Origin of the sequence: Gordonia sp. (in: high G+C Gram-positive bacteria) (assembly GCF_047606305.1) — a bacterium.
Lineage (GTDB): Bacteria > Actinomycetota > Actinomycetes > Mycobacteriales > Mycobacteriaceae > Gordonia.
The window spans coordinates 1-40,746 of the sequence record NZ_JASGER010000002.1; the positions used below are offsets into that span (position 1 = coordinate 1).

39 protein-coding genes are annotated in these 40,746 nt (G+C 70.8%); 18 read left to right on the forward strand and 21 right to left on the reverse strand.

Going from position 1 to position 40,746, the window contains the following annotated elements:
- Positions 1-24: 24 nt before the first annotated feature.
- The 10 genes from QM634_RS00030 to QM634_RS00075 are packed head-to-tail and all read right to left on the reverse strand — an operon-like array spanning position 25 to position 8,257.
- Positions 25-672, reverse strand: coding sequence for a DUF4126 domain-containing protein (locus tag QM634_RS00030; protein ID WP_415040723.1), 648 nt, complete (start codon positions 670-672; stop codon positions 25-27).
- A gap of 9 nt (positions 673-681) precedes the next feature.
- Positions 682-1,470: an ABC transporter ATP-binding protein gene (locus tag QM634_RS00035; RefSeq protein WP_415040724.1), complete on the reverse strand. Its 789-nt coding sequence runs from the start codon at positions 1,468-1,470 to the stop codon at positions 682-684.
- Positions 1,467-1,904: a lipoprotein LpqH gene (locus QM634_RS00040; protein WP_415040725.1), complete on the reverse strand. Its 438-nt coding sequence runs from the start codon at positions 1,902-1,904 to the stop codon at positions 1,467-1,469. The genes QM634_RS00035 and QM634_RS00040 overlap by 4 nt, the downstream gene beginning before the upstream one ends.
- A gap of 10 nt (positions 1,905-1,914) precedes the next feature.
- On the reverse strand, positions 1,915-2,262 hold the full coding sequence (locus tag QM634_RS00045) for a metal-sulfur cluster assembly factor (RefSeq protein ID WP_415040726.1): 348 nt from the start codon (positions 2,260-2,262) through the stop codon (positions 1,915-1,917).
- Positions 2,259-2,735, reverse strand: a complete 477-nt coding sequence (gene sufU, locus QM634_RS00050; protein ID WP_415040727.1) for a Fe-S cluster assembly sulfur transfer protein SufU — start codon at positions 2,733-2,735, stop codon at positions 2,259-2,261. The genes QM634_RS00045 and sufU overlap by 4 nt, the downstream gene beginning before the upstream one ends.
- Positions 2,736-2,737: 2 nt before the next feature.
- A complete protein-coding gene (locus QM634_RS00055) occupies positions 2,738-4,027 on the reverse strand; it encodes a cysteine desulfurase (protein WP_415040728.1) in 1,290 nt (429 codons plus the stop codon).
- Between the two features lie 9 nt (positions 4,028-4,036).
- Positions 4,037-4,810, reverse strand: coding sequence for a Fe-S cluster assembly ATPase SufC (sufC, locus tag QM634_RS00060; protein ID WP_415040729.1), 774 nt, complete (start codon positions 4,808-4,810; stop codon positions 4,037-4,039).
- Between the two features lie 32 nt (positions 4,811-4,842).
- Entirely contained in the window at positions 4,843-6,012 is a 1,170-nt protein-coding gene (gene sufD, locus QM634_RS00065) for a Fe-S cluster assembly protein SufD (protein ID WP_415040730.1), read from the reverse strand.
- Positions 6,012-7,472 (reverse strand): Fe-S cluster assembly protein SufB, encoded by a 1,461-nt coding sequence (gene sufB, locus QM634_RS00070; protein ID WP_415040731.1) that lies wholly within the window; start codon positions 7,470-7,472, stop codon positions 6,012-6,014. The genes sufD and sufB overlap by 1 nt, the downstream gene beginning before the upstream one ends.
- Positions 7,469-8,257, reverse strand: a complete 789-nt coding sequence (locus QM634_RS00075; RefSeq protein WP_415040758.1) for a helix-turn-helix transcriptional regulator — start codon at positions 8,255-8,257, stop codon at positions 7,469-7,471. Before QM634_RS00075 ends, sufB begins: the two co-directional genes overlap by 4 nt.
- 110 nt (positions 8,258-8,367) lie before the next feature.
- On the opposite strand from QM634_RS00075, the gene mptB reads away from it, so the two are divergent.
- The 3 genes from mptB to QM634_RS00090 are packed head-to-tail and all read left to right on the forward strand — an operon-like array spanning position 8,368 to position 11,895.
- Complete coding sequence (gene mptB / locus QM634_RS00080) at positions 8,368-10,158, forward strand: polyprenol phosphomannose-dependent alpha 1,6 mannosyltransferase MptB (RefSeq protein WP_415040732.1); 1,791 nt, start codon at positions 8,368-8,370, stop codon at positions 10,156-10,158.
- Between the two features lie 10 nt (positions 10,159-10,168).
- Positions 10,169-11,110 carry an ABC transporter ATP-binding protein gene (locus QM634_RS00085; RefSeq protein WP_415040733.1) on the forward strand — a complete coding sequence of 314 codons (942 nt, stop codon included), beginning with the start codon at positions 10,169-10,171 and terminating at the stop codon, positions 11,108-11,110.
- Positions 11,107-11,895: an ABC transporter permease gene (locus QM634_RS00090; protein ID WP_415040734.1), complete on the forward strand. Its 789-nt coding sequence runs from the start codon at positions 11,107-11,109 to the stop codon at positions 11,893-11,895. Before QM634_RS00085 ends, QM634_RS00090 begins: the two co-directional genes overlap by 4 nt.
- On the opposite strand, the gene QM634_RS00095 is transcribed toward QM634_RS00090, so the two are convergent.
- Together QM634_RS00095 and QM634_RS00100 are read right to left on the reverse strand one after the other, a co-directional pair.
- Positions 11,882-12,856 (reverse strand): COX15/CtaA family protein, encoded by a 975-nt coding sequence (locus QM634_RS00095; RefSeq protein ID WP_415040735.1) that lies wholly within the window; start codon positions 12,854-12,856, stop codon positions 11,882-11,884. The genes QM634_RS00090 and QM634_RS00095 overlap by 14 nt on opposite strands.
- A 44-nt stretch (positions 12,857-12,900) precedes the next feature.
- Entirely contained in the window at positions 12,901-13,278 is a 378-nt protein-coding gene (locus QM634_RS00100; protein ID WP_415040736.1) for a hypothetical protein, read from the reverse strand.
- Between the two features lie 44 nt (positions 13,279-13,322).
- Between QM634_RS00100 and QM634_RS00105 the strand changes: the two genes are divergently transcribed.
- Positions 13,323-14,288 (forward strand): quinone oxidoreductase family protein, encoded by a 966-nt coding sequence (locus QM634_RS00105; RefSeq protein WP_415040737.1) that lies wholly within the window; start codon positions 13,323-13,325, stop codon positions 14,286-14,288.
- A 6-nt stretch (positions 14,289-14,294) separates the two neighbouring features.
- Here the strand turns inward: QM634_RS00105 and QM634_RS00110 are convergent, their stop codons facing one another.
- On the reverse strand, positions 14,295-14,750 hold the full coding sequence (locus tag QM634_RS00110) for a hypothetical protein (RefSeq protein WP_415040738.1): 456 nt from the start codon (positions 14,748-14,750) through the stop codon (positions 14,295-14,297).
- 10 nt (positions 14,751-14,760) lie between these two features.
- Complete coding sequence (locus tag QM634_RS00115; RefSeq protein ID WP_415040759.1) at positions 14,761-15,702, reverse strand: heme o synthase; 942 nt, start codon at positions 15,700-15,702, stop codon at positions 14,761-14,763.
- Positions 15,703-15,916: 214 nt separating this feature from the next.
- Here QM634_RS00115 and tkt point away from each other — a divergent pair, with 214 nt between their 5' ends.
- The 10 genes from tkt (at position 15,917) to QM634_RS00165 (ending at position 28,533) form a co-directional block, all read left to right on the forward strand.
- Entirely contained in the window at positions 15,917-18,004 is a 2,088-nt protein-coding gene (tkt, locus tag QM634_RS00120; protein ID WP_415040739.1) for a transketolase, read from the forward strand.
- A gap of 18 nt (positions 18,005-18,022) precedes the next feature.
- Complete coding sequence (gene tal, locus QM634_RS00125; protein ID WP_415040740.1) at positions 18,023-19,138, forward strand: transaldolase; 1,116 nt, start codon at positions 18,023-18,025, stop codon at positions 19,136-19,138.
- A gap of 6 nt (positions 19,139-19,144) precedes the next feature.
- Positions 19,145-20,689: a glucose-6-phosphate dehydrogenase gene (zwf, locus tag QM634_RS00130; RefSeq protein WP_415040741.1), complete on the forward strand. Its 1,545-nt coding sequence runs from the start codon at positions 19,145-19,147 to the stop codon at positions 20,687-20,689.
- A complete protein-coding gene (locus QM634_RS00135; RefSeq protein ID WP_415040742.1) occupies positions 20,686-21,594 on the forward strand; it encodes a glucose-6-phosphate dehydrogenase assembly protein OpcA in 909 nt (302 codons plus the stop codon). Before zwf ends, QM634_RS00135 begins: the two co-directional genes overlap by 4 nt.
- A gap of 5 nt (positions 21,595-21,599) precedes the next feature.
- On the forward strand, positions 21,600-22,340 hold the full coding sequence (gene pgl, locus QM634_RS00140; protein ID WP_415040743.1) for a 6-phosphogluconolactonase: 741 nt from the start codon (positions 21,600-21,602) through the stop codon (positions 22,338-22,340).
- A 70-nt stretch (positions 22,341-22,410) separates the two neighbouring features.
- Positions 22,411-24,054 (forward strand): long-chain fatty acid--CoA ligase, encoded by a 1,644-nt coding sequence (locus QM634_RS00145; RefSeq protein WP_415040744.1) that lies wholly within the window; start codon positions 22,411-22,413, stop codon positions 24,052-24,054.
- A 2-nt stretch (positions 24,055-24,056) separates the two neighbouring features.
- Positions 24,057-25,112, forward strand: a complete 1,056-nt coding sequence (locus tag QM634_RS00150) for a zinc-binding dehydrogenase (RefSeq protein ID WP_415040745.1) — start codon at positions 24,057-24,059, stop codon at positions 25,110-25,112.
- A gap of 67 nt (positions 25,113-25,179) precedes the next feature.
- The gene (locus tag QM634_RS00155; RefSeq protein ID WP_415040746.1) at positions 25,180-25,389 is read left to right on the forward strand and encodes a heavy-metal-associated domain-containing protein; all 210 of its coding nucleotides are present in this window, start codon (positions 25,180-25,182) and stop codon (positions 25,387-25,389) included.
- A 7-nt stretch (positions 25,390-25,396) separates the two neighbouring features.
- Positions 25,397-26,278, forward strand: a complete 882-nt coding sequence (locus QM634_RS00160) for a heavy-metal-associated domain-containing protein (RefSeq protein WP_415040747.1) — start codon at positions 25,397-25,399, stop codon at positions 26,276-26,278.
- An 11-nt stretch (positions 26,279-26,289) separates the two neighbouring features.
- The gene (locus QM634_RS00165) at positions 26,290-28,533 is read left to right on the forward strand and encodes a heavy metal translocating P-type ATPase (protein WP_415040748.1); all 2,244 of its coding nucleotides are present in this window, start codon (positions 26,290-26,292) and stop codon (positions 28,531-28,533) included.
- A gap of 16 nt (positions 28,534-28,549) precedes the next feature.
- Here QM634_RS00165 and QM634_RS00170 read toward each other — a convergent pair whose 3' ends face one another.
- Genes QM634_RS00170 through QM634_RS00180 form a run of 3 tightly spaced genes read right to left on the reverse strand, consistent with a single transcriptional unit; the run spans position 28,550 to position 31,036 of the window.
- Positions 28,550-29,632 carry an LLM class flavin-dependent oxidoreductase gene (locus tag QM634_RS00170; RefSeq protein ID WP_415040749.1) on the reverse strand — a complete coding sequence of 361 codons (1,083 nt, stop codon included), beginning with the start codon at positions 29,630-29,632 and terminating at the stop codon, positions 28,550-28,552.
- A 1-nt stretch (position 29,633) separates the two neighbouring features.
- The gene (locus QM634_RS00175) at positions 29,634-30,383 is read right to left on the reverse strand and encodes a VOC family protein (RefSeq protein ID WP_415040750.1); all 750 of its coding nucleotides are present in this window, start codon (positions 30,381-30,383) and stop codon (positions 29,634-29,636) included.
- Positions 30,380-31,036 (reverse strand): PaaI family thioesterase, encoded by a 657-nt coding sequence (locus tag QM634_RS00180; RefSeq protein ID WP_415040751.1) that lies wholly within the window; start codon positions 31,034-31,036, stop codon positions 30,380-30,382. The genes QM634_RS00175 and QM634_RS00180 overlap by 4 nt, the downstream gene beginning before the upstream one ends.
- A gap of 123 nt (positions 31,037-31,159) precedes the next feature.
- Between QM634_RS00180 and QM634_RS00185 the strand changes: the two genes are divergently transcribed.
- Together QM634_RS00185 and QM634_RS00190 are read left to right on the forward strand one after the other, a co-directional pair.
- Positions 31,160-31,990 (forward strand): crotonase/enoyl-CoA hydratase family protein, encoded by an 831-nt coding sequence (locus QM634_RS00185; RefSeq protein ID WP_415040752.1) that lies wholly within the window; start codon positions 31,160-31,162, stop codon positions 31,988-31,990.
- Position 31,991: 1 nt separating this feature from the next.
- The gene (locus tag QM634_RS00190) at positions 31,992-32,918 is read left to right on the forward strand and encodes an N-acetylglucosamine kinase (RefSeq protein WP_415040753.1); all 927 of its coding nucleotides are present in this window, start codon (positions 31,992-31,994) and stop codon (positions 32,916-32,918) included.
- Here the strand turns inward: QM634_RS00190 and htpG are convergent.
- Entirely contained in the window at positions 32,915-34,873 is a 1,959-nt protein-coding gene (gene htpG / locus QM634_RS00195; protein WP_415040754.1) for a molecular chaperone HtpG, read from the reverse strand. The genes QM634_RS00190 and htpG overlap by 4 nt on opposite strands.
- 92 nt (positions 34,874-34,965) lie before the next feature.
- Between htpG and QM634_RS00200 the strand changes: the two genes are divergently transcribed.
- Entirely contained in the window at positions 34,966-35,736 is a 771-nt protein-coding gene (locus QM634_RS00200; protein ID WP_415040760.1) for a PIG-L family deacetylase, read from the forward strand.
- Here the strand turns inward: QM634_RS00200 and QM634_RS00205 are convergent.
- The gene (locus QM634_RS00205; protein ID WP_415040755.1) at positions 35,688-36,950 is read right to left on the reverse strand and encodes an MFS transporter; all 1,263 of its coding nucleotides are present in this window, start codon (positions 36,948-36,950) and stop codon (positions 35,688-35,690) included. The two genes, QM634_RS00200 and QM634_RS00205, sit on opposite strands and share 49 nt — an antisense overlap.
- Before the next feature lie 79 nt (positions 36,951-37,029).
- Here QM634_RS00205 and QM634_RS00210 point away from each other — a divergent pair, with 79 nt between their 5' ends.
- Complete coding sequence (locus QM634_RS00210; protein ID WP_415040761.1) at positions 37,030-37,956, forward strand: 5'-3' exonuclease; 927 nt, start codon at positions 37,030-37,032, stop codon at positions 37,954-37,956.
- Between the two features lie 7 nt (positions 37,957-37,963).
- On the opposite strand, the gene QM634_RS00215 is transcribed toward QM634_RS00210, so the two are convergent.
- The gene (locus QM634_RS00215; protein ID WP_415040756.1) at positions 37,964-38,614 is read right to left on the reverse strand and encodes a DUF4333 domain-containing protein; all 651 of its coding nucleotides are present in this window, start codon (positions 38,612-38,614) and stop codon (positions 37,964-37,966) included.
- A gap of 70 nt (positions 38,615-38,684) precedes the next feature.
- Positions 38,685-40,746: helicase-related protein (locus tag QM634_RS00220; protein WP_415040757.1), on the reverse strand; the 2,062-nt coding region annotated here is incomplete at its 5' end.

Here is a 40,746-nt window from a genome sequence, read left to right on the forward strand (position 1 = left end):
CAAGCGCGAGCTGGCCGAGCGGCTCTATCCGCCGCGGCGCGTCGCCCGCCGCTGACGGGCCTGTGCGCGGCGCTCCCGTGCCGCGGCACGGCGCGCCTTGAAGCCGCGGTATCCGCGCCACGCGTAGAAACCGCCCACGACGAAGGCGCCGATCGCCAGCAGGATCAGGATCGGCGCCAGAATCGCGGCGATCGACATGGCGACGCTGCCCACGTCCTCCACGACGCTGAGCACCGGGGCCGCAAATCCCGCGCTGCTCGCATCGGCCGCCGGTCGGATCGCCGCCTTCCCACCGTGCACGGTAAGGGCGGTGACGACCCCCAGCGCGATGGGCAACCAGGCGTCACTGGTGAAGAACTGTCCGGGATCACTCACCACCGCGGTCTGGGCGGCCGCGCCGGTGCCGAAGGCGATCCCGCCCGACGTCGGCCGCACCACCGTCTGCACGACGTCGTTGACGGTGTCCACCACCGGAACCTTGTCCGCGACGACCTCGACGACAAGAAGGACTCCCAGGATCAGCAGGACCCAACCGTTGCTCAGCCAATGCGCGGCCTGTGGCAGGTGGATGAAGTCCAGGTAGCGCCCGGCCAGCCCGAGGATCAGCAGCGGGATGTACGCGTTGAGACCCGCGGACATCGCCAGACCGGCGCCGGTGAGGAGTTCGAGCATGCGCGCAGACTATCGCGCCGCACGCGCGCCGTACCGCCCGTCGGCGTAGGTCACCTCGATGGGGTGGTCGAAGGCCTCGCTGATGGTCGGCGTCGTGAGCGTCTCCCGGGCGGGCCCGGCGGCGGTCACCCGGCCGTCGGCGATCAGCACGGCGTGCGTGGTGCTCGTGGGCAGTTCCTCCAGGTGGTGGGTCACCAGGACCGAGGTCATCGTCGGGTCGGCCGTCCGCAGGCGGTCCATCGTCGCCAGGTACTGCTCGCGGGCGGCGACGTCCAGGCCGGTCGTCGGTTCATCGAGCAACAGGAGGCGGGGCCGGGCCACGAGGGCCCGCGCAATCAGCGTCCGGCCGCGCTCGCCCTGGGACATCGACTGCCACACCGAATCGCGGTGCGTCGCGAGTCCCACCTCCTCGAGCAGGTCGTCGGCCCGACGGATCTGTTCGACGGTCGGCGCCCACCGCAACGGCAGGTCGATCGTGCCGGTGATCCCGGTCAACACCACCTCGCGGGCGGTCAGCGGCGAGGACAGGCGGTGGCGCGGGTCGACGTGGCCGATCAGTGTGCGCAGCTGCGCCAGGTCGACACGGCCCAATCGCCGGCCGAGGACCTCCACGATGCCGGACGTCGGATGGGTCCGCGCGGCGCAGAAACCCAGCACGGTGCTCTTGCCCGCGCCGTTGGGACCGAGCATCGCCCAGTGTTCGCCCTCGTCCACGCTCAGGTCGGCGCCGTGCAGGATCTCGATCCCGTCGCGTCGGAAGGTGACGTCGCGCAGTCGCAGGACCGCGCGATCGCTCACGGGCACGTGACCCGGAACTCGAAGTGCTTGCGCGAGGGCTGGGCCAGGTTCGACATGCTGTATCCGGTGGCCTCACCGGACAGTGTGTATCCACCGGGGGTCTTCGTCGCCGTGCCGGTACCGTCGCCGGCGCCGCGGGCGAAGCCCAGCGACACCCCGTCGACATCGCCCAGCCCGACCGATTCCAGTTCCGGCTTGTCGCCCTCGGTGACCACGGCCGTCATACCGGAGTTCTCCCGGTCGGAGGCGATCCCGATGTGAACCTTTCCGTCCCGGGTCTCGCAGGTCACGCGGTTCTTCGCGACCGCGAGGTTCTTGCCGTCGACGACGACCGTCGCCTCGCCGCCCTCGACGGGCTTCTTGTCCCCCGAGCAGGCGGGCAGGACGAGCAGGACCGCCCCCGCGGCCAGCACGGAGATCTGACGTTTACCCATGGCCGCCAGACTAGACGGTGAAGCCGAGGGCCCGGAGTTGCTCCCGGCCGTCGTCGGTGATCTTCTCCGGGCCCCACGGCGGCAGCCACACCCAGTTGATCTCGAGGTCGGTGCACAGGCCGCTGGCGACGAGCGCCGCTTTCGCCTGGTCCTCGATGACGTCCTGCAGCGGGCAGGCCGCCGAGGTCAGCGTCATGTCCAGTTTCGCGACGGCGTCGTCGGTGATCTCCATGCCGTAGACCAGGCCAAGGTCGACGACGTTGATCCCCAGTTCGGGGTCCACGACGTCGCGCATCGCCTCTTCGACGTCGTCGAGCTGCGGCAACGACGTGGTCGGCTCGCTGTGCGCCTCGGTCATCTCGATTCCCCTTCTCCCACCTTCGCGGGCTCGTCGTCGACGGCCCTGCTCAGTGCGTCCTTGAACGCCATCCAACCCAGCAGCGCGCACTTCACGCGCGCCGGGTACTTGCTCACCCCGGCGAAGGCGATGCCGTCGCCGATCACCTCGTCGTCTCCCGCGTCGGCCCCGCGCGAGGTCATCATCGCGGTGAACGACTCCAGCACCCGGAGCGCCTCGTCGACGGGCAGCCCGACGATCTGGTCGTAGAGCACCGAGGTGGACGCCTGCGAGATCGAGCAGCCCTGCCCGTCGTAGGAGACGTCGGCGACCTCGGTGCCGTCCGGCGACAACTCGACCCGCAGCGTGATCTCGTCGCCGCAGGTCGGGTTCACGTGGTGCACCTGCGCCTGGTACGGATCGCGCAGGCCGCGCCCGTGCGGGTGCTTGTAGTGGTCCAGGATCACGTCCTGGTACATCTGCTCCATCCGCATTCTCAGCGGCCCCCGAAGAACTCTTGTGCCTTGACGATGGCGGCGGCCAGCCGGTCTACCTCGTCGAGCGTGTTGTAGGCAGCGAACGAGGCGCGCGCCGAGGCGGCGATGCCCAGGCGCCGGTGCAGGGGCCAGGCGCAGTGGTGCCCGACGCGGATGGCGACGCCCTCGTCGTCGAGGATCTGTCCCAGGTCGTGGGCGTGCACCCCGTCGACGACGAAGGAGACGGCGCCACCGCGGTCCACGTTCTCGGCCGGACCGATGATGCGCAGCCCGTCGATGCGGCCCAACTCCTCGAGCGCCGCACCGGTCAGCTCGTGCTCGTGCGCGGCGACCGCGTCCATGCCGAGGGCCGACAGGTACTCGACGGCCGCGCCGAGGCCGACGGCCTGCGAGGTCATCGGCACGCCCGCCTCGAACCGTTGTGGCGGTGGCGCGTAGGTCGAGCCCTCCATCGTGACGGTTTCGATCATCGAACCGCCGGTGAGGAACGGGGGCAGCTGCCCGAGCAGGTCGGCCTTGCCGTAGAGCACGCCGACGCCGGACGGGCCGAACATCTTGTGTCCGGAGAAGGCGGCGAAGTCCACGTCGAGCGCGGCGAAGTCGACGGCCATGTGCGGTACCGACTGGCAGGCGTCCAGCACCACCAGCGCACCCACGTCGTGCGCGCGGCGCACCAGTTCGGGCACGTCGGCGACCGCACCGGTCACATTCGACTGGTGGGTGAAGGCGACGATCTTGACCGTGTCGTCCAGGGTCAGCGAGTCCAGGTCGATGCGCCCGTCGTCGGTGACGCCGTACCAGCGCAGGGTCGCCCCGGTGCGCCGGCAGACCTCTTGCCACGGGACGAGGTTCGCGTGGTGCTCGAGCTCGGTGATGACGACGGTGTCGCCGGGTCCGAGCGGCTTGCCGCGCAGGACGCCGGCGGCACGGTCGTCCGAGAGGGCGTAGGCGGCCAGGTTCAACGACTCGGTCGCGTTCTTGGTGAACACGATCTCGTCCGGGCCCACGCCCACGAACCCGGCGATGGCCTCGCGGGCGTGCTCGTAGGCGTCGGTCGCCTCCTCGGCGAGCTGATGGGCCCCGCGGTGCACGGCCGCGTTGTGGTTCAGCAGGAAATCCCGCTCGGCGTCGAGCACCGGCAGCGGGCGCTGGGCCGTGGCACCGGAGTCCAGGTACGCCAACGGCTTCCCGTCCCGCACGCGCCGGTGCAGGATCGGGAAGTCGGCGCGCACCGCGAAGACGTCGAGCGCACCCGGCGCCGTCGCGGCGTTCTCCTGGGCGATGCTCACCGTGGACCCCTACTTGCCGCTCGCGGCACCGGCGAAGCGCACGTAGCCGCTCTTCTCGAGCTCGTCGGCGAGCTCCGGGCCACCGGACTCGACGACGCGGCCGTCGACGAAGACGTGCACGAAGTCCGGCTTGATGTAGTTGAGGATCCGCGTGTAGTGGGTGATCAGCAGGATGCCGCCGTTCTCCCGCTCCTTGTAGCGGTTGACCCCCTCGGAGACGATGCGCAGCGCGTCGACGTCCAGGCCCGAGTCGGTTTCGTCGAGCACGGCGATCTTCGGCTTGAGCAGGTCGAGCTGCAGGATCTCGTGGCGCTTCTTCTCACCGCCGGAGAACCCCTCGTTGACGCTGCGCTCGGCGAAGGCCGGATCGATCTCCAGGTCCTTCATGGCCTCCTTGGTCTCCTTGACCCAGTGGCGCAGCTTCGGGGCCTCACCGCGCACGGCGGTGGCGGCGGTGCGCAGGAAGTTCGACATCGAGACGCCGGGCACCTCGACCGGGTACTGCATGGCGAGGAAGATGCCCGCGCGGGCGCGCTCGTCGACGCTCATCTCGAGGACGTCCTGGCCGTCGAGGGTGACGCTGCCGCTGGTCACCTCGTACTTGGGGTGTCCGGCGATCGCGTAGGAGAGCGTCGACTTGCCCGAGCCGTTGGGGCCCATGATGGCGTGCGTCTGTCCCGACTCGACGGTGAGGTTGACGCCCTTGAGGATCTCGATCGGCTCGGCGTCGGGGTCGGTGGTGGCGACCCGGGCGTGCAGGTCGCGGATTTCCAGAGTGGTCATTGGCTTCTCTTCCTTGGGCTGGGGTGCGGGCGTCAGACGCCGGCGGTTTCGAGTTCGGCTTCGATCGCGGCTTCGAGCCGCTCGCGGATGTCGGGCACCGGGATCTTGGCGATGACCTCGCCGAAGAAGCCGCGCACGACCAGGCGTCGCGCCGCGTCCTCGGGGATGCCGCGGGCCTGCAGGTAGAACAGCTGCTCGTCGTCGAACCGGCCGGTGGCGCTGGCGTGGCCGGCGCCCACGATCTCGCCGGTCTCGATCTCCAGGTTCGGCACCGAGTCGGCGCGCGCACCGTCGGTGAGGACCAGGTTGCGGTTGAGCTCGTAGGTGTCGGTGCCCTCGGCCTCCGGGCGGATCAGCACGTCGCCGATCCACACCGTGTGGGCCTCGTGGCCGTGCCCCTTGGCGGGGTCGCCCTGAAGGGCGCCCTTGTAGGTCACCAGCGAGCGGCAGTTGGGCTGGCCGTGGTCCACGAGCAGGCGCTGCTCGAGGTGCTGGCCGGCGTCGGCGAAGTACAGGCCCCACAGCTCGGCGTCACCGCCGGGTGCGGTGTACCGCACCCGCGGCGACAGACGGATCGTCTCGCCGCCCAGACTGACCGCGAAGTGGCGGATCACCGCGTCGCGGCCCAGGGACACGTGGTGTGCGGTGACGTGGACGGCTTCGTCGTCCCAGTCGTGGATGTTGACCACGGTCAAGTGCGCGCTGTCGTCGACGACGAACTCGACGTTCTCGCCGATCGTCCCGCCGCCGCGCTGGTCGAGCACCACGACCGCCTTGCTGAACGGTTCGGCGTGGATCTGCAGGTGCGAGTACGCGGTCTGCCCGGCGCCGGGACCGTCCATGGTCACGGTGATCGGCTCGCCGATCTGCGCGTTCTTCTCGACGGTGACGACCGTCGCCGAACCGAAGGAGGACCATGCCTGTGCGGCGACCCGGTCGAAGGGGGCGCCGCCCTCGCCCAGGCGCGCATCGTCGCGGCCGACCGTCTCGACGCGCACACCATCGTCGGTGCCCGCCACCCGCACCGCGACGTCCGCGGTGCGCTCGGCGGAGCCGTCGTGCAGGCCGCGGAGGCGGCGGAACGGGGTGAACCGCCACGCCTCCTCGCGTTGGCCCGGGACCTCGAAGGCCTCGACGTCGTAGGAGGTGAACAGCTCGCCCTTGTTGGTGACGATGCCGGGAGCAGAAGTCGTGTCCGCCATCAGCCGACGGCCCCTTCCATCTGCAGCTCGATCAGCCGGTTCAACTCGAGCGCGTACTCCATCGGCAGTTCCTTGGCGATCGGCTCGACGAAGCCGCGGACGACCATCGCCATGGCCTCGTCCTCGGTAAGGCCGCGGCTCATGAGGTAGAACAGCTGGTCGTCGGAGACCTTCGACACGGTGGCCTCGTGGCCCATCGTGACGTCGTCCTCGCGGATGTCGACGTACGGGTAGGTGTCGCTGCGGCTGATCTGGTCGACCAGCAGCGCGTCACACTTCACCGTCGAGCGGCTGCCGTGGGCGCCGGGGTTGATCTTGATCAGACCGCGGTAGGACGAGCGCCCGCCGCCGCGCGCCACCGACTTGGAGACGATGTTGCTGGACGTGTTGGGCGCCAGGTGGACCATCTTCGACCCGGTGTCCTGATGCTGGCCGGCACCGGCGAAGGCGACGGACAGGACCTCACCCTTGGCGTGCTCGCCGGTAAGCCACACCGCCGGGTATTTCATGGTGACCTTGGAGCCGATGTTGCCGTCGACCCACTCCATCGTCGCACCGGCCTCGGCCTTGGCGCGCTTGGTGACCAGGTTGTACACGTTGTTCGACCAGTTCTGGATGGTCGTGTAGCGGCAGCGGCCGCCCTTCTTCACGATGATCTCCACGACCGCCGAGTGCAGCGAATCCGACTTGTAGATCGGCGCCGTGCACCCCTCGACGTAGTGGACGTAGGCGTCCTCGTCGACGATGATCAGCGTCCGCTCGAACTGGCCCATGTTCTCGGTGTTGATGCGGAAGTAGGCCTGCAGGGGAATGTCGACGTGCACGCCCTTCGGGACGTAGATGAACGATCCGCCCGACCAGACGGCCGTGTTGAGCGCGGAGAACTTGTTGTCGCCGGCCGGGATGACCGAGCCGAAGTACTCCTGGAAGAGCTCAGGGTGCTCGCGCAGACCCGAGTCGGTGTCGAGGAAGATGACGCCCTTCTCCTCGAGGTCCTCGCGGATCTGGTGGTAGACGACCTCGGACTCGTACTGCGCGGCGACGCCGGCGACCAGGCGCTGCTTCTCCGCCTCCGGGATGCCGAGCTTGTCGTAGGTGTTCTTGATGTCCTCGGGCAGGTCCTCCCACGACTCGGCCTGCTTCTCGGTCGAGCGCACGAAGTACTTGATGTTGTCGAAGTCGATGTCGTCGAGGTCGGCGCCCCAGTGCGGCATCGGCTTGCGGTCGAAGATGCGCAGGGCCTTGAGGCGCTGCTGCAGCATCCACTCGGGCTCGTTCTTCTTGGCCGAGATGTCGGTGACGACGGCCTCGGACAGACCGCGCTTGGCCGACGCGCCGGCTTCGTCGGAGTCCGCCCAGCCGTAGCCGTAGGTGCCCAGCGAGGCGATCGTCTCGTCCTGGGTCATGACGGGGGCTGCGCCCCCCGCGGCGGCGGGGGTTGTCGGCTCGGTGAGCGTCATCGGGAGCCTTCCTTCTTCCTCGGCGCGGGCTGTGCGCCATTCGTTGGGGCTGTCTGGGCAGGTGGTGCGGTGGTCAGCGGCAGCGGGATGTGCGTCGTACAGGCGCAGTCCCCGTTGGCGATGGTCGCCAACCGCTGGACGTGGGTGCCGAGCAGTTCGGTGAAGCGCTGCGTCTCGGCCTCGCACAGCTCGGGGAACTCGGCGGCGACGTGCGCGACCGGGCAGTGGTGCTGGCAGATCTGCATGCCGGCGCCGACCTCGCGGGTGTTGGCCGCATAACCGGCGCTGGTCAGCGCGGAGGCGATCGCGTCGATCGTCGCGGGGACGTCGGCCGACGAGGCGGCAGGGGTGACGTCGGCGGTGACCCGCTCGATGCGGTCGTGGGCGAAGGCGGTGACCGCTTCCTCACCCGCCGCGTCGCGCAACGCGCGCAACGCCGCACTGGCGAGGTCGTCGTAGGCGTGCCGCAGCTTGCCACGGCCGGCGGCGGTGAGCTGGAACCAGCGGGCCGGGCGCCCGCGGCCGCGCTGCCCGCCGCCGAAGCCGTGGTCGGTCTGCGCCGCCTCGGCCTCACCGGCCGCGAGGAGTGCATCGAGGTGCCGGCGCACGCCGGCGGGGCTGATGCCCAACCTCTCGGCGATGTCGCCGGCGGTCAGCGGACCGTCCTCACCGAGCAGCTCGACCACCGCGTGGCGCGTCTGGCCGTCGGCCTGCACACCGCCCTGGACCTGCCCGGCGTCGACCGGCGCGGCATCTGCGCGCACGGCTCGACGGGAGGGGGTCATGCTTTTCACAACACAAGTGTGACGTAATTTCTTCCGCCCCCACAAGCAAGGGTCGCCTTACCGCCCGACCGGGTGAGGGCCCGCCGCAGCGCCGACTAGAGTCGTATCCCGTGGCCTCTCCCCTGCTCGACTACCTCGGTCTGGCGCCGCGGCGCGCCACCGCCTCGGCCGAGCCGGTGAGCGCGGCGGCCGACGAACCCGGTGACTACGGCGCGACGGTCGCGGCGCTGCATGCCGACGAGCCCGAGGTCGGACCGCTGCGGGCCGCGGAGAACAAGCGTCTCGCCCGCATCAAGATCTTCGGCGCGACCGGGTCCATCCTGCTGCTGATCGGCTCGCTGGGCACCGGCGACAAACTCCCGGTCAGCCAGAACCCGGTCGCCGGGATGCGCGTCCTGTCCTTGCCCTCGCGCATGTATGCCACCGCCTTGACGCTGTCGATCTCCGGCACACTCATCCTGGTGGTGGCGTGGCTGCTGATCGGCCGGTTCGCCGTCGGCCGCCTGTCGGTCGAGGTCTTCCACGGCAAGACCCCGGCCCGACGGATGACCCGGCGCCAGGCCGACCACACGCTGCTGCTCTGGATCACCCCGATCATCTTCGCGCCGCCGCTGCTCAGCAAGGACGTCTACTCGTACCTGGCGCAGAGCGCCATCGCCTACATCGGCAAGGACCCCTACACGGTCAGCCCGCTGAAGGGTTTGCCGCCGGGCACCCCGCTCTACGAATTGGCGGGCTCGGTCCCCAACATCTGGAAGGACACGCCGGCGCCCTACGGACCCTTGTTCCTCTGGCTGGGCGAGCACATCACGGCGATTACCGGCGACAACATCACCGTCGCCACCTTCCTGCACCGGATCCTGGCCCTGGCGGGCGTCGCGATGATCGTGTGGGCGCTGCCGCGCCTCGCCCGTCGCTGCGGCGTCTCACCGATCGCCGCCCTGTGGCTCGGGGCCATGAACCCGCTGGTGATCCTGCACCTGGTCGGAGGCATCCACAACGAGTCGCTGATGCTGGGCATGATGCTCGTCGGCCTGGAACTCGGCCTCGCCGCCGTCGATGCGACCAGCCGCTTGAGCAGACCCGGTTCCCGCTGGCTCCCCTCCGCGGCCGGATGGCTGTTGATCGCCGGTGCCGCGGTCATCGCGATGTCGTCGATGATCAAGGCGACCTCGATCATCGCGCTCGGCTTCCTGGGCATCGCCCTGGCCAGACGGTGGGGGGCGACGCTGCCCGCGCTGCGGCACGCCCCCGTGCGGGAGTGGTGGGACAGATCGCGCGACTCCGCGGTGGCCCTGCTGCGCTCCGCGTCACTCATGGGGGCGATCGCCGTCGTCGTCATCGTCGGGATCTGTCTCGGCACCGGCCTGGGCTTCGGCTGGACCGGAACCCTGTCCACCGGCGACATCGTGCGCTCGTGGATGTCGATGCCCACCGCGCTGTCCGTGGGCGCGGGGCGCGGCGGCGTCTGGCTCGGCCTCGGTGACCACACCCAGGCGATCCTGAGCATCGTGCGACCGTTGGCGCAGCTCATCGCCGGCGTCTACATCATCCGATGGTTGCTGGCCACCCTCGCCGGCCGCATCCACCCGATCGGCGCGCTCGGCATCTCGATGGCGACCATCGTGCTGTTCTCGCCCTTCACCCAGGCCTGGTACCTGCTGTGGGCGGTCATCCCGCTCGCCGCCTGGGCCTCCGACCGCTGGTTCCGCCTCGGCGCCATCGCGTCGTCGGCGCTCATCGCGACCGTGGTGATGCCCACCAGCTCCAACACGACCGGCATCGTGGTCGCCCAGGCACTGCTGGCGGCCATCATGACCGCGGCCGTCCTCACCGCGCTCTTCTTCGAGGAGCGGCCCAAATGGCTGCCCTCGCTCCGGCGCCGCGAGCCCTCCCGATAGGTTGGGAGGCGTGGCTCCCCCCGATCCCGCCGTGACGATCACCGGCCTGCGCAAGGCCTTCGGATCGCTCGTCGCGGTCGACGGAATCGATCTGACGCTGCGCCGCGGAACCGTCCTCGCACTCCTCGGGCCGAACGGGGCCGGCAAGACGACCACCGTCGAGATCTGTGAGGGATTCACCCCGGCCGATGCCGGCACGGTGCGGGTCCTGGGCCTGGACCCCCGCGCGGACAACGACGAACTGCGCACCCGGATCGGCGTCATGCTGCAAGGAGGTGGCGCCTACCCCGGCGCCCGTGCCGCCGAGATGCTGCGGCTGTGCGCCGACTACAGTGCCAATCCGCTCGACCCCGACTGGCTGCTGGAGGTGCTGGGCCTCTCGTCGGTCGCCACCACGCCGTTCCGACGGTTGTCCGGCGGTCAGCAGCAACGACTGTCCCTCGCCTGCGCGATCGTCGGGCGACCCGAACTCGTCTTCCTCGACGAGCCCACCGCGGGCCTGGACGCCCACGCGCGCATCCTCGTCTGGGATTTGATCACCGCGCTGCGGGCCGACGGCGTGAGCGTGCTGCTGACCACGCACATGCTCGATGAGGCCGAACAGCTCGCCGACGACATCGTCATCGTCGACGCCGGACGCGTCGTCGCCGCGGGCACACCCGCCGAACTCACCGCCCGCGACACCGGCGGAATCCGATTCAGCGCCGGCCCCGGCCTACCCGTCGTCGACGCGGCCACCGCGGTCGCCGCCGTCTGCGACGGCGCCACGGTGACCGGCGCCGAGACCGCGCCCGGCGAGTATTCGCTCGACGGCCCGGCCTCGCCCGCCGCCATCGCCGCGCTCGCGCGCTGGTGTGCCGACCACGACGTCCTGCTGACCCAGCTGCGCGTGGACAGCATGAGCCTGCAGGACGTGTTCTTGAGTCTGACCGGCCGGGAGGTCCGCGAATGAGTGCCACCGCCTTCGAGCCCGGCGCCTTCGAGCCCGATCCCCGTCCGGCGCGGATTCCGCACATGATCGCCGCTCAGTCGGCCCTCGAACTGCGGTTGCTGCTGCGCAACGGCGAACAACTGTTGTTGACGATGTTCATCCCGATCACCCTGCTGATCGGGCTGTGCGTGGTACCGCTGGACACCGACGCCGGCGATCACCCGGCGGCGCGGGCACACACCTTCCTGCCGGTCATCCTCGCCGTCGCGATCATGTCGACCGCCTTCACCGGGCAGGCGATCGCCGTCGGCTTCGACCGGCGCTACGGCGCGCTCAAACGCCTGGGGGCGACCGCCATCCCGCGCTGGGGGATCATCGCGGGCAAGTCGATCGCCGTGGTCATCGTCGTGCTGCTCCAGATGGTGCTGCTCTGCGCGATCGCCGCCGGGTTCGGCTGGCGCCCGTCCGTCTCGGGCCTCGGCTTCGCGATCCTCGCCGTCGTCGTGGGCACGGTGACCTTCGCCGCCCTCGGGTTGGCCCTGGGCGGCACGGGCAAGGCGGAGGTCGTGCTGGCGGTCGCCAACCTCGTGTGGTTCGTCCTGGCGGGCATCGGAAGCCTCGTCGTCCTGGGCTCGCGGGTGCCGGCGGCGGCGCGAACCTTCGCCCGCGGCACACCGTCGGGGGCGCTCACCGACGCACTCGCCCAGGCCGACGCCGGCCGCTTGGCCGTCGGGACCCTGGCGGTCCTTCTCGTATGGGCGGTGCTGGGCACCGCGGCGGCGGTGAAGTGGTTCAGGTTCGACTGACGGCGCGCACCCGCGGCCGCATCACCTGGTAGAGGATCGCCGTCTCGGCCACGACCGAGCAGGCGCCCGCGACGTGCAGGACCACGAGCACCGCCGGGACGTTCGTCAGGTACTGCACCAAGCCGATCAACGACTGGGCGAGCACCACCAGCAACACGATCCGCAGACGCCGCACGACCACCGGGTCTTGCACGCCCGCGCGGATCAGGGCGGCGGCCCCGACCACCAACGCCACGAAGACCAGTACCAACAGCCCGTGCACCAGGGTCAACGCCGGGATGCTGGCGTGCAGCCGGTCGATCGCCTTCGGATTGGTCCGATCCCCCGCGTGCGGACCGGCGCCGGTCACGGTGACGCCCGCGGCCAGGGCGAAGGCCAGTGCCACCACGGAGGCGGCCGCCAGATGCCGGGCCGCCGGCGGCGCCGCGTCGACCCGCTCACCGTCGTCGGGCTGTCCGACCTTGACGTAGAGGGTCGCCGCCAGCCACACCATGGCGGTGGAGACGAGCAGGTGGGCGCCGACGATCCACCAGCGCAGGTCGGTGAGGACGGTGATCCCGCCGAGGATGCCCTGGAACAGGGTCGAGGCCGGGAGGATCCAGGCGTAGACCCGGATCTCTCGGCGACGTCGGGCGCGCGTCACCGCCAGCACGATCGCCGCCGCGGTCGTCACGACGATCCACACCGCGATCTGCCGGTTGCCGAACTCGATCGCCTGGTGCCACCACGGCACGTCCTCCGAGGGCAGCGGCAGCAGGGAGTCGTCGTGGCACTTGGGCCACGTCGGACAGCCGAGCCCGGAGGCGGTCACGCGGACCACCGATCCGGTCACCGCGATCAGGGCCTGGGCCAGCAGTGCGGCCAGGGCGATGCGGCGTTGCGCGGTCACCCCGGGCAGGGGCAACAGGTCCACCGCGCGATGCCATGTGCGGACGATCGGATTGCTGGCCACGGCATCCATACTACGAAGCGTCGTAGTGGTGCCGGTCGGTGGGGATGGCGGCCTCAGTCGAGGATCGCGTTGTTGCGCGCCTTGGGGAACCGGCGCTGGCGGGCCACCCAGCCGGCCATCTTGCGCCAGTGCGACGGCGCGACGGTCGCCGAGGAGACCAACTCGCGCGTCCACTCGTCGGAGACGGTGAGGCCCTCGACCGAGTCCACGACCGCCTTGGCGGTCGCCTCGTCGCGCACCACGCGGTCGCCGAGGATGCCGCCGTCGCCGCCGACGAGGGTGATGCGTACGCCCGCGTCGCCGATCGGCTGCAGGATCGCGGTGGCCGAGCCGCCCTCGCGCTGCACGTAGCGGCGGATCGAGCTCACGACCTCACCGGGGGCGGTTGGCGCGGCGGTGTCGGCGGTGGTCGGGGCGGCGTCGGTGCTCATGGGTGTCGATGATACCGGCGCGCGCCGCGGTGTAGAACGGGGACATGCACGCGATTGTCGTCACCGAACACGGCGGACCCGACGTTCTGTCCTGGCGGACCGAGCCGGATCCGGTGACCGGGCCCGGCCGGGTCGTCGTCGACACGAGCGCCGCCGGGGTGAACTTCATCGACACCTATCTGCGCCGCGGACTGTATCCGAGCACTCCCCCGTACATTCCGGGCACCGAGGGGGCCGGGGTGGTCGTCGCGCTCGGCGCCGGAGTCGACGACCTCGCCGTGGGCGACCGCGTCGCGTGGTGCGACGCACCTGCTTCCTACGCCGAGCGGGTGGTCGTCGACGCGGCTCGCGCGGTGCCGCTGCCAGAGGCGATCCCCGACGACACCGCGGCGACGATGCTGTTGCAGGGTTTGACGGCCGACTACCTGCTCGACGGGGCAGCCCACCCCCGGCGCGGCGACACGGTGCTGGTCCACGCCGGCGCCGGCGGCGTCGGGTTGTTTTTGACCCAGTTGGCGGTCGCGGCAGGGATGACCGTGATCAGCACCGTCTCCAGCGACGAGAAGGCGGCACTGTCGCGCGACGCCGGTGCCGCGCACGTGCTGCGCTACGGGCCCGATCTGGCTGCACGCGTTCGCGACCTCACCGGCGGCGCGGGTGTGGCGGTCGCCTACGACGGGGTCGGCAAGGACACGTTCGAGGCCAGTCTGGCGGCCACCGCGGTGCGCGGGACGGTTGTGCTGTTCGGCGCCGCGAGTGGACCGGTGCCGCCCTTCGACCTGCAGCGCCTCAACGGCGCCGGGTCGCTGAGCGTGACCCGACCCACACTGGCGCACTTCATCGCCGATCCCGCCGAGTTCGCCCTGCGGACCGGCCGGTTGGTGACCGCGGTGGCCGACGGGACCGTGCACATCCGCGTGGGGGCCCGATACCCGCTGTGCGACGCCGCGCAGGCACATCGGGACCTGGAGGCTCGGAAGACCACCGGCTCCATCGCCCTCGTCACCTGAGGCGCGTCACAAGTGCGCGCGGATCACACAGGTCTGGTGACCGTCGAACAGTTCACGCAGACGCTCGTGGTGCTCGTCACCCGGCTCGGGCCAATTCCAGAAGGTGACGCCCAGGTTGCCCAGGGCCCACGGTTCACCGTCGACCCACCGCCATTCGTGGGTGCGCAGCGCCGCACCGCACGCCGGACACGGCAGCACGTCCATGCCACTTCCCTGGATCCAGGCGGTGAACACCGGATCGGCCGCCTCGATCCAGGTGGCGGTGTCGAATCGCCGGTCGCACGTCGGACACACGGCCTGCTGACCCGTGTTCTCCACCGGCAGGTGGACCAGCGGGCCGACGCTCACCTCGACGCCGTCGAGCCGCTCGACGAGCACCCACCGACGGACGCGCTCGGCGAGTATCGGTGCGTCGTCGGCGGACACATCGAGGTCGACGAGGATGATCTGCGAGTCGCTCATGCCCGCGGGCTCAGGAGAAGTACGAGGCGATCGTGGGCAGGTGGAACACCGCGTCGATCGCCAGGCCGCAGAAGAGGGCGGCCAGATACTCGTTGGACTGCAGGAAGACCTTCAGCGGCACGACTTCCCTGCCCTGGCGCGTCTGCCGGTACAGCTTCCAGACGCGCTGGGCGAACCACGCACCGACCAGGATCGCGACGGCCGCGTAGACCGCGCCCGCCGCCGGGATGAGGACGAAGGAGGTGATCACGGTCGCGATCGTGTAGATCACCATCTGCCGGGTGACCTGCTCCTCGGTGGCCACCACCGGGAGCATCGGCACACCGGCCGCCTCGTAGTCCTCTCGGTAGCGCATCGCCAGCGCCCAGGTGTGCGGCGGCGTCCAGAAGAAGATCACCAGGAACAGCACCACCGGCTGCCAACTGAGCGAGCCGGTGACCGCGGCCCAGCCGACGAGCGTGGGCATGCACCCCGCCGCGCCTCCCCACACCACGTTCTGCGAGGTGCGGCGCTTGAGGATCAACGTGTAGACGCCGACGTAGAACGCGATGGTGATCATCACCAGCACCGCGGCGAGCAGGTTGGCGAACCGCCACAGGACCAGGAAGGACGCGGCACCGAGGAGGACGCCGAACACCAGCGCGGCGCGCGGGGTGACCGCGTGACGGGCCAACGGACGGCGCTGGGTGCGCTTCATCTTCTGGTCGATGTCGGCGTCGGCGACCATGTTGAGCGTGTTCGCGCTGGCCGCGCCCAGCCAACCGCCGATCAGCGTCGCGCCGATCAAACCGATGTTCACGGTGCCGCGGTCGGCCTGCAACATCACCGGGATGGTCGCGACCAGCAGCAACTCGATCACGCGCGGTTTGGTGAGCGCGATATAGGCGCCCAGGACGTTGCGGATGCGAAGCAGAACCGAATCGGGGGAACCGCCGGTCGAGTGGTCGGCCACCGGGCTGCTGACGCCCGCGCGCTCACTACTCAACTTGCTCACTCCGCTTGTTCGACGACGCTATCGACTCTTCTCCGGGCGATTCGACACCCGGGGCCGCGCTACTACGAAGTGTAGACCCGGCCACACCCCGCACACCGGTGGGTACGGACTAGGCTGAGACGCACCATCCCCATTCGTGCCAGTCCCGCCTCAGCCAGGAGAACGACAACCCGTGGTCCACGCCGACGAGATCGCCAAACTCACCCAGCCCGCCCACCCCTCCGACTGGACCGACCTGGACACCAAGGCGGTCGACACCGCCCGCCTCTTGGCCGCCGACGCGGTGCAGAAGTGCGGCAGCGGGCACCCCGGCACCGCGATGAGCCTGGCGCCGCTGGCCTACACGCTGTTCCAGCGCGTCCTGCGCCATGACCCCACCGACACCGAGTGGGTCGGCCGCGACCGCTTCGTGCTGTCCTGCGGCCACTCCAGCCTGACGCTGTACGTCCAGCTGTACCTGGGCGGTTTCGGCCTCGAACTCGCCGACCTCGAAGCGCTGCGAACGTGGGAGTCGCTCACCCCGGGCCACCCGGAGTACCGCCACACCAAGGGCGTGGAGATCACCACCGGACCACTCGGCCAGGGACTCGCCTCGGCGGTCGGCATGAGCATGGCCTCGCGCCGCGAGCGCGGGCTCTTCGACCCCGATGCGGCCCCGGGCGCCAGCCCCTTCGACCACTACATCTACGTCATCGCCTCCGACGGCGACATCGAGGAGGGGGTGACCAGCGAGGCCAGCTCGCTCGCCGGCACCCAGGAGCTGGGGAACCTGATCGTCTTCTACGACGAGAACCAGATCTCCATCGAGGACAACACCGACATCGCGCTGACCGAGGACGTCGCCGAGCGCTACCGCGCCTACGGCTGGCACGTGCAGACCGTCGACGGCGGCGAGAACGTCACCGGCATCGAGGCGGCGATCGACGCGGCCAAGGCGGTGACCGACCGGCCGTCGCTGATCTGCGTGCGCACCGTCATCGGCTACCCCGCGCCGACGAAGATGAACACCGGCGCCGCCCACGGCGCCGCACTGGGCGCGGACGAGATCGCGGCCACCAAGAAGATCCTCGGGTTCGACCCCGACCTCTCCTTCAACGTCGCCGACGACGTCATCGCGCACACGCGCGGGCTCGTCGACCGCGGCGCACAGGCCCACAAGACGTGGACCGAGGCCTTCGACGCCTGGGCGGCCGCCAACCCTGAGCGCAAGGCGCTGTTCGACCGCCTGCACGCCCAGGAGTTGCCCGACGGCTGGCGCGACGCACTGCCGACGTGGGCGGCCGGCGAGTCGGTCGCCACCCGCAGTGCCTCGGGCAAGGTGCTCGGTGCGCTCGGCCCGGTCCTGCCCGAGCTGTGGGGCGGTTCGGCCGACCTGGCCGGGTCGAACAACACGACGATCGCGGGCGCCGATTCCTTCGGTCCCGCCTCCATCTCCACGTCGACGTGGACCGCCGAGCCCTATGGGCGCACCCTGCACTTCGGCATCCGCGAGCACGCGATGGGCTCGATCCTGTCCGGCATCGTGCTGCACGGACCGACCCGGGCCTACGGCGGCACCTTCCTGCAGTTCGCCGACTACATGCGCCCGGCCGTCCGCCTGGCCGCACTGATGGAGATCGACCCGGTCTACGTGTGGACCCACGACTCCATCGGCCTCGGCGAGGACGGCCCGACCCACCAGCCGATCGAGCACCTTGCCGCATTGCGCGCCATCCCACACCTGGACGTGATCCGACCGGCCGATGCGAATGAGACCGCCCACGCCTGGGCCACCGTGCTGACCCGTCGCACGCACCCCGCCGGGTTGGCGCTGACCCGCCAGAACCTCCCCGTGCTCGAGGGCACGTCCGCCGAGGGCGTCGCCGCGGGCGGCTACGTCCTGGCCGACGCCGAGGGCGGCAAGCCCGACGTGATCCTCATCGGCACCGGGTCCGAGGTTCAGCTGGCCGTGCAGGCGCGCGACGAGCTGGCCAAGGCCGGAATCGCCGCACGGGTCGTCTCGATGCCCTGCGTCGAGTGGTTCGACGAGCAGCCCCAGTCCTACCGCGACTCGGTGCTGCCCCCGCAGGTGCGCGCCCGCGTCGCGGTCGAGGCCGGCATCGCGATGCCGTGGTACCGCTTCGTCGGCGACGCCGGAGAGATCGTGTCCATCGAGCACTACGGCGCCTCCGCCGCCTACGAGGTGCTCTACGAGAAGTTCGGTGTGACCGCCGACGCCGTCGCCGAGGCCGCGAAGCGGTCGGTGGCGAAGACCAAATAGGTAAGCGAGGATTGGACCATGAGCACCAACGAACGCCTGGCACAGCTGAGTGAAGCGGGGGTGTCGGTCTGGCTCGACGACCTCTCGCGCGAACTGTTGCGCAGCGGGAAGCTGGCCGAGCTGATCGCCACTCGATCGGTCGTCGGGGTCACGACGAACCCGTCGATCTTCCAAGCCGCCCTGTCCGACGGCGACAGTTACGCCGACCAGGTGGCGTCGTTGGCCGCCGGGGGTGCCGATGTCGACACGGCGATCCGCACGATCACCACCGACGACGTCCGGGACGCGTGCGACGTCTTCGCGCCGGTCTTCGTCGAATCCGACGGCGTCGACGGCCGGGTGTCGATCGAGGTCGACCCGCGTCTGGCCCACGACACCGACGGCACGGTGGCGCAGGCGATCGAGCTCTGGCAGACCGTCGACCGGCCCAATCTGCTCATCAAGATCCCGGCGACCAAGGCGGGTCTGCCCGCGATCACCCGGGTGCTCGCCGAGGGCATCAGCGTGAACGTGACGCTGATCTTCTCCGTCGAGCGATACGGCGAGGTCATCGAGGCATACCTCGACGGTCTGGATGCCGCGCTCGCCGCCGGCCACGACATCGCCGATCTGCACTCGGTGGCCTCCTTCTTCGTCTCCCGCGTCGACACCGAGGTGGACAAGCGCCTCGAGGCGATCGGGACCGACGAGGCCCTGGCCCTGCGCGGCAAGGCGGCGCTGGCGAACGCGCGCCTGGCGTATGCCCGCTACCTCGAGGTGTTCACCAAGGAGGTCCGCTTCCCGGATCTGGCCGCCCAGGGCGCCCGCACGCAACGGCCGCTGTGGGCCTCCACCGGCACCAAGAACGCCGACTACCCGGACACGCTGTACGTCTCCGAGCTCGTCGCCCCGGACACCGTGAACACGATGCCCGGCAAGACGATGGAGGCCTTCGCCGACCACGGCTGGGTCGACGCCGAATCGATCGTCGGCCAGGAGGGCGCGGCCCGCGAGGTGATGACGCAGGTCGCCGCGGCCGGAGTCGACCTGGACGAGGTGTTCACCGTCCTGGAGGACGAGGGCGTCACCAAGTTCATCGACGCGTGGACCGACCTGCTGGCGGCCACCTCCGAGCAACTCGGCACCAAGGCCTGACGCCCGGTGGCCTCGACACGTCGACCTGCGGCCCATCGCAACCCGCTGCGCGACGAGCACGACAAGCGCCTCCCCCGGATCGCCGGGCCGTGCTCCATGGTGATCTTCGGCGTGACCGGCGACCTGGCGCGCCGCAAGCTGATGCCGGCCATCTACGACCTGGCCAACCGGGGCCTGCTGCCGACCGGGTTCGCGCTCGTCGGCTTCGCCCGCCGTGACTGGGCCGACGAGGACTTCGCACAGATCGTGCACGACGCGGTGCGCGAGAACTCCCGCACCCCGTTCCGCGAGGAGGTGTGGCGCGAGCTGGCCAAGGGCATCCGGTTCGTGGAGGGCTCCTTCGACGACGACGAGGCCTTCGACCGCCTGTCGCAGACGTTGCTCGCACTCGACGAGGTGCGCGGCACCGACGGCAACCACGCCTTCTACCTCTCCATCCCACCGGCGTCCTTCCCCGTCGTCTGCGACCAGCTCAAGCGCTCGCAGCTGGCGCAGCCGCGCGACGGCCGGTGGCGGCGCGTCGTCATCGAGAAGCCGTTCGGTCACGACCTGACGAGCGCCCGCAAGCTCAACGCGGTGGTCAACAGCGTGTTCCCCGAGGACTCGGTGTTCCGCATCGACCACTACCTGGGCAAGGAGACCGTCCAGAACATCCTCGCGCTGCGTTTCGCCAACCAGCTGTTCGACCCGGTGTGGAGCGCCCACTACATCGACCATGTGCAGATCACCATGGCCGAGGACATCGGCCTGGGCGGCCGTGCCGGCTACTACGACGGCATCGGCGCGGCGCGCGACGTCATCCAGAACCACCTGCTCCAACTGCTCGCCCTGGTGGCGATGGAGGAGCCGGTGTCCTTCGCCCCCGCCGAGCTGCAGGCCGAGAAGATCAAGGTGCTCTCGGCCACCCGCAACATCCTTCCGCTGGACGCCAATTCGGCCCGCGGGCAATACGGCCCGGGCTGGCAGGGCAACGAGAAGGTCTGCGGCCTGCTCGACGAGGCGGGCTTCGCCAAGGACTCGACCACCGAGACCTACGCCGCGATCGCCCTCGAGGTCGACACGCGGCGCTGGGCGGGCGTGCCGTTCTACCTGCGCACCGGCAAGCGCCTGGGCCGCCGCGTCACCGAGATCGCCCTCGTCTTCAAGCGGGCGCCGCACCTGCCCTTCGACTCCACGATGACCGCCGAGCTGGGCCAGAACGCCCTGGTGATCCGCGTGCAGCCCGACGAGGGCGTCACGCTGCGCTTCGGTTCCAAGGTCCCCGGCTCGTCGATGGAGGTCCGCGACGTCAACATGGACTTCAGCTACGGCGAGGCGTTCACCGAGTCGTCGCCGGAGGCCTACGAGCGGCTGATCCTGGACGTGCTCCTCGGCGAACCGTCGCTGTTCCCGGTCAACGAGGAGGTCGAGCTGTCCTGGCACATCCTCGACCCGGTCCTCAAGGACTGGGCCAAGAAGGGCAAGCCCGAGACCTACGAGTCGGGGACGTGGGGGCCCACCAGCGCCGACGAGATGCTGGCCCGCACCGGACGCAGCTGGAGGCGACCGTGATCAAGCGACTCGACGACACGTCGACCACCGACGTCTCCAAGCAGCTCGTGCGGATGCGCGACAGCGGTGGTGCGGTCACCCTCGGCCGCGTCCTGACCCTGATCGTCAAGACCGAGCCCGGCGACGACACCGAGGCCGCGATCGCCGCCGCCAACGAGGCCAGTCGCGAGCACCCCTGCCGCGTCATCGTCGCGGCCGCTGCAGACCGCCGCAAGTCGGCCCGACTCGACGCCGAGATCCGCGTCGGCGGGGACGCCGGCGCCTCCGAGGTGGTCGTGCTGCACCTCTACGGCGACCTGGGCGCCCACGCGCACGCGGTCGTGACGCCGTTTCTGCTGCCGGACACCCCGGTGGTGACCTGGTGGCCGGGTACCGCGCCGAAGAACCCCGCCAAGGACCGGCTCGGCGCCCTGGCGGGTCGGCGCATCCTCGACGGCACGAACCGGTTCGACGCGCAGGGGGTACTGGCGCAGCGGTTGCGCAGCTACTCCCCCGGCGACACCGACATCGCCTGGGCCCAGATCACCCCGTGGCGGGCGCTGCTGGCGGCCGCCTTCGACCGGGCCCCGGCCCGCAAGCCGACGCAGGTGCGCGTGAGCGGGCCCGGCCCGTCGGTGGGCCTGGACCTGCTCGCCGGCTGGTTGGCCGAGTGCCTGCGCGTGCCCACCGAACGGCTGACCGGCGACCTGGGGGTCCAGGTCGATTGCGCCGACGGACTGCTCTCGCTGACCGCCGACGGCAACGACACGCTCGTGCGCGACCCGGGACGACCGGATGCGCGCACCCCGTGGCGCGAGCGCACCACCGGCGAGTGTCTCGCCGAGGAGCTGCGCCGATTGGACCCCGACGAGACCTACGCCCGCGCACTGCACGGGACCAAACGACTCCTGCACACCACGAGGTGACACCGATGCCCGCCAGCCCCTCCGTCGAGACCCATGAGTCCGCCGCCGAACTCGTCACGGCCGCCGCGGACCGGCTGGTGGGGGTGATCGCCGACGCCCAGCGCGAGCGGGGGGTCGCCCGCGTCGTCCTCACCGGGGGCAGCAACGGGATCGCCCTGCTGCAGGCCCTCGTCGGCCGGACCGACGAGATCGACTTCCCCGCCCTGCACCTGTACTTCGGCGACGACCGGTTCGTGCCCGCCGACGACGCCGAGCGGAATGTCGGGCAGGCGCGGTCGGCGCTGCTGGACGACCCGGACGCCTCCGGCGCCCAGATCTTCGAGATGGCGGCCAGCGACGGCGCCTTCGGCGACGACATCGAGGCGGCGGCGGCGGACTATCGGGCCACCATCGACGCCCTGGCACCCGGCCCCGACGGCGCGGTCTTCGACGTCCATCTGCTCGGCATGGGCGGCGAGGGCCACATCAACTCGCTGTTCCCGCACACCCCGGCCGTCGCCGAGTCGACGCGGTCCGTGGTCGCGGTGACCGATTCGCCCAAGCCACCCCCGCGGCGCATCACGCTGACGCTCCCGGCGGTCAACTCGGCCCGTCACGTGTGGTTCCTCGTGGCCGGGGCGGACAAGGCCGACGCGGTCGCCGCCGGGGTTCGCGGCGCCGATCCGGCCGACTGGCCGTGTGCCGGAGCGCACGGTCGCACGAGCACCGTCTGGTACCTCGACCGGGCCGCCGCGGCAAAGCTCTGACCCCCGCCCGCACCACCGCCACCGCGCTGTAAGTTGGATCACACCAACCCAACGCAGGAGGCAACTCGCAGTGATCGCATCGACCATGCAGACCGGGCACCTGACCATCGACAAACTCGTCGAGCACAGCCGGCGGACCTTCCGCGAGGCCGGCATCGATACCTGGACCGGTTCTGAACTGCGGCACATGTCCTACCCCGAGATGGGCGACAAGGCTGCCCAGCTCGCCCACGCACTGGCCAAGCTGGGCGTCGAGCGCGGCGATCGCGTCGCGACCTTCATGTGGAACAACAACGAGCACCAGGTCGCCTACTGCGCCATCCCGGCGATGGGCGCGGTGCTGCACACCCTCAACCTGCGCCTCTCGCCCGAACAGGCCGTCTACATCATCAAGCACGCCGACGACAAGGTGATCATCGTCGACGCCTCGATCGCCCCGATGCTCGCGGCGTACGTCAAGGCGACGCCCAACGTCCGGCACGTCATCGTCGCGAACGGCCCCGCCGACGCCTTCGAGGCACCGGAGGGCATCACGGTCCACTCCTTCGACGACCTGATCGCCGGCGAGTCGACCGAGTACGAATGGCCGGAGATCGACGAGAAGGACGCCGCCGTCATGTGCTACACCTCGGGCACCACCGGTGACCCGAAGGGCGTCGTCTACAGCCACCGCAGCATCTGGCTGCATTCGATGCAGGTCCTCACCAACGACAGCATGGGTCTGGGAAACAAGGATTCGGTGCTGGCCATCGTGCCGATGTTCCACGTCATGTCGTGGGGCCTGCCCTACGCCGGGATGATGGCCGGGCTCACGCTCATCATGCCGGACCGCTTCCTGCAGCCCGAGCCGCTCCTGGCGATCATGGCCGCGGCCAAGCCGACCTTCGCGGCGGCCGTGCCCACCATCTGGCAGGGCGTCGCCGCACAACTCGCCCTCACCCCGCAGGACATCAGCCACCTGCGGGAGGTCGTCGTGGGCGGCGCGGCGGTCCCGCCGTCGATGATCAAGCAGTTCGACGAGTTCGGCACGCGAATCGTGCACGCCTGGGGCATGACGGAGACGTCGCCGCTCGGCTCGGTCGCACACCCGCCGTTCGGCGTCGAGGCCGGCGAGAAGGAGTTCGCCTACCGCGTCACGCAAGGCCGTTTCCCGGCGTCGGTGGAAGCGCGACTCATCGACGACGACGGCAAGGAGGTGGCGTGGGACGGCGAGTCCGCCGGTGAGCTGCAGGTCCGCGGTCCGTGGATCACCGGCGCCTACTACTCGCCGGACGGCCCCGTCGTCGACCCGGACAAGTTCGACGACGGCTGGCTGCGCACCGGCGACGTCGCCTCGATCACGCCCGACGGCTACATGACGATCGTCGACCGGACCAAGGACCTGATCAAGACCGGTGGCGAGTGGATCTCGTCGGTCGAGCTGGAGAACACGATCATGGCCGATCCGGCGGTGACCGAAGCCGCCGTCGTCGCGGTGCCCGACGAGAAGTGGGACGAGCGGCCGTTCGTACTGGCCGTCGTCGCCGACGAGGCCGCCGCCGACCCGGCGAAGCTGCGCGCGCACCTGGCCGAGTCGGTTCCCCGCTGGCAGTTGCCCGAGCGCTGGGCATTCGTCTCCGAGGTGCCGAAGACCTCCGTCGGCAAATTCGACAAGAAGCGCATCCGGGCGGAGTACGCCGACGGCGCGTACGACGTCGTCGAGGTTCGCGACTAGCCGTGCGGGCGCTGAAGCTGGTCGACGCGAACCGCCTCGAGCTGCGCGAGGTGCCGGTGCCCGATCCGGGCCCCGGTCAGGTTCGGGTGCGCATCGCCGGCGCGGGGATCTGCCATTCCGACGTCACGATCATGGCGGCGGGCATGGAGGGGTCCCCGTTCCACGGCATCACCATCGGGCACGAGGGCGCCGGATATCTCGACGCCCTCGGTCCCGGGGTGTCCGGCCTGGTCGAGGGCGGCCCGGTGGTCATCGACCTCATGTGGGCCTGCGGCCACTGCCGCCAATGCGTGCAGGGCCGCTCCAACGCCTGTCAGACCACCGGTACCCGGTGGATGTTCCCGACCACGCCCGGCCTGGGCCCAGATGGGACCATGGCCGAGTACATGATCGTCGGCGAGCGCCACGTGGTCCCGCTCGACGGCGGGACGCTCCCGGCGCTGGACCCCGCGGGGGCCGCCCCGTTGGCCGATGCCGGCGTGACCCCGATGCATGCGATCAACACCGTGCGCGACCGGCTCGACGCCGGGGCCGTCGTTGTCGTCGTCGGACTCGGCGGCCTCGGGCACATGGCGGTGCAGATCCTGCGGGCCGTCGGCGCGGCCCGCATCATCGCCGTCGACGCCAACCCGGCCAAGGTCGCCCAGGCCGAACACCTGGGAGCCGACCTCGCACTGAACGCCGACGACCAGACCGCGGCGCGCATCCTCGAGGAGACCGACGGGTTCGGAGCGGACGTCGTGTTCGATTTCGTCGGCGTCGACGAATCCGTGGCCCTGGCCACCGCCGTCGTCGCGCCCGAGGGGCACTTGCGTCTCGCGGGGCTGGGCGGCGGATCCTTCACGTACGCGCTGAACGGCGTGAACGCCGTGCCCTGGGGCGTCACCGTGCAGACCTCGTACGGCGGCACGCGAACCGATCTGGACGAGGTCGTCGCCCTCGCCCGGCGCGGACTGATCCACGTCGAGACCACGACGTACCCCCTGGACGACTACGCGCGGGCGTTCGCCGATCTGGAGGCCGGCAGCCTGCCCGGCCGCGCCGTCCTCCTGCCCTGAGCGCAGGGTGGTCAAGCCCACTGCACCCGTCCTTGCGCAATACCCCCCTAGGGTATAACTTCGGGGTATGAGCACAGCAACGTACAAAGTCACCGGAATGACCTGCGGGCACTGCGAGGCGTCCGTGCGCGAAGAGGTCGGCGAGATCCCCGGCGTGACCGGCGTGGACGTCAGCGCCGCGACGGGCGACCTCACCGTCACCGCCGACGGCGCCATCGACGACGCCGCGGTCCGCGCCGCCGTCACCGAGGCCGGCTACTCGGCCACCCGCGCCTGAGACCGCCGTGAACGCGCCCGCGCGGCTGTCCCTGTTCGCCGTCGGCCTGCTCGCGGTGTTCGGCGCCGCACTGCTGGTCGGCCGCTACGTGGTCCCCGATCAGTCCAATCGACCCGCCGCCCCCGCGCATGGCGCCCACGGCGGACACGGGGGCCACTCCGACCACGCCATGGGCGGCGGCGACGACGTCTCGCCGCCGGTGTCGGGCACGTCCTCGACCGCGGGCGCCTACGCCCTGACGTCGCTGTCCGGGCCGGCCACCGTCGGCCAGAGCGCGCCGATCACCTTCACCATCACCTCCGGCGACCGTCCGCTCACCGCGTTCACCCCGGCGCACGAGAAGGAGTTGCACCTGATCGTCGTGCGCTCGGACGGGGCCCACTTCGCCCATCTGCACCCGACGCGCGACTCGGCCGGCGCCTGGAGCACCGCATGGACACCCCCCGCCGCCGGCGCCTACCGCGTGTTCGCCGACTTCGTCCCGGGCGACCGCGCCGGCGACGAGCCGGTCGTCCTGTCCAGCACTCTCGAGGTCGGCGGTGATTTCGCGCCCGTGGTCCCCGTGCTGAACCGTACGAGCACGGTCGACGGCTTAACCGTCACCCTCGACGGCACCCTGGCGCACGGCGGGTCGTCGACGCTCACCGCCCAGATCCGCCGCAATGGTCGGCCCGTGGCGCTGCAGCCGTATCTGGGGGCCCTCGGCCACCTGGTCCTGCTCCGGGCGGGCGACCTCGCCTACAACCACGTGCACCCGCTGGCGGGCACCGGCTCGGACGTCCCCTTCGCCGCGACCGCCCCGTCGGCCGGCCGCTACCTCGCCTACCTCGACTTCCAGGTCGACGGCACCGTGCACACCGCACCCTTCGTCCTCGACGCGCAGCACTGACCGGAGGCACCATGACCACCGCCCCGAAGAGCGACACGACGACGATCGACTTGGCGATCGGCGGCATGACCTGCGCCTCCTGCGCCAACCGGATCGAGCGCAAGCTCAACAAGCTCGACGGCGTCGACGCCGAGGTCAACTATGCGACCGAGACCGCCCACGTCCGGGCACCCGCCGGAATCGACCCCACGACGCTGATCACCGAGGTGGAGAACGCTGGTTACACCGCCGAGCTGCCCACTCCGCCCGGCGCCGACTCCACGCCCGTCGAGGACGCCGGCGACGCGGAGTTGCGCGGTCTGCGCCAACGGCTGATCGGCGCGGTCGTGCTGTCCGTGCCGGTCATCGTCCTGTCGATGGTGCCCGCCTGGCAGTTCGACTACTGGCAGTGGCTCTGTCTGACACTCGCCGCCCCCGTGGTCGTGTGGGCCGGCTGGCCGCTGCACCGCGCCGCGTGGATCAACCTGCGCCACGGCGCGGCGACCATGGACACCCTCGTTTCGGTGGGCACCCTGTCGGCCTTCCTGTGGTCGCTGTACGCACTGTTCCTCGGCACCGCCGGCGAGAAGGGCCTGCGCCACCCGTTCGCGCTCACCATCGAGCGCGGTGACGCCACCTCCCACATCTACCTGGAGGCGGCGGCCGGGGTGATCATGTTCATCCTCGCGGGCCGGTACTTCGAGAAGCGCGCCAAGCGCGATGCCGGGGCCGCGATGCGCGCACTTCTCGACCTGGGCGCCAAGGACGTGGCGGTGCTGCGCGACGGATCCGAGACGCGCATCCCGATCGACGACCTCCGCGTCGGGGACGAGTTCGTCGTCCGGCCGGGCGAGAAGGTCGCCACCGACGGCGTCGTCGTCAGCGGGACGTCGGCGGTCGACGAGTCGATGCTCACCGGCGAATCGGTGCCGGTCGAGGTCGGCCCGGACTCCGCGGTCACCGGCGCCACGGTCAACGCGGGCGGCCGACTGGTCGTGCGCGCCACCCGCGTCGGCGATGCCACCACCCTGGCGGGCATGGCGCGGTTGGTCACCCGGGCGCAGTCGGGGAAAGCGCCGGTCGCCCGACTGGCCGACCGGATCGCCGGCGTTTTCGTCCCCATCGTGATCGCGATCGCCGTGGCCACGCTCGGGGTGTGGCTGGGCGCCGGGGCCGGGGCGACGGCCGCCTTCACCGCCGCGGTGTCGGTGCTGATCATCGCCTGCCCGTGCGCCCTCGGCCTGGCCACCCCGATCGCCCTGCTCGTGGGCACCGGTCGCGGTGCACAACTGGGGATCCTCATCAAGGGCCCCGAAGTCCTCGAATCCACCCGGCAGATCGACACGATCGTCATGGACAAGACCGGCACGGTCACCACCGGCGACATGACTCTGGTCGACGTCCTGCCCGCCGACGGCACCACGCGTGCCGACCTGCTCCGCATCGCCGGCGCGGTGGAGAACGCCTCGGAACATCCGATCGGCGCAGCCATCGCCCGATCCGCGCGCGAGGAGGTCGGCGACCTGCCGGTCCCCGAGGGATTCGCCAACATCGACGGCAGCGGCGTCCAGGGCGTCGTGGACGGCCGAGCCGTCGTGATCGGCCGTCCGGCGCTGCTCGCCGACTGGTCGATCACGCTTCCCGACGACCTCGCCGAGCAATTCCGCGCCGCACAGAACCGCGGCCACACCGTCGTGGCGGTGGGTGTCGACGGCAAGCCCGCCGGCCTGCTGGGCGTCGCCGACTCGGTCAAGCCGACCAGTGCCGAGGCCGTCCGGCAGCTCAAAGACCTGGGCCTGTCCCCGATCCTGCTGACCGGCGACAATGCGGCGGTCGCGCGGACGGTCGGCGCGGACATCGGCGTCGACGACGTGATCGCCGAGGTGAAGCCGGCCGAGAAGGTCGCCACCATCGCCGACCTGCAATCCGCGGGCAAGGTTGTGGCCATGGTCGGCGACGGCGTCAACGACGCGGCCGCACTGGCCCAGGCCGACCTGGGCCTGGCAATGGGTGCCGGCACCGACGTGGCGATCGAGGCCTCCGACATCACGCTCGTCAACGACGACCTGCGGGGCGCACCGAAGGCCATCGAGCTGTCCCGCGCGACGCTGCGGACCATCAAGACGAACCTGTTCTGGGCCTTCGCCTACAACGTCGCCGCGATCCCGCTCGCCGCACTCGGCCTGCTCAACCCGATGCTCGCGGGCGCCGCCATGGCCTTCTCGAGCGTCTTCGTCGTGGCCAACAGCCTGCGGCTGCGCCGCTTCAAGGGCTGAGCCCGGCGGCCCCGGCTCACGCGCCGAGGATCTCGCGCACCCGCGGCATCACCCGCGTCGCGTACAGCTCGATGCTGTGCATCAGCTTCTCGTGCGCCATCGGCCCCGAGGCGTACTTGAAGTCGAATCGGGTCAGACCCAACGCCGTGGCGGTGTCGGCGATGCGCCGCGCCACGGTCTCCGGCGAGCCGACGTATTGCGATCCGCTGCGCGCCTCCGCGACGAGCTTGTCCTTCGTCGCCGGCGGCCACCCCCGTTCACGGCCGATGCGGTCGTTCATCGCCCGGTAGTGCGGCCAGTACTCGTCGAGGGCCTGCTCGTCTGTGTCGGCGATGTGCCCGGGCGAGTGGACGCCCAACGGCAACCGCGCGGTCTGCCCCGTCTCGGGCGCGAGCTGGACCTGGGCGCGCCGGTAGAGGTCGACGTACTGGGTGAACCGACCGGGCGCCCCACCGATGATCGCCAGCATCATCGGGATCTGGTGGGTCACCGACCGCACGACCGACTCGGGGCTGCCGCCGACGCCGATCCACGCGGTGAGCCGACCCGACTCGGTCTTGGGATAGACCTGTTGGTCCTGCAGGGCCGTCCGATGGCGACCCGACCAGGTCACGGGTCGTTCGGTGAGGAGCCGGGCGAACAGGTCGAGCTTCTCCTCGAAGAGCATCTCGTAGTCGGCCAGGTCGAATCCGAAGAGCGGGAAGGACTCGGTGAACGATCCGCGGCCGAGGATCACCTCGGCGCGCCCCCGCGACACCGCGTCCAGCGTGGCGAAGCGCTCGTAGACGCGCACCGGGTCGTCGGAGCTGAGGACCGTGACCGCGGTGCCCAACCGGATCCGCGAGGTCTGCCCGGCGATCGCCGCCAGGACCACGTCGGGCGCGCTGATCGCATAGTCGTCGCGGTGGTGCTCGCCGAGCCCGATCACGTCGACGCCGAGTTCGTCGGCCAGCACCGCCTCCGCGACGACGTCGCGGATCACCTCGGCGCCGCTGCGCCGGCGGCCGTCCTGCCCGGTGCTCATGTCGCCGAAGGTGTCCAGGCCCAGTTCGATGTCCGGACCGGCGACGATGGCCGGGTCGAACGGAGCGTCGGCCATGTCAGCCCCCGATGATGATCGTCGGGACGGCGAGGCGGTCGTCGCGCACGGTGAACACACGGGTGCCGCGCTTGTGGCCGTCGCGGATGGGGCTGAGCGCCACCCCGTCGGAGGTGAGCCGTGCATGGGTGGCGTCGACGTCGGAGCTGGCCCAGGCCAGGCCCCACAGGGCGATGCGGTCGTCGGGCGCATCCCCGACCAGAACCTCGACGATCGTCCCGCCGCCGCGCAGGAAGAGTTGATGGACGCCGCCCATCGCGGGCACGGAGATCTGCTGCTCGAGGCGGAAGTCGAAGCGCAGGGTCGCACCGAAGAGGGCCAATGCGGCGTCACGCGAACGACTGGTCATCACCACGTGGTCGAGCGAGCCGATGTCGGCGGTGGCAGGCATCTCGGCCGTGCCGACCGCGGCCGCATCGACGACGCCGACCGGCGCCTCACCGGCGACTGCGATGCGCGCATCCGCGATGCCCGGGCCGGGCTCGACCGCTAGTCCACGTCGCCCCAACAGCACGGTGGCGGTGTCGAAGGGATCGGCTGCCGCGGTGTCGACCAGGTCTGTCGCCGGAACGAGCAGCCGGGGAGGCCCGTCGCCGCCGCGCACCACCAGCAGGGTGGAGCCGACGCGCCACTCATGGTCGTCGCCGGATCGGCGGCCCGGCCCCAGGAGGCCCTCGTAGGCCTCGATTGCGGCGGTGGCCGACGGGGTCGACACGACCACCGCGGCGGACACCCCCGTCGCGGACGTCACTGCGGGCGACCGAGCTTTTCGCCGAGGTCGCGGACCTCCTTGGGCAACACGAAGATCCCCTCGGCCTCGGCACACAGGCCGTCCGGGGTTTCGATGTGGCCGACCGCGAACGTCTTCACGCCCTCCACCCTATCGACATGGGCCTGCGCCCGGATCGGCCCGAGCCGCGTGCCCTTGCGGTAGCGCACGGTGAGTGTGCCGGTCATGCCCGGGACGCCGGCGTGATCGGCGGCCGCACCGAGGACCTGGTCGAGGAACAGCGCGACGATTCCCCCGTGGACGAGTCCGGGCGGCCCCTCGTAGGCGGGCCCGATCTCGGCCTCGGCCCAGGCGACGCCGTCGTCGTGGCGCACCGTCAGCGGCGGGGCGATCGGGTTGCGCAACCCGACGGCCGCGTTGCCCCACGATCGCCGCGAGCCGTCGGTGTTCCACCGCACCCCGAACGGCCCGGGCATCCGCTTGGCGTCGAGCAGCGCGGCGGCCTCGTCGATCAGGGCGCGCGCCCGGTTGATGTCGTCGGGATCGACATCGGTCATCACGGTGGATTCGATCAGCGCGCGCACCGATTGGGTCAGCGGCCCGAACAACGCCGCCTCGGCCTCGATCTCCTCGGGCGTCTTCGCGTCCGCCGTGTGCCCGTCGAATACCGACATCGTGCCTCACAATCGCCAGGTGGCCGTCCACACCTCGCGACGGCCATTTCTAGAACACGTTACAACTCTCCGGCCGCCGGTCCGGCTTATCCGCGAGCCGCGTCGCGGGTAGCGTTGTCACCCATGACGTACGTGCAGGAATGGAAGGCCTTCGACGTCGCCGTCGCGGACCAGATCGCCGAGGTGACCCTCATCGGCCCGGGCAAGGGCAACGCCATGGGGCCGGACTTCTGGAGTGAGCTGGTGCCGTTGTTCGGCGCCCTGGACACCGATCCCGAGGTCCGCGCCGTCGTCCTCGCCGGCGCGGGCAAGAACTTCTCCTTCGGACTGGACCTGCCGGCGATGGCGGCGGACTTCGGCAAGGTGCTGGCCGATGACGCCAAGGCCGGACCGCGCACCGAGTTCCACGACACGATCAAGCGCATGCAAGCCGGGATCAACGCCGTCGCCGACTGCCGCAAACCGGTGATCGCCGCGGTCTCCGGCTGGTGCATCGGCGGTGGCGTCGACCTGATCACCGCCGCCGACATCCGATACGCCGGTGCCGACGCGAAGTTCTCGGTGCGCGAGGTGCGGGTCGCGATCGTGGCCGACATGGGATCACTCGCCCGCCTCGGCGGCATCATCGGCGAGGGCCACGTCCGCGAACTGGCGTTGACCGGCAAGGACATCGACGCCCGGCGAGCCGAGCAGATCGGCTTGGTCAACGACGTGTTCGATGACGCCGAGTCGGTCCTCGCCGCGGCCCGGGCCACCGCCCGGGAGATCGCCGACCTGCCGCCCCTGGTCGTCCAGGGAACCAAGACGGTGCTCGACCACACCCGGCGCGCCCAGGTGGAGGATTCGCTGCGCTACGTCGCCGCCTGGAATGCCGCCTTCCTGCCCAGCGAGGATCTCACCGAGGCGATCTCGGCGGTCTTCGAGAAGCGCCCGCCCACGTTCCGGGGGCGTTGACGTGACCCGCGCCAGAATCGCCGTCGACTGCGGGCAGACCGGTGCCCGCGTCCGCATCACCGAGCCGGGCGGCGACGAACCCGCCATCGTGAAGCTTCCCGGGGTCCGCACCGATCACCCGGTCGTGCCGCAGGTCGCCGAGATCGTCGAGCACGCGCTCAACGGGCGGAGCCTGCCGGGGGCGGAGTTGGCCGCCGGGGTCTCCGGACTGACGCCGGGCGCCACCCGCCCCGACGAGCTGCTCGTCGCCTGCGCGGCACTCGGCGTCACCCGGGTGGCGCTGGCCCACGACTCGGCCACATCCTTCCTGGCGGCCAACCGGCTCGAGGCCGGCGCGGTCGTCGCCGCCGGCACCGGCGTGGTCACCCTCGGCTCCGGCGCCCGGACCGCGAAGGTCGACGGTTGGGGCATGTTCGGCGACGCCGGCAGCGGGTATTGGATCGGCCGGGCCGGCGTCGAGGCCGCGCTGCGCGCCTTCGACGGTCGGGGCGCGGCAACATCGCTCACCGGGTTGGCCGAGGCCGAGTTCGGCCCGCTGCCCGAGATCTACATGGTCGTCCAGGCCGATCCGCTGCGCGTGCGCCGCACCGCCGGATTCGCCAAGGTCGTGGCCTCGGCGGCCGACGCCGGCGACGAGGTGGCCCGTGGCATCCTCGACGACGCGGCCGCCGAGTTGGCTACCTCCGTCGACGCCGCGCTGCGCGGTGCGGGCTGGCGCTCCGGCGACCCCTGGCGGGTCAGCTGGATGGGCAAGGTCATCACCACCAACCCGCGGTTGCAGGCGCGTTTCCGCGACCTGGTCGCGCGCGCCCATCCCGGGGTGAGGACCGCAGAGCCCTACGGCATCCCCCTCGACGGCGCTTCGCTGCTCCTCGACCTCCCCGAGGACCACCCCGTCAAGGCACTCGTCGCCTACGCCGGCTCCTAGTCGGCGGCGCCGCCCACCCGATCGGCGAGCACGTCGGCCAGGGTCTTGGCGAACGCGGCCGGGTCGGCGAGTTCGCCACCCTCGGCGAGGAGCGCCAACCCGTACAGCAGCTGCGCCGTCGGTACGAGCGCGTCTCGCCCCTTCTCGTCGGCGATCGCCGTGTTCAGCCCGGCGACGAGCGGATGGTCCGGGTTGAGCTCGAGGGCCCGTTTGACGTGCGGCACCGGCTGCCCGGACGCCCGGTAGAGCTTCTCCAACTGCGGCGACATCGAGTACTCGTCACCGACCAGGCACGCGGCCGAGTCGGTGAGGCGGCCCGAGAGTCGCGCCTCGGTGATGTCCTCGCCCAGCGTCTGCCCCAGCCAGGCGAGCAGGTCGGCGTATTCGGCGGACTTCTTCTCCAACTCGGCGGCCGCAGCAGACTTCTCCTCCTCGCCGTCGGCGGCGTCCAGATCGACGCCGCCCTTGGCGATGGAGACGAAGCGGTGACCGTCGAATTCGCCGACCGCCTCCACCCACATCTCGTCGACCGGATCCGACAGGGTGAGGACCTCGATGCCCCTGGCGGCGAAGGCCTCCATGTGCGGGGAGTTGCGGATCTGCTGCTGCGACTCGCCGGTCATGTAGTAGATCGCCTCCTGGCCGGGCTTCATCCGGCCGATGTACTCGGCGATCGGGGTCAGAGAGTCGTCGGCGTCCTCGGAGGTGTGGGTCGAGGCGAACACCGAGGCCTTGAGGATCGCCTCGCGATTGTCGGGGTCGTTGACCAGGCCCTCCTTGAAGACGCGGCCGAAGTTCACCCAAAACGTCCGGTAGTCGTCGGGGCGGGAGGACCGCAGGTCGGCGACCGTGCCGATGACCTTCTTGGTGAGGCGACGCCGGATCGCGCGGATCTGCCGGTCCTGCTGCAGGATCTCCCGGGAGACGTTGAGCGAGAGATCGGCGGCATCGACGACACCGGTCACGAAGCGCAGGTACTCCGGCAGCAGGTCGGCGTCGTCCATGATGAACACGCGCTTGACGTAGAGGTGGATCCCACCGCGCTGCTGCGGGGCGAACAGGTCCATCGGCGGCTGTGTCGGCAGGAACAGCAGCGCCTCGTATTCGAAGGTGCCCTCGGCCTTGACCGAGATCACCTCGAGCGGGGCGTCCCAGGCGTGGCCGACATGACGGTAGAACGTGGCGTACTCCTCGTCGGAGACCTCGTCCCGGGGCCGGGCCCACAGGGCCTTGCCCGAGTTCAGGGTCTCCCACTGGGCGGTCCCGTCCTCGCCGGCCGCGCCGCGCATCTGGATCGGCCAGCTGATGAAGTCCGAGTAGCGCTTCACCAACGCCCGCAGCTGGGCCGGATCGGCGTAGTCGTGCAGATGGTCCTCGGTGTCCACGGGCTTCAGGTGCAGCGTCACGCTGGTGCCCTGCGGGGCGTCGTCGACGGTCTCCAAGGTGTAGGTGCCGTCGCCGGTCGACTCCCATTTCGTGCCCGCGCTCTGCCCCGCCTTGCGTGTGACGAGGGTGACCTTGTCGGCCACCATGAACGTCGAGTAGAAGCCGATGCCGAACTGTCCGATCAGCGCGTCGGAGGCCGCCGCGTCCTTCGCCTCGGCGAGCCGCTGTCGAAGTTCGCCGGTGCCCGACTTGGCGAGTGTGCCAATCAGCTCGACGACCTCCTCGCGCGACATGCCGATCCCATTGTCGGCGACGACGAGTGTGCGGTCCTCGCCCGCCACCTCCGGCGTGAGCGTGATGCGCAGGTCGCCGGTGTCGACGTCGAGATCCTTGTCCCGCAGCGACTCCAGGCGCAACTTGTCGAGGGCGTCCGAGGAGTTGGAGATCAGCTCGCGCAGGAAGCTGTCCTTGTTCGAGTAGACCGAGTGCACCATCAGGTCGAGCAACTGGCGCGTCTGCGCCTGGAACTCCCTCGTCTCGGGCTGCGCGTCGGGTCGGGCGTGGGCCATGGGGCGGACTCTCCTTTCCGGCCCTCGCAGACGGAGGGCCTCGCACGGGTTTCGCGGCACATTCTATGCCTGCCTATGCTGGGGTTATGCCCCTGCCGCCCCCGCGTGTGCTGTGCGTCCAAGCCCATCCCGACGACGAGACGATCTGGACCGGCGGGACGATGGCCCTGCTGGCCGCGACGGGTGCGGTCGTCGACGTCGTGACCACCACGTGGGCACCGGGGAAGCCGCGCCACGCCGAGCTGGTGGACGCGCTGCGCACCCTGGGCCTGCCGCGCGCACCGATCATGCTCGGCTACGCCGACGGCGGGGTCGCCGAATCCTCGACGCGCCCGCCGCTCACCGCCGCGCCGTTCGACGAGCAGGTCACCGAACTCACCGCGCACATCCGCGCACTGCGGCCCGATCTGGTCCTCACCACCGACGCGTTCGGCATCTACGGTCACCCCGACCACATCCACACCCACCGTCTCTGCCTGGCTGCGGCAGAGGCGGCCGCCGAACCACACCTCTACCCGGAGGCCGGTGAGCCGTGGCAGGTGTCCTCGGTCTACCTGGTCACCGTGAGCAGCTCCCGGTCCGGTCGGGCGTGGGAGGAGGTGATGGCCGCACGCGGCCAGGCCGATCCAGACCCGGCGTTCTCCTTCGGCAGTCCGGACGACCGGATCGACGTGGTGGTCGATGTTCGCGAGGTTCTCGACGTGAAGTGGCGCGCCCTGCAGGCGCACCGCACCGAGTTCGAGCGCAGCCGCACGCTGCGCGCCATCCGCGCACTGGACGAGCCGGTGCGCGAAGCACTGCTCGGCTGGGAGTGCTATCTGCGGCGCGATCTGACCGCGGGCGGTCGGGCACTGCTGCCCTGACGGTCGCCGCGCAAGCGGACGACGAGGATCACCGCGACGATCGTCACCGCCGCGAGGATGCCGCCGCCCAGTAGCGGTGCACGCGGGCCGAACACCTGCGCCAGCCAGCCCATCAGCGGAGCGCCGATCGGCGTGCCGCCCATCATCACCATCGCGTACAGGGCCATCACGCGCCCGCGCAGCTCCGGATCGGCGGTGGTCTGTACGAACATGTTGGTGGCCGTCATCGTCAACAGGCCGGCGAGCCCGACCACCGGCAGCAAGCCGAGATACGCGGGATAGTCCGGCATGAACCCCAACACGCAGAGCAGCGCGGTGAACACCAGCGCCGCGCCGACGACGTAGCGCAGCGGCGGCGCCGCCAACCGTCGGGCGGCGATGAGCGCACCGGCGAGGGAGCCGATCCCCATGACCGACCCCGCCCAGCCGTAGGCCCGTGCGCCCAGGCCGAACTCCTTGCTCACCATCACCGCATTGGTCAGTTGGAAGTTCAGGGCGAAGGTGCCCACGGCGAAGCCGACGCCCAGCGCGATGAGCAGCTCCGGCCGCGCCGCCACGTAGCGGAACCCCTCGCGCACCTGCCCCTTGGCCCGCGACACCGGTGTCGTCCGGTCCAACTCGTCGGGCCGCAGGAGCATCAACGCGATCAGCATCGCGCCGTAGCTGACCGCGTTGGTGAGAATCGCCCAGCCGCTCCCCCACGCCGCGATGACCAGGCCGGCGACGCCCGGGCCGATGAGACGGGCGGCGTTGAACGAGGCGCTGTTGAGGCCGATCGCATTGGTGAGGTTGCCCCGACCGGCCACCTCGGTGACGAAGGCCTGGCGGGCGGGGACGTCCACCGCCGAACCGATGCCGAAGACGAGCGCCACCAGGTAGACGTGCCAGGTGTGCGCATGGCCGCTGATCGTCAGCACGCCGAGCACCAGGGCGCACACGGCCATCCAGGTCTGGGTCAGCGCCAGCAGGTGGCGTTTGTCCATCCGGTCGGCCAGCAGGCCGCCGAAGGGCGACAGGAGCAGCGCCGGCAGGAACTGCAGCGCAGTGGTGACGCCCACTGCCACCGCCGATCCGTGGGACAGCTCCAGGACGAGCCAGTCCTGGGCCACGCGCTGGATCCACGTGCCGATGTTCGACACCAGTGCGCCGGTGAAGTAGATGCGGTAATTGCGGTGCGACAACGAGGCGAACATCCTCGAATCGCGCAACGCCATGTCATCCACGCTACTCGCGGTGCGATCATCGGCGCCGCCGCCAGGTGCCCGTGCGAGACTGTCAGCCATGGCCTCCCTGATGCTGCTCGACGGCGCCAGCCTCTGGTTCCGGTCCTTCTACGCGATCCCGGAGAAGGTGACCGCCCCCGACGGTCGGCCGGTCAACGCGCTGCGCGGCTTTCTGGACACGATCTCCTCGCTGGTGACCGCGCACCGCCCGACCCGTCTGGTGGTGTGCCTGGACCTGGATTGGCGACCGAGGTTCCGCACCGACTTGATCCCGTCGTACAAGGCGCACCGGGTGGCTGACGAGTCCGTCGACGGCGATGTCGAGGAGGTTCCGGACGCGCTGACCCCGCAGGTCGAGATGATCCTCGCCGCGCTCGCCTGCGCCGGCATCGCCACCGCCGGCGCCCGGGGCTGCGAGGCCGACGATGTGATCGGCACCCTCGCGGCCCGCGAGCGCTCCGACCCGGTCCTCGTGGTCAGCGGGGATCGCGATCTCCTGCAGGTGGTCGCCGACGAGCCGGTGCCGGTGCGGGTGCTGTACGTCGGGCAGGGATTGGCCAAGGCCCTGCTGATGGGTCCGCAGGAGGTCGCCGACAAGTACGCACTGTCCCCCGGCCGTGCCGGCACCGACTACGCGGAGATGGCGATCCTGCGCGGAGATCCCTCCGACGGCCTGCCGGGGGTGCCCGGAATCGGTGAGAAGACCGCCGCGAGACTGCTCGTCGACTACGGCAGCCTCGACGCGATCGAGGCGGCGGCCGCCGAGGACGGCTCGGCGTTGAAACCGCGGCCGCGCGCCGCCCTGCTCGAGTCGGCCGACTATCTGCGCGCCGCGCGGACCGTCGTGTTCGTCAAGGGGGACGCCGACGTCATCGGGGACGACGACGATCGGCTGCCCACCGCTCCGAAGGATCCGGCCGGGCTCGAGCGACTCGCCGCCGAACTGGGCGTCGAATCCGCCGTGGCGCGGCTGCGCACCGCACTCGGCTGGGGTTGAGCCCGCGTCAGCTGGGCGCGCCGACCTCGAATCCGCCCTTGCTGTCCAGGAAGGTGACGGTGACCCGCTGGCGCCGACCGTCGATGCTCACGGTGCAGGTGAAGGACTCGCCCTTCTTGACCTTCTGACCCGACGGACAGCTGACGTTGGACACGTTCTGCACCTGGTAGTCGGAGGTCAGGATCTTGGCGACCCCCTTCTCCGCGCCCGACTCGGACAGGGTCCGCGGCGCCCACCCCGGCCACAGGAAGGCCGTGACGGCCAACAGGCCGACGAGCACCACGAGACCGATGCCGGAGAACAGCAGTGCCTTCAGCGCCCCCGAGGAGCCGCCAGACGGTGCGCCGGGGGCACCCGGATAGGGCTGGCCGGCGAAGGGCGGCTGCCCCTGCTGCGGGTACTGACCCGGCTGACCGAACGGCTGTCCGGGCTGGCCGGGTTGGACCGGCTGGCCGGGCTGGGCCGCGGTCGGCGGGACGGCGCCGGGCGGCACCGGGTAGCCGGGCTGCGGGGCCGCCGGGAACTGGGGAGAGGCCGCGGTGCCCGGCACCGGGTACTGGTACTGCTGCTGAGGAGCCGCCGGCGACTCGACCGCCTGCGTCACTTCCTCGCTCGGATCGGTGGTCGCGTCCGACTCCGGCTTCTGCGGCTCGGTCATGGCATCCTCCCTAGGGTCACGGCGCACACCGGCGAACTGCGGCGGCGGACGGCCCCCAACCTACCGCACATCAACCGATCTCGACGGCGACCACTCCGCGGCGGATCGCACCGATGGCGCGAACCGCGGTCCGCCCCACCCGGTCTCCGGATCCGGCGCATCCCGCGATCTGGTCCAACAGGTCGATGACCTGGCGATTCCACCGGACGAAGTCGCCCGGCGACAACAGCTGGCCGGCGTCGCCGGCCGCCATCAACGACTCGGCCAATGACCGACCCGACGCCCACATCGACACGGCCACGGAGAAGCCAGTGTCGGGTTCCCGGGTGGGTGTGACACCGTGACGCGTCTCCACTCCCACCAGGTCCCGCCAGATGCGACCCGTGTCCGCCAACGCGCCGCGAAGCGCACTCGACCCCGGCATGCGATCGGCCGCGGCGGCCGAGTCCCGGCGGGAGGTGTACACGAGACTGGCCACGACGGCCGACAGCTCGTCGGCGGACAGGTCCTCCCACACGCCTTCGCGCAGGCACTCGCTGACCAGCAGGTCGCTCTCGCTGTAGATCGACCGCAGGCGCAGCCCGACCTCGGTGACCGTCAGGTCACCGTCGTCGGTGCGGGCCAGGTAGCCGAGTTCGACGAGGACGGCGACGACCTTGTCGAAGGTCGTGCTCAGCTCCGAGGTGCGTTGGGAGATTTCGGCCTCGAGCGCGCGGACCTCGCGCAGCAGCCGGTTCCGCTTCTCTGCCAGGCGGACCAGGTCGTCGACGTCGGTGGCCGTGTGCGCCGGGTGCTCGCGCAGGATCGACCGGAGTTCGGCCAATTCGGCGTCGTCGGCGGCCGCCGCCCGCTTGCGCTGCTTGCCCTTTGGCAGGGTGACGCCGGTAGCGCGCAGTGCCGACGCCAGGTCCCGGCGACCGCGCCCGGTCCGACGGTCGACCTGACGGGCCAGGCGCATGTTGCCCAGCACGGCCGGCGGGTTGAGGAAATCGCGCGTCCCCACCCGTCCGCACCAACCGTCCTGCGCCAGCACCATCGGCTTGGGGTCCACGACGTCCTCGGCGGTCTCGACGACGACGGCGACACCGCGGTGGCGGTTGCCGTAGAGGCCGATGATCTGGCCCCGCTTGAGGTTCGCCAGATCCTCGGCCACCTCCAGTTGGGCGCCTTCGCGCCGGGCGAACTTGAGGTCGCGCTCGCGGCGCCGGATGTCCTCGCGCAGTTCCATGTAGCCGGTGAAGCCGCGGTACCGCTCGTCTCCCGCCGCGTCATCGTCGATGCCGCGTCGTCGGGCCTCGCGCGACAGTTCCCCGTCGACCTTGCGCAGCTCGTGGCGCCGCGCGTCGAGTTTGCGCGCGCGGCCCACCACCGAACGGTCCGCCTGGAACTGCGCGAACGACCGCAGGAGCAGCTCCCGCGCCCCGGCGAGCCCGAGGCGCTCGATCAGGTTGACCGCCATGTTGTACTCCGGCGCGAACGAGCTGCGCAGCGCGAACGTGCGCGCTCCCGCCAGACCGGCCACCTCGGCGACCTGCAGCTGCGGGGTCCACACGACGACGGCGTGTCCCTCGGTGTCGATGCCGCGCCGACCCGCGCGTCCGGTCAGCTGGGTGAACTCCCCCGGCGTCAGGTCGACGTGGGCCTCGCCGTTGTACTTGACGAGGCGTTCGAGGACCACCGACCGGGCCGGCATGTTGATGCCCAGTGCCAGGGTCTCGGTGGCGAACACCATGCGCACCAGACCGCGGACGAACAGTTCCTCCACCGCGTGCCGGAAGGTCGGCAGGAGCCCGGCGTGGTGGGCGGCGAAACCGCGGCTGATGCCCAGCCGCCACTGATCGGCGCCCAGTACGTCGGCGTCGACCGGGGACAACTCGGCGAGGTGGCGGTCGGCGATCTCGAGAGCCTGTTCGCGCTGCTCGTCGTCGAGCAGGTTGATGCCCGAGCGGATGCACTGGTGCAGCGCCCCGTCGCATCCCGCACGGGAGAAGATGAAGTCGATCGCCGGGAGCAGGCCGTCCCGGTCGAGGCGGGTGACCATCTCCGGCCGGGACACCGGTCGCGTGCCCCCGCCGCGCCGCGGACCCCCGCGTCCCCGGTGCCGGCCGCCCGCCCGCCGGCCCCGTCCGTGG

Excerpts from the sequence above, each read along its gene's own strand:
- QM634_RS00205 (WP_415040755.1), bottom strand. The coding sequence starts at position 36,950 with ATGGCGTTGCGCGATTCGAGGATGTTCGCCTCGTTGTCGCACCGCAAT.
- htpG (WP_415040754.1), bottom strand. The coding sequence starts at position 34,873 with ATGGCCCACGCCCGACCCGACGCGCAGCCCGAGACGAGGGAGTTCCAG.
- QM634_RS00110 (WP_415040738.1), bottom strand. The coding sequence starts at position 14,750 with ATGAGCGACTCGCAGATCATCCTCGTCGACCTCGATGTGTCCGCCGAC.
- QM634_RS00105 (WP_415040737.1), top strand. The coding sequence starts at position 13,323 with ATGCACGCGATTGTCGTCACCGAACACGGCGGACCCGACGTTCTGTCC.
- QM634_RS00100 (WP_415040736.1), bottom strand. The coding sequence starts at position 13,278 with ATGAGCACCGACGCCGCCCCGACCACCGCCGACACCGCCGCGCCAACC.
- QM634_RS00090 (WP_415040734.1), top strand. The coding sequence starts at position 11,107 with ATGAGTGCCACCGCCTTCGAGCCCGGCGCCTTCGAGCCCGATCCCCGT.
- sufU (WP_415040727.1), bottom strand. The coding sequence starts at position 2,735 with ATGCGGATGGAGCAGATGTACCAGGACGTGATCCTGGACCACTACAAG.
- QM634_RS00210 (WP_415040761.1), top strand. The coding sequence starts at position 37,030 with ATGCTGCTCGACGGCGCCAGCCTCTGGTTCCGGTCCTTCTACGCGATC.
- sufC (WP_415040729.1), bottom strand. The coding sequence starts at position 4,810 with ATGACCACTCTGGAAATCCGCGACCTGCACGCCCGGGTCGCCACCACC.
- sufD (WP_415040730.1), bottom strand. The coding sequence starts at position 6,012 with ATGGCGGACACGACTTCTGCTCCCGGCATCGTCACCAACAAGGGCGAG.
- QM634_RS00180 (WP_415040751.1), bottom strand. The coding sequence starts at position 31,036 with ATGTCGGTATTCGACGGGCACACGGCGGACGCGAAGACGCCCGAGGAG.
- QM634_RS00170 (WP_415040749.1), bottom strand. The coding sequence starts at position 29,632 with ATGGCCGACGCTCCGTTCGACCCGGCCATCGTCGCCGGTCCGGACATC.
- QM634_RS00185 (WP_415040752.1), top strand. The coding sequence starts at position 31,160 with ATGACGTACGTGCAGGAATGGAAGGCCTTCGACGTCGCCGTCGCGGAC.
- QM634_RS00075 (WP_415040758.1), bottom strand. The coding sequence starts at position 8,257 with ATGACCCCCTCCCGTCGAGCCGTGCGCGCAGATGCCGCGCCGGTCGAC.
- QM634_RS00045 (WP_415040726.1), bottom strand. The coding sequence starts at position 2,262 with ATGACCGAGGCGCACAGCGAGCCGACCACGTCGTTGCCGCAGCTCGAC.
- QM634_RS00030 (WP_415040723.1), bottom strand. The coding sequence starts at position 672 with ATGCTCGAACTCCTCACCGGCGCCGGTCTGGCGATGTCCGCGGGTCTC.
- QM634_RS00165 (WP_415040748.1), top strand. The coding sequence starts at position 26,290 with ATGACCACCGCCCCGAAGAGCGACACGACGACGATCGACTTGGCGATC.
- QM634_RS00095 (WP_415040735.1), bottom strand. The coding sequence starts at position 12,856 with ATGGATGCCGTGGCCAGCAATCCGATCGTCCGCACATGGCATCGCGCG.
- QM634_RS00155 (WP_415040746.1), top strand. The coding sequence starts at position 25,180 with ATGAGCACAGCAACGTACAAAGTCACCGGAATGACCTGCGGGCACTGC.
- pgl (WP_415040743.1), top strand. The coding sequence starts at position 21,600 with ATGCCCGCCAGCCCCTCCGTCGAGACCCATGAGTCCGCCGCCGAACTC.
- QM634_RS00040 (WP_415040725.1), bottom strand. The coding sequence starts at position 1,904 with ATGGGTAAACGTCAGATCTCCGTGCTGGCCGCGGGGGCGGTCCTGCTC.
- tal (WP_415040740.1), top strand. The coding sequence starts at position 18,023 with ATGAGCACCAACGAACGCCTGGCACAGCTGAGTGAAGCGGGGGTGTCG.
- sufB (WP_415040731.1), bottom strand. The coding sequence starts at position 7,472 with ATGACGCTCACCGAGCCGACAACCCCCGCCGCCGCGGGGGGCGCAGCC.
- QM634_RS00215 (WP_415040756.1), bottom strand. The coding sequence starts at position 38,614 with ATGACCGAGCCGCAGAAGCCGGAGTCGGACGCGACCACCGATCCGAGC.